This is a genomic window from Pseudomonas sp. 3MA1 (genome assembly GCF_029237275.1).
Taxonomy (GTDB): Bacteria; Pseudomonadota; Gammaproteobacteria; order Pseudomonadales; family Pseudomonadaceae; genus Aquipseudomonas; species Aquipseudomonas fluorescens_AP.
Genome location: NZ_JAACFX010000001.1, coordinates 674,413 through 730,805 on the forward strand (window position 1 = coordinate 674,413; position 56,393 = coordinate 730,805).

Below are 56,393 nucleotides of genomic sequence, written 5' to 3' on the forward strand. Positions count from 1 at the left end.
GCCCCTGGTGCAGCAATGGTTGCAGCGTCTGGGACAGACATTCGGCGAATTGGAGCGCCAGCGCGCCGAGGTCCACCGCCTGCATGGGCTGACCCAGGTCAGCCAGGCCGAACGGCTTTACGGCTACTGCGCACCCTTGTTGCTGGTGATCGCCCTGGCCTTGCGCGCCGCCAAGGTCACGGGCGAGGTGCTGCTCAAGGCGCCCCAGCGGCGCCGGCTGTGGCTGATCGTCAACCGGCGCGTGGTGCTCGACGGCCTGGGCTTTGTCCGCGGCGCCCGGGCGCGACTGGACGAAGCCCTGAGGAACTGGCGCGTGGCTCGTTGGGGCGTGGTGCACCTGTCCTGTGACTTCATCGCTGCGGCCAGTCCCCAGGACACACCGGTGGCGGTGGTCCCGGGTTTCTATGAAAACGAATTCCGCCTGGCGACCCTGGCCGCTTTCGATGGCAGCGAGTTCGTGCAGTGGGCCGCCACCCAGACCATCGACATCCTGTACCTGGTCGGCGAAACCGATCAGGGCCTGATCGAGCGCCTGCGGCGCTGGGGCGAGGCGCTGAACATCGAGGTGCTGGTCCGCGAGCGCATCTGAAGCCCGTTTCAGAGGCGCTCCAGCAGCAGCTCCACGTACTCGACGAAGGCCCGGGCCTTGGCACTCACCAGGCGCCCGCCGGGAAATACCGCCCACAGTTGCTGCCGAGGCAACTGCCAGTCGGTCAGCAGCGCCTTGACCGCGCCGCTGGCCAACTCCGGGGCGAACATCCATTGCGAGGCGATCGCCAGGCCCTGATGGGCCAGGACCGCGGCACGCAAGCCTTCCGCGGCATTGACCCGAATCCTGCCGCTGACACTCACCTGCTGTTCTTGGTCACCCTGGGAAAAGTGCCAGAAATGGCCGGGCCCCCGGTTGTAGATCAGGGCCTGGTGTTGGCTCAGATCCGCCGGATGCCGGGGCTCGCCGTGCGTGGCCAGGTACGCCGGGGTGGCCAGCAGCAGGCGGGGGCATTCGGCGATTTTGCGCGCGGTGAGGGACGAGTCGGCCAGGTTGCCCATGCGCAGCGCCACATCCACCCCGGCTTCCACCAGATTGATGTGCTGATCGTCCAGCACCACGTCGACCTGCAGGCCGGGGTGACGATCAAGAAAGGCCCCCAGGTGGGGCACGATGTGCATGCGGGCGAAGGTCACAGCGGCGCCGATGCGCAGGGTGCCGTGCAATGCCGCAGCCGACCCGCGGGCGGCGTTCTCCGCCTCGCAGGCCTCCTCCAGGGTGCGCCGGGCCCGTTCGAAATAGGCCAGGCCGGCCTCGGTGGGGGTCAAGCCGCGGGTGGAACGCAACAACAGCCGCACCTGCAGATGGGCCTCCAACTGGGCAATGCTTTTCGATACGGCAGGCTGGCCCAGGTTCAGGCGTCGGGCGGCAGCGGAGAAGGAGCCGCTTTCCACCACATGCACAAAGGTCTCCATCGCGGCTAGGCGGTCCATCGGTTGTCCTTGCAGGAGAGGGGAGGAGGGCACCCGGGAGCGGGCGCCGAGACTATCGCCGGGTTCAGCCCGAGTTGCCTAGGCACGCGCTGCTCGGCGGTTGTCCGCCACCAGCAGGAAACGCAGCAGCGCCAGCAGTGGGAAGGCGCTGCCCACCAGCGCCACGCCCAGCCAGCCGCTGTGTTCGTACACCGCACTGGCAATCGATGAGCCGAAGGCGCCACCGATGAAGATGCTGGTCATGTACAGCGCGTTGAGGCGGCTGCGGCTGTGGGCGTCCAGGGCATACACCGCCCGTTGCCCGAGCACCATGTTCATTTGTACGCAGAAGTCCAGGACCACCCCGGTCACCGCCAGGCCAATCACGCTGTAGGCGGGATGGATCAGCGTCGGGACAAAGCTCAGGGCCGCCAGGAGCATGGCCAGCAGCGAGGCGATACGGGTGTGGCCGGCATCCGCCAGGCGCCCGCTGATGGGGGCGGCGACGGCACCGATGGCGCCGACCAGGGCGAAGATCGCGATCTGGCTCTGCGACAGGCCGTGATGCCGGGCCAGCTCCAGGGGCGCCGCGGTCCAGAACAGGCTGAAGCTGGCGAACATGCAGCCCTGGTAGAAGGCCCGCTGGCGCAAGACCGGTTGCCGGCGCAGCAGGCTTCCCAGTGAGCGCAGCAGCTGGCCGTAAGTGGCGCTATGGGCCGGTTGGCGCTGGGGCATGGTCAGCATCAGGACCAGGCTGATGCCCGCCATCAGCACGGCGGCCGCAACGAACATCGCGCGCCAGCCAAACAGATCGGCCACCACGCTGGACACCGGACGGGCCAGGAGAATCCCCAGCAGCAGGCCGCCCATGATCCCGCCTACCACACGGCCGCGGGACTCTTCCGGGGCCAGGTGCGCGGCCAGGGGAATGAGGATCTGCACCGACACCGAGCTGAAGCCGATCAGCAGCGACACCAGGAGAAAGACGTTGGGCTGCTGGGTCCAGGCCGCTCCCAGCAGGCTGGCGATGGCCACCAGGGTGGTGATCACCATCAACCGGCGGTTTTCCAGCAAGTCTCCCAGGGGCACCAGGAAGAACAGGCCCAGGGCGTAGCCGATCTGGGTCAGGGACACGATCAGGCTGGCCAGGGAGCTGGACAGGCCGAGGTCCGGGGCGATCAGCTCGATGATGGGTTGGGCGTAGTAGATGTTGGCGACGATGGCCCCGCAGCAGAAGGCGAACAGCAGCACCATGCCTCGGGTCATTGTCACGCTGCGCAGGGGCAGCGCCTGGGTCGTTGAACTCATCGGAATTCTCTTGGCGGCGAAAAGAGGGGCAAGGTTAAGAGGCGGCGCGCTAACGCAGTAGAGAGCGCCGGGCAATAGCATTTATTCCTGCGGGGAATAAATGACCGATTCAAGGCGTTGCGCTGCCGGCCGGGACGGATGCCGCTGACGAGGGCTGATGATACATTTACTTACATCTTGTTCGATAGCATGCTCATGTTCGCCATCCGCCCCGGAAGTGGCCTGGGGCCCCCTTTTCAATCGAGGAAATCCATCCCATGAATCGGTCTATGCGTGGTTTGTTGTGCGCCGCTCAGGGCGTTGTCCTGGCGCTCACCCTGGTGGGCGCCGCGGCCCGGGCCCAGGATGCTCCGGGCATGCGCATGGGTGTGCGCGGCGAGATCACCGGGGTCAGCGGCGACTGGGTGCGGGTGCATGTCAACAGCGGTGAAAACGTCAGCGTCGAGCTGACGCCACAGACCCAGGTGCGCGGGGTGACCCTGGCCAACATCGAGGACATCAAGCCCGGCAGCTACATCGGCTCGGCGGCAATGCCCATGGCCGACGGCACGCTCAAGGCCCTGGAAGTGCATGTCTTTCCCGCGCAGATGGCCGGCACCGGGGACGGTCATCGGCCCTTCGACCTGGCCAAGGGCAGCAGCATGACCAACGGCAGCGTCGGTGATCTGGTGGTCAGCAATGGCCGTACCCTGACCGTCAATTACAAGGGCGGGCAGCAGAAGATCCTGGTGCCGGACGACGTTCCCATCGTCAATCTCACCCCCGGGGATCGCAGCCTGCTCAAGGCCGGGGTCAAGGTGGTGATGTTCGTCACCCAGAGCGCCGACGGCAAACTCATCGCCCAGTCGATTTCCGCGGGCAAGGATGGGGTGGCACCGCCCATGTAAGGCGGTTGTCGGCGGCGTGCAATCGCCCGTTCCGGCCCTGCCGTGCCCAGGCTTGCATTGCCAAATGTTGCCGTGCCGCGGTTGCGGTGGCACTCGCTGAAACCTTGGTTTAGGGTTTGCGGTTGTTCAGTGCGGCGGGAGTGCCTTCTTATGGAAAAGTCGACGTTTAACCCAGCCAGTGTGTTCAATTCCCTGCAATACGGTTTCAGTCAGGCCGTGGAAGTGCGAGGCGGCCGGCGCCTGCTGCTGTCCGGCCAAGTGGGGGTGGATGAACAGGAGCGGACGGTCGGCCCCGGCCTGCGCGAGCAGACCGAGCGGGCCTTCGACAACATCGAAAGGGTCCTGGCCGCGGCAGGCGGCCAGATGGCGGATGTGGTGATGCTGCGCATCTACATCGCCGAGGCGGCCCGGGATCAGCAGGAACACATCAGCACGGTGCTGCTGGAGCGCTTTGCCAGCCAGCCACCGGCGTCCTCATGGATCATCGTCAGTGGCCTGTCCCTGCCCGAGTGGCTGATCGAGGTCGAGGTCGAGGCGGTGCTGGAGGAGCGCCATCAGGTGGCCGAGGCGGCTTTGTTCAATCCGGCGCGAGCCCTTTGAACTGGGCGATCAGGGCCTAAAAAAAAGCGACCGCCAGGGTCGCTTTTTTCATTCAGCCGCGAGGGCTCATTTGGCGTTGGTGTAGATCTGGTCGAAGATCCCGCCGTCGTTGAAGTGGGTCTTCTGCACGCTGCGCCAGTCGCCGAAGGTCTTCTCCACCGAGAGGAAGTCGACTTTCGGGAAGCGGTCGGTGTACTTGGCCAGCACCTTCGGGTCCCGTGGGCGCAGGTAGTTGTTGGCGGCGATTTCCTGGCCTTCCGGCGACCACAGGTACTTCAGGTATTCCTCGGCCGCGGCGCGGGTGCCTTTCTTCTCCACCACCTTGTCCACCACCGATACCGGCGGCTCGGCTTCGGCGGACACGCTCGGGTAGATCACCTCGAACTGATCGCGGCCGAATTCGCGGGCGATCATTTCCGCTTCGTTCTCAAAGGTCACCAACACGTCGCCGATCTGGTTGGTCATGAAGGTGGTGGTGGCGGCGCGGCCACCGGTGTCCAGCACCGGCGCCTGCTTGAACAGCTTGCCGACGAAGTCCTTGGCCTTGTTCTCGTCGCCGCCGTTCTTCAGCACGTAACCCCAGGCCGAGAGGTAGGTGTAGCGGCCGTTACCCGAAGTCTTGGGGTTGGGCACAATCACTTGCACGCCATCCTTGAGCAGGTCCGGCCAGTCTTTCAGGGCCTTGGGGTTGCCCTTGCGCACGATGAACACGGTGGCCGAGGTGAAGGGCGCGCTGTTGTTCGGCAGGCGCGTGACCCAGTTGTCCGGCACCAGTTTGCCGTTGTCCGCCAGGGCGTTGATGTCGGTGGCCATGTTCATGGTGATGACATCCGCCGGCAGGCCGTCGATCACCGAGCGTGCCTGTTTGCTGGAGCCGCCGAAGGACATCTGCAGGGTGATGTTCTCGTTGTGCTCGGCTTTCCAGTGTTTCTGGAAGGCGGCGTTGTAGTCCTTGTAGAAGTCGCGCATCACGTCGTAGGACACGTTGAGCAGGGTCGGGGCGGCCTGGGCGACGCTGCCCAGGGCCAGGCCGGCCGCCAGAAGCGAAGCGCTGAAGAGTTTTTTCACTGCACATTCCTTTTGTTCGAGAGTGAAGGCAATTTGCCGCCGACTATAGCCGGGGCGCTATATCTCTTTAAAGATTAAAAAGAACTTTGCTTATTCCAGTTTCTTGAACAGCGCATTGCCGCAGCGCGAGCAGAAGGCCGCGGACGGTTCGTGGCTGTTCTTGCGGCACACCGGGCAGTCATGCTTGAGCTGTTCGCCACGCATGGCGCTGGCCAGTTCCGCGGTGAAGATCCCGGTAGGCACGGCGATGATCGAGTAACCGGTGATCATCACCATCGACGAGATCATCTGGCCGATCACGGTCTTGGGCACGATATCGCCATAGCCCACGGTGGTCAGGGTGACGATGGCCCAGTAGATGCCCTTGGGGATGCTGGTGAAGCCATGCTCCGGGCCTTCCACCACGTACATCAGGGTGCCGAACACCGTGACCAGGGTGCAGACGCTGAGCAGGAACACCAGGATCTTCTGCTTGCTGCCGCGCAAGGCGTCCAGCAGGTAATGGGCCTGTTTCAGGTAGGGCGCCAGCTTGAGCACGCGGAAGATCCGCAGCATGCGGATGATACGGATGATCAGCAGGTACTGGGCGTCGCTGTAGTACAGGGCAAGGATGCCGGGGACGATCGCCAGCAGATCCACCAGGCCATAGAAACTGAAGGCGTAGCGCAGCGGCTTGGGCGAGCAGTACAGGCGCAGCCCGTACTCGATGGCGAAGATCAGGGTGAAGCCCCATTCGATGAAGGCCAGGACATTGGCGTAGTTGCTGTGCACCTCGTCGATGCTGTCGAGAATCACGATCACCAGGCTGGCGAGGATGATCAGCAGCAAGGCGGTGTCGAAGCGTCTTCCGGCCACCGTATCGGTCTGGAAGATCATTACGTAGAGGCGCTGGCGCCAGTTGTCGCTGTTACCCATGGGAATCGCCTGAATCAAAGATCAGCGCAGCCTAGGGGGAGAGGATGGGGGAGCGCAAGGTGTGTTGTCCCGGGGCGTGCGGTCCAGAACCCGGGCGGCGGCATGCACCAGCCAGCAGGCGATGACGAAGGGCGCGGTGAGGGGCGCAAGACCCAGGCTGACGATCCCGGGGGTGATCAGCAGGGCCAGGATCATCCCCGCCAGGGGCCGCCACGGAGCACGGGCCTGCTGACCCAGGGCCAGGGCCACCAGCGCGCAGTTGTAGCCGCCCAGGCCCGACAGGGCCTGAGCCTGTTGCTGTTGCATCAGAGCCAGGGCCAGGCCGCAGGCCGAACCGATCAGGGCCCAGGCCGCCGCCCGGCGGTTGGCCAGCAGCAGTCCGAGGAGAATCAGCAGCCCGGCCAGCGGCTGGCCGAGGAACATGATCTGGCCCAGGCCCTGGAGCAGGCCGCCCAGCAGGCTTCCCGGGGACAGTTCGGGCGCCGCCAGGGGCAGCGCTGCCTGGGGGGGCATCAGGCTCAGCAACAGCCAGCCAAGGCCGACGAAGGGCGCGGTGTAGGCCGGCAGGCTGTGCGGCTGGCGAGCGCGCTTGAGCCACTGCTGGGTGAGGATCGCGCTGAGGCCGGCGGCGGCGATGATCAGCGGCGGCAGCAGCACCGACCAGGGCAGGTACAGGCTCAGCAGCAGGCCCAGGAGCACACCGTTGTAGCTGAAGAGCCCGGCTTGCCGGTCGGCCTTGGCGTAGCCCCGGCGTTGTGCCGTGAGCAGTCCGGCCAGGGCGCCGAGCAGGGCTCCGCCGAGTTGGGCCGGGGCGCCGACCAGGATCGCCAGCAGGCACAACAGGCCGCACAGCGGATGGCGCTGGAGGAAAATCTGACTGAAACCGTTGAGCAAGGCAGTGGCCCAATCGGGGCAGAAGGCGTTGAAAGACTGTGCAGGCATGGTGGAAGTCGATGGGTGCGGCGCCTACCGCGTGCAGCGTTCGCTGCCGGTGGCCGCCTCTTCGGGCGGCTTCCGGCAGGTCGAGTGCGCTGCGGCGGCAGTGGCTACGGGTCAGAGAAGGGTTTCGACACGCAGGGAGTTGGTGGTCCCCGGCTGGCCGAATGGCACGCCGGTGGTGATCACCACGGTATCGCCGCGCTTGGCCAGGCCCTGGGCCTGGGCGATCTCCAGCGCCGTGGCGCACACCTCGTCCACCTGGCGCAGGCGGTCATTGACCACCGAGTGCACGCCCCAGGTCAGGGTCAGGCGGCGCGCGGTGGCCAGGTTCGGCGTCAGGTTGAGGATGGGCACCGATGGCCGTTCCCGGGCGGCACGCAGGGTCGAGCTGCCCGATTCGCTGTAGTTCACCAGCACCGCCACCGGCAGGATGCTGCACACCCGGCGGATCGCGCAGCTGATGGCGTCGGACACCGTCGCCTCGGCCTGGGGCCGGCTGACATCCAGTTGGGTCTGGTAATCGAGACCGCTCTCCACCTGGCGGATGATCTTGCTCATCATCTGCACCGCTTCCAGCGGGTATTCGCCAGAGGCGGTTTCCGCCGACAGCATCACCGCATCGGCGCCTTCGGCCACGGCGTTGGCCACGTCGGTGACCTCGGCCCGGGTCGGGGCGGGAGAAAAGCGCATGGATTCGAGCATCTGGGTGGCCACCACCACCGGTTTACCCAACTGGCGGCAGGTGCTGATGATGGTTTTCTGGATCTGCGGCACGCTTTCCGCCGGCACCTCCACCCCCAGGTCGCCCCTGGCCACCATGATCGCGTCGCTCAGTTCGGCGATTTCCCGTAGCTGGGTCACCGCTGAAGGCTTCTCGATCTTGGCCATCAGGTAGGCCTTGTCGCCGATCAGCGTGCGGGCTTCACGGATGTCTTCCGGGCGCTGCACGAAGGACAGCGCCACCCAGTCCACCCCCAGTTCCAGGCCGAAGCTCAGGTCGCAGCGGTCCTTGGCGGTCAGTGGGCTGAGGTCGAGCACGGCCTGGGGCACGTTGACCCCCTTGCGGTCCGACAGTTCGCCGCCATTGAGCACGGTGGTCTCGATGGCGTCGGCGTGCTTGGCGATGACCCGCAGGCGCAGCTTGCCGTCGTCCAGCAGCAGGTCCATGCCCGGCTCCAGGGCGGCGATGATTTCCGGGTGCGGCAGGCTGACCCGCTGGGCGTTGCCCGGGGTCGGGTCGAGGTCCAGGCGCAGGGCTTGCCCGCGCACCAGTTGCACCTTGCCTTCGGCGAAGGTGCCGACTCGCAGTTTCGGCCCCTGCAGGTCCATGAGGATGCCCAGGGGGTAGTTCAGTTCACGCTCGACCTGGCGGATCCATTCAAAGCGCTGGGCATGGTCGGCATGGGCGCCGTGGCTGAAGTTGAGCCGGAAGATATTCACCCCGGCTTGTACCAGCTCGCGGATGTCCTCGATGCCATCGATGGCCGGGCCCAGGGTGGCGAGGATTTTGACCTTCTTGTCAGGCGTCATGTTTGGGGGTCTCGAGAATCAGGATGGCGCGGAAGTCGTTGACGTTGGTGCGGGTCGGCTCGGTGACGATCAGGTCGCCCAGCGCCGCGAAGTAGCCGTAGCCGTTGTTGTTGTCCAGCTCGTCGCTGGCGCTCAGGCCCAGGGCCGCGGCGCGGGCGTAGCTGTCCGGGGTCATGATGGCCCCGGCGTTGTCTTCGGAACCGTCGATGCCGTCGGTATCGCCAGCCAGGGCGTAGATGCCCGGGTGGCCCTTGAGGCTGTCGGTGAGGCTCAGGAGGAACTCGGCATTGCGTCCGCCACGGCCATTGCCGCGCACGGTGACCGTGGTTTCACCGCCGGAGAGGATCACGCAGGGCGCCGCCAGGGGTTGACCGTGCAAGGCCACCTGACGGGCGATGCCGGCGTGAACCTTGGCCACCTCGCGGGATTCGCCTTCCAGGTCGCCGAGGATCAGTGGGCTGTAGCCGGCCTGGCGGGCTTTCACCGCGGCGGCTTCCAGGGATTGCTGGGGCCGGGCGATCAACTGGAAATGGCTGCGCTCCAGGCATGGGTCACCGGGCTTGATGGTTTCCGACTCGGGGCTGTGCAACCAGCTGCGCACAGCGGCCGGAACCTGAATCTCGTAGCGCTTGAGAATCGCCAGGGCTTCGGCCGAGGTGCTCGGGTCGGCCACGGTGGGGCCGGAGGCGATGACCGTCGCCAGATCGCCGGGGACATCGGATATCGCGTAGGTGTAGACCGTGGCCGGCCAGCAGGCCTTGGCCAGGCGGCCGCCCTTGATCGCCGAGAGGTGCTTGCGCACGCAGTTCATCTCGCCGATGGTGGCGCCGGATTTGAGCAGGGCCTTGTTGATGGCCTGCTTGTCGGCCAGGGTGATGCCGGCGGCGGGCAGGGCGAGCAAGGCCGAGCCGCCGCCGGACAGCAGGAAGATCACCCGGTCCTGTTCCGACAGGTTGCTGACCAGTTCCAGCACGCGCTTGGCCACGGCCAGGCCGGCGGCGTCGGGCACCGGGTGGGCGGCTTCGACCACTTCGATCTTGCTGCAGGGGGCGCCGTGACCGTAGCGCGTGACCACCAGTCCGCTGACCTCGCCCTGCCAGCTGTGCTCCACCACCTGGGCCATGGCCGCCGCGGCCTTGCCGGCACCGATGACGATCACTCGACCGCTGCGGTCGCTGGGGAGATGGGCTTGCAGAACCTGTTGCGGATGGGCGGCGTCGATGGCTGTGGCGAACAGCTCACGGAGGAATTGTTGCGGATCGACCGACATGGCGGGCTCCCGGATTTCTTGTTATGGGGGGCTTGAAGCGGGAGTAGCCGCCACCTCAGGCGGCGACAAGGTTGGCAGGGCCTGTCCCTGGCCCGCCGTGAGGCGTTTCCTGCGAACCTTGGTACAGCCTGAGGCAGCGGCTACATAGGGTGGTTATTTTTTCTCGCGGATCGAGAAGTTGGCCATGTGCTCCAGGCCCTTGATCAGCGCCGAGTGGTCCCAGTTGGCGCCACCGATGGCGCTGCAGGTGCTGAACACTTGCTGGGTGCCGGCGGTGTTGGGCAGGTTGATGCCCAGCTCGCGGGCGCCGCTGAGGGCCAGGTTCAGGTCCTTCTGGTGCAGGTTGATGCGGAAGCCCGGATCGAAGGTGCCCTTGATCATCCGCTCGCCGTGCACTTCGAGGATCTTCGAGGAGGCGAAGCCGCCCATCAGTGCTTCGCGCACCTTGGCCGGGTCGGCGCCGTTCTTCGCGGCGAACAGCAGGGCTTCGGCCACGGCCTGGATATTCAGGGCGACGATGATCTGGTTGGCCACCTTGGCGGTCTGGCCGTCACCGTTGCCGCCGACCAGGGTGATGTTCTTGCCCATGCTCTGGAACAGCGGCAGGGCGCGTTCGAAGGCCTGGCTGTCGCCGCCGACCATGATGCTCAGGGTCGCGGCCTTGGCCCCGACTTCACCGCCGGATACCGGGGCGTCCAGGTACTGCGCGCCTTTCTCGTTGATTTTGGCGGCGAAGGCCTTGGTCGCGGTGGGGGAGATGGAGCTCATGTCGATGACGATCTTGCCCTTGCCGATCCCGGCGGCAACGCCGTCGGCACGCAGCAGCACGTCTTCGACCTGAGGGGTATCGGGCACCATGATGATGACGAATTCGGCTTCCTGGGCCACTTCCTTGGGCGAGGCCAGGGCCACCGCGCCAGCGGCGATCAGATCAGCCGGGGCCTTGCCGTGGTGTTCCGAGAGCAGCAGCGAGTGACCGGCTTTCTGCAGGTTGGCGGCCATGGGGTGGCCCATGATGCCGGTGCCGATAAATCCGATTTTAGCCATGATAAAAATCCTCTATTCAACGGGACCCTGTAGGCGCTGGCTGGCCAGCGAAGGCGCAGCACTGCTTGCGGGCCTGTTCGCCGGCGAGCCGGCTCCTACAGGGGGACGGGTTCAGATTGCGTTGTGGGTTTTCAGCCAGCCGAGGCCGGCCTCGGTGGTGGTCAGCGGCTTGTACTCGCAGCCGACCCAGCCCTGGTAGCCGATGCGGTCCAGGTGCTCGAAGAGGAAGCGGTAGTTGATCTCGCCGGTGCCCGGCTCGTTGCGCCCGGGGTTGTCCGCCAGCTGGATGTGGTTGATCTGGCCCAGGTGGTTGGCCATGGTCCGGGCCAGGTCACCCTCCATGATTTGCATGTGGTAGATGTCGTACTGCAGGTACAGGTTGGCGCTGCCCACCTGTTCGCGAATCGCCAGCGCCTGGGCGGTGTTGTTGAGGTAGAAGCCTGGAATGTCGCGGGTGTTGATCGCTTCCATCACCAGCTTGATGCCCACCGCCTGCAGCTTGTCGGCGGCGTACTTGAGGTTGGCGACGAAGGTCTTTTCCAGCAGCGCCTCATCGGCGCCTTGTGGACGGATGCCGGCCAGGCAGTTGATCTGGGTATTGCCCAGGACCTGGGCGTAGGCGATGGCCAGGTCGACCCCGGCCCGGAATTCCTCGACCCGGTCGGGCAGGCAGGCGATACCGCGCTCACCCTTGGCCCAGTCACCGGCCGGCAGGTTGAACAGCACCTGGGTCAGGCCGTTGGCATCGAGTTGCGCCTTGATCTCGGCGGAGCTGAATTCGTAGGGAAACAGGTATTCGACGCCGCTGAAACCGGCATCGGCGGCAGCCTTGAAGCGGGCGAGGAAGTCCTGTTCGGTGAACAGCATGGACAGGTTGGCGGCAAAACGCGGCATGGTGGTCTCCTGTGAAACGGTGATGCCTGTGGTGGGCGCTCAGACGGCAGTCGGGCTGCCCCGGCGACCTCTCTGGACAAGAGGGCGAGCGGGGCAATCCCGGCAAGGTTCGGGTGAACCCGATGACAGCCTGAGGCCGCGGCTACAGGGGTTAGTCGAGCAGGGAAATCGCGGTAGGGGCGTCGTTGCCCACCAGCGCCAGGTCTTCGAACTCGTTGACTGCGTTGATCTCGGTGCCCATGGAAATGTTGGTCACGCGCTCCAGGATGATCTCCACCACCACCGGCACCTTGTAGGTCTGGAGCATTTCCTGGGCCTGGCGCAGGGCCGGCTGGATGTCCTTGGGTTCGAACACCCGCAGGGCCTTGCAACCCAGGCCTTCGGCGACCGCTACGTGGTCGACGCCGTAGCCGTTGAGTTCCGGGGCGTTGAGGTTGTCGAAGGACAGCTGCACGCAGTAGTCCATGTCGAAACCGCGCTGGGCCTGGCGGATCAGCCCCAGGTAGGAGTTGTTCACCACCACGTGGATGTAGGGCAGGTTGAACTGCGCGCCCACCGCCAGCTCTTCGATCATGAACTGGAAGTCGTAGTCGCCGGACAGGGCCACCACCTGGCGATTCGGGTCGGCCTTGACCACGCCCAGCGCCGCGGGAATGGTCCAGCCCAGCGGGCCGGCCTGGCCGCAGTTGATCCAGTGACGCGGCTTGTAGACGTGGAGGAACTGCGCGCCGGCAATCTGCGACAGGCCGATGGTGCTGACGTAGCAGGTGTCCTTGCCGAACACCTGGTTCATCTCTTCGTACACGCGCTGCGGCTTGACCGGCACGTTGTCGAAGTGGGTCTTGCGATGCAGGCTGGCCTTGCGCTGCTGGCAGTCATGCAGCCAGGCGCTGCGGTCTTTCAACTTGCCGGCGGTCTGCCATTCACGAGCCACTTCCAGCAGCACGGTCAGGGCGCTGCCCGCGTCGGAGACGATGCCCAGGTCCGGAGTGAAGACACGGCCGATCTGGGTCGGTTCGATGTCCACGTGGATGAACTTGCGGCCTTCGGTATAGACGTCCACCGAGCCGGTGTGGCGGTTGGCCCAGCGGTTGCCGATGCCCAGCACGGTGTCGGACTTGAGCAGGGTGGCGTTGCCGTAGCGATGGGAGGTCTGCAGGCCGACCATGCCCACCATCTGGGGGTGATCGTCAGGGATGGTGCCCCAGCCCATCAGGGTCGGGATTACCGGGATACCGGTCAGTTCGGCGAACTCCACCAGCAGGTCGCTGGCGTCGGCGTTGATCACGCCACCACCGGCCACCAGCAATGGACGCTCGGCCTGGTCCAGCAGGGCCAGGACCTTTTCCGCCTGCAAGCGGGTTGCCGCGGGCTTGGCCAGGGGCAGGGGCTGGTAGGCGTCGATGTCGAATTCGATTTCCGCCATCTGCACGTCGAATGGCAGGTCGATCAGCACCGGGCCGGGACGGCCGGAGCGCATTTCGTAGAAGGCTTTCTGGAAGGCGTAGGGCACCTGGCCCGGCTCCAGCACGGTGGTGGCCCACTTGGTCACCGGCTTGACGATGCTGGTGATGTCCACGGCCTGGAAGTCTTCCTTGTGCAGCCGGGCCCGGGGTGCCTGGCCGGTGATGCAGAGAATCGGGATCGAGTCGGCCGAGGCGCTGTACAGGCCGGTGACCATGTCGGTGCCGGCCGGGCCGGAAGTGCCGATGCACACACCGATGTTGCCGGCCTTGGTGCGGGTGTAGCCCTCGGCCATGTGCGAGGCGCCTTCAACGTGGCGGGCGAGGACGTGATCGATGCCACCGACCTTCTGCAGCGCGGAATACAGCGGGTTGATGGCGGCACCCGGGATGCCAAAAGCGGTATCGACCCCTTCGCGGCGCATCACCAGAACGGCGGCTTCGATTGCTCTCATTTTGCTCATGGTTTTGTGCCTCTTACGTTTTGTAATTGTATACAAGTGGCTTTTCACAAAGTGTATTCACGGCGAGCGACGCAGGTCAATGGATTTTCTTGAGCTACAGTGGCTTTTGCCGAAGCCCCGATAAACCGGCGTCCATTTGTCGCATGTGGTGATTTTCGCGATTTATTGTATACAAAAAATAAATTCATTGTGTTCTATTTGCTGTATCGGACTTCTACTACCAGAAGCATTCCTCAGGCTTTCTCAATAACAAGATAAGGACGGCACCCATGAGCGCTTTAACCTTGAAAGTCGCAGTCAACCTGGCCAATCAGGCCATCAGTGCGGGGCGCCAGATCAGTGCGGCGCCCTTGACCATCGCCGTGCTGGACGCCGGCGGGCATCTGGTGACCCTGCAAAGGGAAGATGGCGCCAGCCTGCTGCGTCCGCAGATCGCCATCGGCAAGGCCTGGGGCGCGATTGCCCTGGGCAAGGGGTCGCGCCTGCTGGCCCTGGACGCGCAGCAGCGCCCGGCCTTTATCGGCGCGTTGAATGGTCTGGGGCAGGGCAGCGTGGTGCCGGCGCCGGGCGGGGTCCTGATCCGGGATCAGGCGGGGGCGGTGATTGGGGCGATCGGCATCAGTGGCGACACCTCGGACATCGACGAGCAATGCGCCATCAGCGCCATCGAAGCTCAGGGCCTGGCGGCGGACGCCGGCGTCAGCGCGTAATCCTCAACCTTGCGGGCCCGGCCCCGGCCCGTAGCCGCTGTCGAGCCCGCGAAAAGGTCCGCAGGACCTTGCTGGTGTCTTGATATTTCTGCGCGCAGTTTGCCGCAACAAAAGAAGTGCACGGGAAGGGGCGCAAACGCGATCAGCGATCCGGTTCGCAGCCCTTGAGCACCAGGCGGATGATGGTCTGCGCCGCGGCCTCGTAGTCTTCTTCGGTGAGCTTGGCCTTGCCGGTGACCACCGAGATCTGCCAGTCGAAGTCGGCGTAGGTCTGGGTCGCGGCCCAGATGCTGAACATCAGGTGGTTGGGGTCGAGCGGGGCGATCAGGCCGCGATCGATCCAGGTCTGGATGCATTCGATGTTGTGCTTGGCCTGGGCGTTGAGCTGTTGCACCTGCTCCGGGCTCAGGTGCGGCGCGCCATGCATGATTTCGCTGGCGAACACTTTGGAGGCGAACGGCAGGTCGCGGGAGATGCGGATCTTCGAGCGGATATAGCCGCTGAGCACTTCGCTGGGCACGCCGTCGGCATTGAACGGCGTGGAGGCCTGGAGAATCGGTTCGATGATGCTTTCCAGCACCTCGCGATAGAGGTTTTCCTTGGACTTGAAGTAGTAGTAGACGTTGGGTTTGGGCAATCCGGCCTTGGCGGCGATGTCGCTGGTCTTGGTCGCGGCAAAGCCCTTGTCGGCAAACTCTTCGCTGGCGGCCCGCAGGATCAGTTCTTTATTGCGCTCGCGGATGGTGCTCATAAACCGGGGGATTCCTTGCCTGTTCGGGCGGTTGCGCATGGTAGCACCGGCTTTGCGAGAGGCTCAAGAATGCCGGGTAGGGCCCGTTTTTCCTGCTTGTGGGCGCTCGCTGCGCGCTCGGTGGCGCGGTATGCTGCGCGCCTTATTTTCAAGCAGGGAAGCCTGGCCCATGGCAGGAAGCAGTTTGCTGGTATTGATCGACGACATCGCCGCGGTCCTCGATGACGTGGCCTTGATGACCAAGGTGGCGGCGAAGAAGACCGCCGGGGTATTGGGCGACGATCTGGCACTTAACGCTCAGCAGGTTTCCGGGGTGCGCGCCGAGCGGGAACTGCCCGTGGTCTGGGCGGTGGCCAAGGGCTCGTTTCGCAACAAGCTGATCCTGGTGCCGGCGGCCCTGGCCATCAGTGCCCTGGCGCCCTGGCTGGTGACGCCGTTGCTGATGGTCGGTGGTGCCTATCTGTGTTTCGAAGGCTTCGAGAAGCTGGCGCACAAATACCTGCCGCATGCCGATGACGCGGCCGAACATGAGCAGAGCCTGCAGGCCCTGGCCGATCCCCAGGTGGATCTGGTGGCCTTTGAAAAGGACAAGATCAAGGGCGCGATCCGTACCGACTTCATCCTCTCCGCCGAAATCATCGCCATCACCCTGGGCACGGTGGCGGGTGCTTCCCTGAGCCAGCAGGTGGTGGTGCTGTCGGGGATTGCGATCATCATGACCGTCGGCGTCTATGGCCTGGTGGGCGGCATCGTCAAGCTGGACGACTTGGGGCTGTGGCTGGCGCAGAAGCCCGGAGCCCTGGCCAGGCGCATCGGCGGCGCCATTCTGCGGGCGGCGCCGTGGATGATGAAGAGCCTGTCGGTGATCGGCACCGCGGCGATGTTCATGGTCGGCGGCGGCATCCTCACCCACGGCGTGCCTGCCGTGCATCATCTGATTCAAGGCCTGGCCGAGCGCAGCGCCGGGGTCATCGGCGCGGCCTCGGTGATCATGCCGACCCTGCTCAATGCTGTGGCCGGGATTATTGCTGGCGCAGCGGTGCTGCTGGCCGTGAGCCTGATTGGCAAGGGCTGGCGTGCGCTGCGCGGCTGAGGCCTGACTCACCCCGTGGCGGTTATGACAGCCGGCGGCCTGGCGTAGAGCGATCGATGGCATCCGCGATGCCCGGTGAACTGCACTTGCGTGGATTGTGCTGCGCGGATGTGCCGCCCCGCCGGATGGCGGGGCGAGGCGGGATTACTCGGCGATCTGCAGTTTGCGTGACTCGGTGTACACGTAGCGCACCTTTTCGTATTCGAACGGCGAGTTCAGCTGGCCATAGCGGAAGCTGGTCTGGTAGCGCTTGTCGACCCCGCGCAAGACCCAGATTTCCGGGTGATTGCTGCTGACTTCCGAGACGTTGAGGAAGTTGATCGCCGATTCGGTGGTGTAGTCCACGGCCAGCCCTGCGGTGTCCCGCAGGTTCGACGGGCCGAGGATCGGCAGCACCAGGTAGGCCCCCGCGGGCACGCCATAGAAGCCCAGGGTCTGGCCAAAATCTTCGGTTTGGCGCGGCAGGCCCATCTTGGTTGCCGGATCCCATAGCCCGGCGACACCGATGGTGGTGTTGAGCAGCAGGCGCGCGGTGGTTTCCATCGAGCGCTGGCCCTTGAACTGCAACAGGCTGTTGACCAGGTTCGGCACGTCGCCGAGGTTGTTGAAGAAGTTGCTCACCCCGCTGCGCAGGAACCCCGGGGTCACATAGCGGTAGCCGTCCACCACCGGCAGGAACACCCACTGGTCGAAGCGGTAGTTGAAGTGGTAGACCCGACGGTTCCAGGACTCCAGCGGGTCATAGACATTCAGCGCATTGAGGGTCGAGCGCTCAAATTCGCGCTGGTCCAGGCCCGGGTTGAACTTGAGTTTCTTCAACGGTTCGGTGAAGCCGTCGGGATCGGGCGTGACCGGGGTATTGGCCTTGCTGTTGTCGGCTTGGGCATAGCCTGCGCAGAGCAACGCAGCGATAAGCAGGAGATGTTTAGCCACGGAAGAACTCCAGCATGGCGTCGCTGTTGACGCGGTAGTTGAGGTTGCCGCAGTGCCCGCCATGGGGGTAGACGGTCAGGCGGTCGCCAAAGGTTTTACGCAGGAAGCCCAGGTCGCCGGGGCCGAGGATCACATCGTCGGCGTTGTGCATCACGGCAATCTTCGGGCTGGCCTTGAGGTAGTCCTGCAGGGCGTAGAGGCTCACCTGGTCGATCAGTTGCAGCAGGCTGCCGCCGTCGGTCCGGGCGCGCCACATGGGGATCACTTGTTCGGTCAGGTAGCAGTCGAAGTCGCACTGCAGGGCGCGCTTGAGAAACGGCGTGAGGCTGGTGCCTTCGCGGATCGGGTACTTGGGCGGGGTGATCAGGCCGCGGCGGTTGATCAGGTCCGAGGTGAAGGCGATGTCCGCCGCCGAGAAGCGGAAGGAGGTGCCGATCAGCATCGCCATCTGTTCGTTGCTCAGGTGTTGCTTGGACTGCTGGAAGTCATAGAGCAGCGCATCGTTGAGGTCGATGTAGCCTTTCTGCTGGAAGTAACGGGTCAGCTTGCCCAGCACCAGTTCATAGAAGGTGGTGCTGTTGTTGATGCCCTTGACCTCGGTCTGCACCAGCTTGTCGAGGTTGGTGATCGAGGTGTAGAGGTTGACCGGCGGGTTGAGCAGCAGGACTTTCTTGAAGTTGAAGCTGCGCCGGGTTTCATCCAGTTTGCTGACGAAGGCCGCGTCCAGGGCGCCGAGGCTGTAGCCGGTGAGGTAGAACTCGCTGATCGGCAGCTTGGGGTGCTGGGCACGCACGGCCTGCATGACCCGGTACATGTCTTCGGCGTCTTCCTGGGTCACCCCGGGGGTGGCGAAGCGCGAGGCGGCGCTGATGAAGTCGAAGCTGGTGGGTGAAGACAGCTGCACCACGTGGTAGCCGGCCTTGTAGTAGAGCTTCTTCAGGTATTCGTTGAGGCTGCTGTCATAGCGCGCCCCGGTGCCGGCGATCAGAAAGATCAGCGGCGCGGCGTGATCCTGGGTGGCGATGCGGTAGGTGAGCTTCTTCACCGCCCAGAAGTTGTCCGGAAGGATGAACTCGCGCTCGGGGCGCAGGGTCAGGCTGTAGTCGGACTGGCGGATGTCTTCGCTGGCGGGCAGCTCCGGGCGCAGCTCTGGCGGTGTGGTGGCGATGGTGGCTTCGAACGGGTTGGTCAACGGGTAGCCATAGCTGGCCGGGTCGACATCGACCGCCAGTGCGGACGCACTCAGGATAAGGCCGCCAAACAGGGCAGCGAAGCGCAAGGAACGAAGCATGACTGTATCCCTAGAAGGAAGGTGCCGAATGAGGTTTGCAGGCTATGACCACCGCGCTGCTGCCGAAGTGCCATGGGGTAGCACAAATATCCCTGCCGCAGGCGTGGCGCAGGTTGCTGGTAGGCGGACGATACACGTTGCCGGCATTTGCTGAATAGTTATCTGTGCATCGCCCTTGCCAAGCGTTTGTGGAGGATTATGCTGGGCGCCGTTTTGATTGTTCGGAGTGTTCCATGTCTCGCCGCTTGCCCGTGATTGTGCTGCTCATCGTCCTGCCGTTGTGGCTGGCCGCCAGTTATGGCTTGCGCTACGGCTTTATGGAGGACGCGCGCTGGGTGGGCGCCTGTGTCGACGAGGCCGCGCGCTGGGAATGCTCGCTGCGCTCCAGCCTGGGCTGGATGATCCACTTCAAGGTGCTGGGCTGGAGTGCCCTGGGCGCCGCGCTACTGGCCTTTGTGCTGCCGGGGCGCAGCGGCTGGTGGCTGGCGGTGCTGGCGATGCTGGCCGGTATTCCGGCGCTGGCGCTGTACAACACGACGCTAGCGGTGTTCGCGGTGGTGATTGCCGCATTGCGCCTGGTACGGGCTGCGCGACCCTGACCTGTCGGCCGCGGACGCCATCCAGGTGCGCCCGCGGCCACAGTTGAAGAGTCAGGCGATACGGGCCCGGAGGCTGCGCCACAGTGCGGCCACCATCAGCAGGCTGACCAGGGCCCAGCCCCAGGCTTGCTGGTTGGCCAGGCCTTCCTGGTACAGCTGGGGAGCGATGCCGGCCCCCAGGATAAAGGTCAGCAGGGCAATCTCGCGGCGCGCTACGCGGACCGGGCGGCACAGGTAGACCAGCGCCGGCAGGATCAGGGCCGCGCTGGGGAAGCTGCGGTAGCGTGGGTCGAACACCAGTTCCAGCATCATCACCGCCGCGGCGAAGCCCGCTGCCGCCAGGAGCCAGCCGGCGCGCTGTTCCAGGGCGTTGAAGGCCCGTTGGCGCCAGCCTTGGCGTGGGCTTAGGGTCAGTGCGGCATGGGCCAGCACCAGCAGGTTCAAGCCCAGCAGCAAGACGGCCCACACCCATTCCCCGGTGAAGCGGCTGGTGACCCGCGCCAGTTCGGCCCAGGTGCCGATGGCGCAGGCCGCCAGCGTCCCCAGCAGTGGCAGCAACAGCGCTGCGCGCCGGGTCCGGACCGGCCCACCCAGCACCAGGGTGCCGAGGAAGATCACGCCGCCCACGCCCAGCCACAGCGGCCAGTGAGGCAGGTTGGAAACCGGGCCGGCGAGGATGCCCTTGTCCTGGCGATCGGCGTCGAACAGTCCCCAGTAGCCGCCGACCGCACCTTCGCTGGCGCGTTTCCAGGGTTGGTCGAAGGCTTCGATCAGGTTGTAGTGCCAGCCATTGTGTTCTGCCAGGGCGACGAAGCCGCGAATGAACTTGGCTTCGTTGACCCGGCTCGGCAGCGCGGTTTCGCGCTGGCGGCCTTCGCTGGGCCAGCCGGTTTCACCGATCAGCACGTCCTTGGGGGCGAAACGGTTGCCGAACACCTGGCGCACTTCGGCCACATGGTTGAGGGCGGCGTCGATGTTCGACGGATCGTCTTCCCAGTAGGGCAGCAGGTGGATGGTGAGAAAGTCCACCGCCGGGGCGATTTCCGGGTGCTTGAGCCAGAATTCCCAGACGTCGGCGTAGGTCACCGGCTGCTTGACCCCGGCCTTGACCTTGAGAATCAGCCGCGCCAGTTGCGCGCCGGTCACTTCCTTGCGCAGCAGGGCTTCGTTGCCGACGATCACTGCGCTGACCACGTCCGGGTTGGCGTTGGCCGATGCGATCAGCAGATCGACTTCCTTCTCGGTGTCCACCGGGTTGCTGTTGACCCAGGCGCCGATCATCAGTTTCAGGCCGTGCTTGCGCGCCAGCTCCGGCAGTGCTTCTAGGCCGGTCATGGAGTAGGTGCGGATGCATTCGAAGCGGGTGGCCAGCAGCGCCAGGTCGGCATCCATGCGCTCGGGGCGCAGTTTGAATGGCTGGTCGAAGGGCGACTGATCCTTGTCGAACGGCGTATAGGACGCGCATTGCAGTTTGTGGTTGGCGCTGGCGACGTCGGCCAGGTGCACTGGCTGGCCAAGGCCGTACCAGTAGCCACAAAGGGCCAGCAGGCCGATCAGGCAGGCAAACAGATAAGCGAGAACAGGGAAGCGGGCAGAAGCGGGCATGGTCGGGCCGTAGCAGAGCAAAGCCCGGCATCTTACCCGTATTTGTCCGGGGCTTGGTGGTCGGCATGCGCTTGCCATGCAAAGTTCGGGCGGGCTTGCGGCGGGGGATCTGGGGTGGGCTGGTTAATGGCTATCTGATGTCGTTGCTGGTTGTCTTGAGGTCGCAGACAGAGCAGGTCGCGGACGAAGGCGGGTTGATGATCGAAGCATCAGTACTCCGCTGATGATCGAACGCGTTCGCGGTGAGGCGTGATGGGGGCGCTGTGCACCATAACCATACGTTGACGTGCCTGGCAGCCGCCCGGCACTGCACTTTTCGGGGAAGTAACGATGAAGATGCGACGACTCTTAGGCGCAGGTGCCGCACTGGTACTTGCCGTCAGTTCCACTCTGGCCAGTGCCGACAGCAAGACCCTGAGCATCGGCTACGTCGACGGCTGGTCCGACAGCGTGGCGACGACCTATGTGGCTGCGGAGGTGATCAAGCAGAAGCTCGGTTATGACGTCAAGCTGCAAGCGGTGGCGACCGGGATCATGTGGCAGGGCGTGGCCACCGGCAAACTCGACGCCATGCTCTCGGCCTGGTTGCCGGTGACTCACGGCGAGTACTGGGCCAAGAACAAGGACAAGGTGGTGGACTATGGCCCCAACTTCAAGGACGCCAAGATCGGCCTGATCGTGCCCGAGTACGTCAAGGCCAAGAGCATCGATGATCTCAAGACCGACACCAGCTTCAAGAACAAGATCGTGGGCATCGACGCCGGGTCCGGGGTGATGCTCAAGACGGATCAGGCGATCAAGGACTACGGTCTGGACTACAAGCTGCAGGCCAGTTCCGGCGCGGCGATGATCGCCGAATTGACCCGGGCCGAGGAGAAGCAGGAATCCATCGCCGTGACCGGCTGGGTGCCGCACTGGATGTTCGCCAAGTGGAAGCTGCGTTTCCTCGAAGACCCGAAAGGCGTCTACGGCGCTGCTGAAACCGTCAACAGCATCGGCAGCAAGGGGCTGGAGAAGAAGGCGCCGGAAGTGGCGGCGTTCCTGAAGAAGTTCCAGTGGGCGTCCAAGGACGAAATCGGTCAGGTCATGCTGGCCATTCAAGACGGTGCAAAACCGGACGTAGCGGCCAAGGACTGGGTTGCCAAACACCCGGAACGGGTTGCCGAGTGGACGGCTAAATAGTCGCCAGGCGTCTAGATCGAGGCTCCCAGGGCCGCCCGCTGCTATCAGCGGGCGGCCCTGGTTTTTTTCGGGGGGAAAGTTGGCGAGGTGGTTAATGTCGTTCTAATACTAAGGTCGTCTGGAACCTGCTCCATAGCCGCATAGAGTGGATTGCGTTCCATCTAAAATCTGTGCTGCGAGGATAAAAACAATGAACGACAGCATTTACCTCTCGATTCAAAACAGCCCGCGTTTCAAGGAGCTGGTCAGCAAGCGAGAGCGGTTCGCCTGGATTCTTTCGGCGATCATGCTTGGGCTTTACTCGGGTTTCATCCTGTTGATCGCCTACGGGCCCCAGATCCTGGGCGCCAAACTCAGTCCAACGTCATCCATCACCTGGGGCATTCCCATTGGTGTCGGCTTGATTGTCTCGGCCTTCGTCCTGACGGCCATCTATGTGCGACGCGCCAACGGTGAGTTCGACGAGCTGAACAACGCGATCCTGAAGGAGGCTCAGCAATGATCCGACGTCTATTCGCAGCACTCGGTCTTGCCGCTTTCGCTCCTGCCCTCTGGGCTGCAGACGCTTTGACCGGCGAAGTCCACAAGCAACCCCTCAACGTTTCGGCGATTGCCATGTTCGTGGTGTTTGTCGGGGCAACGCTGTGCATCACCTACTGGGCCTCCAAGCGCAACAAGTCGGCTGCCGACTATTACGCGGCGGGTGGCAAGATCACCGGCTTCCAGAACGGGTTGGCGATTGCCGGTGACTACATGTCCGCGGCGTCCTTCCTGGGGATTTCCGCCCTGGTGTTCACTTCCGGCTATGACGGCCTGATCTACTCCATTGGCTTCCTGGTGGGCTGGCCGATCATTCTGTTCCTGATCGCCGAGCGCCTGCGCAACCTGGGCAAGTACACCTTTGCCGACGTGGCGTCCTACCGCCTCGGGCAGACCCAGATCCGCACCCTGTCGGCCTGTGGCTCGCTGGTGGTGGTGGCGTTCTACCTGATCGCGCAGATGGTCGGTGCCGGCAAGCTGATCCAGCTGCTGTTCGGCCTCGATTACCACGTGGCAGTGATCCTGGTGGGGATCCTGATGTGCCTGTACGTGCTGTTCGGCGGCATGCTGGCCACCACTTGGGTGCAGATCATCAAGGCGGTGCTGCTGTTGTCCGGTGCGTCCTTCATGGCGCTGATGGTGATGAAGCACGTCAACTTCGACTTCAACACCCTGTTCTCCGAGGCGGTCAAGGTTCACCCCAAAGGTGAGGCGATCATGAGCCCAGGCGGACTGGTGAAGGATCCGATCTCGGCGTTCTCCCTGGGTCTGGCGCTGATGTTCGGTACAGCCGGCCTGCCACACATCCTCATGCGCTTCTTCACCGTGAGCGATGCCAAGGAAGCCCGCAAGAGCGTGCTCTACGCCACTGGCTTCATCGGCTACTTCTACATCCTGACCTTCATCATCGGTTTTGGCGCGATCCTGCTGGTGAGCACCAATCCGGACTTCAAGGATGCCGCTGGCGCCTTGCTGGGTGGTAACAACATGGCGGCGGTGCACCTGGCCAATGCGGTGGGTGGCAGCGTGTTCCTCGGCTTCATCTCGGCGGTGGCCTTCGCCACCATCCTGGCGGTTGTGGCAGGGCTGACCCTGGCGGGTGCTTCGGCGGTGTCCCACGACCTGTATGCCAGCGTGATCAAGAAGGGCAAGGCCAACGAGAAGGACGAGATTCGCGTCTCCAAGATCACGACCGTGGCCTTGGGCGTGCTGGCCATCGGCCTGGGCATCCTCTTCGAAAGCCAGAACATTGCGTTCATGGTGGGCCTGGCGTTCTCCATCGCTGCCAGCTGCAACTTCCCGGTGCTGCTGCTCTCGATGTACTGGAAGAAACTCACCACCCGTGGCGCCATGATTGGCGGCTGGCTGGGTCTGGTCAGTGCGGTGGCGCTGATGGTGCTTGGTCCGACCATCTGGGTGCAGATCCTGCATCACGAGAAGGCGATCTTCCCGTATGAGTACCCGGCGTTGTTCTCGATGATCATTGCCTTCATCGGTATCTGGTTCTTCTCCATCACTGACAAGTCGGCTTCGGCGGTCAACGAGCGGGCCCTGTTCTTCCCGCAGTTCGTGCGTTCGCAGACCGGCCTGGGGGCCAGTGGGGCGGTGTCGCACTAAGCCCATCCGGTGTATCGGCTTCTATACAGACGCTGAGTAATAGCCAAATGCCTCGATCGAAAGATCGGGGCATTTTTTATGCCTGCCAGCTCTGTCCAAACACCCCGACAGCAGGCGCACGGCCGTAGGAGCTGGCTTGCCAGCGAAAGCCTAATTGAAGGGTGGGGAGCGGGGTTTGCGGGGCTCCTGGCCGGTAAGCCGGCGCCCGCGGGATGTAGGTCAGGGGAGGGCAGAAACAAATACGACCTCTATCAGAGGCCGTATTCGGTGCAGCTAAGACGTGTGCGCAAGGCAGGTCTTATTTGCGGTCTTCCAGCTTGGTGATGTCGCGCGACTCGTAGCCGGTGTACAGCTGACGTGGGCGGCCGATCTTGTAAGGGCTGGAGAGCATTTCCTTCCAGTGCGAGATCCAGCCGACGGTCCGTGCCAGGGCGAAGATCACGGTGAACATGCTGGTTGGAATACCGATCGCCTTGAGGATGATCCCCGAGTAGAAGTCGACGTTCGGGTACAGCGAGCGCTCGATGAAGTACGGGTCGGTCAGAGCGATCTCTTCCAGGCGCATGGCCAGTTCGAGTTGCGGATCGTTGTTGATGCCCAGTTCTTTCAGGACTTCGTCGCAGGTCTGCTTCATCACGGTGGCGCGTGGGTCGCGGTTCTTGTACACGCGGTGACCGAAGCCCATGAGCTTGAACGGATCGTTCTTGTCCTTGGCCTTGGCGATGAACTTGTCGATGTTCGAGACATCGCCAATTTCGTCGAGCATGGTCAGCACGGCTTCGTTGGCGCCGCCGTGGGCCGGGCCCCAGAGTGCCGCGATACCGGCAGCGATACAGGCGAACGGGTTGGCACCCGAAGAGCCGGCCAGGCGCACGGTGGAGGTCGAGGCGTTCTGTTCGTGGTCGGCGTGGAGGATGAAGATCCGGTCCATTGCCTTGGCCAGTACCGGGCTGATCGGTTTGATCTCGCACGGGGTGTTGAACATCATGTGCAGGAAGTTTTCCGCGTACGACAGGTCGTTGCGCGGGTACATCATCGGCTGGCCCATGGAGTACTTGTAAACCATCGCTGCCAGGGTCGGCATCTTGGCCACCAGGCGTACCGCGGAGATTTCGCGGTGCTGCGGGTTATTGATGTCCAGAGAGTCGTGGTAGAACGCCGACAGGGCGCCGACTACGCCACACATCACCGCCATTGGGTGAGCGTCGCGACGGAAGCCGTTGAAGAAGCTCTTCAGCTGTTCGTGAACCATGGTGTGGTTCTTTACGGTGCTGACGAACTGAGCCTTTTGTTCGGCGGTGGGCAGTTCACCGTTGAGCAGCAGGTAGCAGGTTTCCAGATAGTCCGACTTTTCAGCCAGTTGTTCGATCGGGTAGCCGCGATGCAGCAGAATGCCGTTGTCGCCGTCGATGTAGGTGATTTTCGACTCGCAGGAGGCGGTCGACATGAAACCCGGGTCAAAAGTGAAGCGGCCCGTGGCCGTCAGGCCCCGAACATCGATTACATCGGGACCAACGGTGCCGGTTAAAATGGGCAGCTCGACGGGGGCTGCGCCCTCGATGATCAACTGCGCTTTTTTGTCAGCCATGTGGCCTCCTATTTATGCTTGAAATCATCAGACAGACCCCCCACGCAGGGCCCGCACCACTATAGTGAGATAAATCTGAATGTCAATTTGCCTAAAGTCTTGTCCCAGAAGGCTTTGGGAGGGTTTTTTTAGCGAAATTCAGCGCCATTTACGCCTTTTATATGGCTAACGCAATCAGCTATTAGGGGAAGGCGTTTGCGTTGTCATTAGTAGCCTAACTGTCTATACTCGGCCACCGACCTCCGTAGGCTTCTGGGCCCGCTTTATTGGGGGTCGCACTCCCTGGGTAGTGGTGACCTGACCAGTGCACTCCCCAACAACTTTGCCCTGATTGTTAGGGGCTCTTCAGTGTGAAAAAAAGCCGTGAATAGCCAACGACCTGTAAACCTAGACCTAAGGACCATCAAACTCCCCATCACCGGCGTTACGTCGTTTCTTCACCGTGTTTCCGGCATCATCCTCTTCCTGGGCATCGGCATCATGCTTTATGCATTGAGCAAATCCCTGGGGTCCGAGGAAGGCTATGCCGAGGTGAAGGCGTGCTTGACCAGTCCGCTGGCCAAATTCGTTGCATGGGGCCTCTTGTCCGCCTTGCTGTATCACTTGGTGGCCGGTGTACGCCATCTGATCATGGACATGGGCATCGGTGAGACGCTGGAAGGCGGCAAGCTGGGCTCGAAAATCGTTATCGCCGTATCCGTGGTGGTAATCGTTCTGGCGGGAGTTTGGATATGGTAACCAGCGTTACGAACCTGTCGCGTTCGGGCCTTTATGACTGGATGGCACAACGTGTGTCTGCGGTCGTTCTCGCGGCTTATTTCATTTTCCTGATCGGATACCTCGTAGCGAATCCGGGCATTGACTACACCCAGTGGCATGGCCTGTTCGCAAACAACTGGATGCGTATCTTCAGTCTGCTGGCCATGGTGGCCCTGGGCGCTCACGCCTGGGTCGGCATGTGGACCATCTCGACTGACTACCTGACGCCGATGGCGCTGGGCAAGTCGGCGACAGCAGTGCGTTTCCTTTTCCAGGCAGTATGCGGCGTCGCGATGTTCGCTTACTTCGTCTGGGGTGTGCAGATTCTCTGGGGTATCTGATTCATGGCTAACATTCCAACCATTTCTTTCGACGCCATCATCATTGGCGGCGGCGGCGCCGGCATGCGTGCCGCACTGCAGCTGGCCCAGGGTGGCCACAAGACTGCCGTGATCACCAAGGTGTTCCCGACCCGTTCGCACACAGTGTCTGCCCAGGGCGGCATCACTTGCGCGATCGCCTCGGCGGACCCGAACGATGACTGGCGCTGGCACATGTACGATACCGTCAAGGGTTCCGACTACATCGGTGACCAGGACGCTATCGAATACATGTGTCAGGAAGGCCCGGCTGCGGTCTTCGAACTGGACCACATGGGCCTGCCGTTCTCCCGTACCGAAACCGGTCGTATCTACCAGCGTCCTTTCGGTGGTCAGTCCAAGGACTACGGCAAGGGCGGCCAGGCAGCTCGTACCTGCGCAGCTTCCGACCGTACCGGCCACGCGCTGCTGCATACCCTTTATCAGGGCAACCTGAAAGCCGGTACCACCTTCCTCAACGAGTGGTACGCAGTCGATCTGGTGAAGAACCAGGATGGCGCCTTTGTCGGCGTAATCGCTATCTGCATCGAAACCGGCGAAACCACCTACATCCGCTCCAAGGCCACCGTTCTGGCTACCGGCGGTGCAGGTCGTATCTACGCTTCCACCACCAACGCCCTGATCAACACCGGTGACGGTGTAGGCATGGCGCTGCGTGCCGGCGTTCCGGTGCAAGACATCGAAATGTGGCAGTTCCACCCGACCGGCATCGCTGGCGCCGGTGTACTGGTGACCGAAGGTTGCCGTGGTGAAGGTGGTTACCTGATCAACAAGCACGGCGAGCGTTTCATGGAGCGTTATGCTCCGAACGCCAAGGACCTGGCGGGTCGCGACGTTGTGGCGCGTTCCATGGTCAAGGAAATCATCGCCGGCAACGGCTGTGGTCCGAATGGCGACCACGTGATGCTCAAGCTCGATCACCTGGGCGAAGAAGTGCTGCACAGCCGTCTGCCTGGTATCTGCGAACTGTCCAAGACCTTTGCGCACGTTGACCCGGTGGTTGCTCCGGTGCCAGTGGTTCCAACCTGCCACTACATGATGGGCGGCGTTGCCACCAACATTCATGGTCAGGCGATCACTCAGAACGCGGCTGGCGAAGACACCATCATCCCTGGCCTGTTCGCAGTGGGTGAAGTGGCTTGCGTATCGGTGCACGGTGCCAACCGTCTGGGCGGCAACTCGCTGCTGGACCTGGTGGTTTTCGGTCGTGCGGCCGGCCTGCACCTGGAAAAAGCGCTGACCGACGGTATCGAATACCGCGACGCCAGCGACACCGACGTCGACGTGGCCCTGAACCGTCTGGCCAAGCTCAACGAGCGCACCACCGGTGAAGACGTGGCGACCCTGCGTCGCGAACTGCAGAGCTGCATGCAGAACTACTTCGGTGTATTCCGTACTGGCGAATACATGCAGAAGGGTATCGCCCAGCTGGCCGATCTGCGCGAGCGTATCGCCAACGTCAAGATCAACGACAAGTCTCAAGCTTTCAACACTGCACGTATCGAGGCACTTGAGCTGCAGAACCTGCTGGAAGTGGCTGAAGCCACCGCCATCGCTGCTGAAGTGCGTAAAGAGTCCCGCGGCGCTCACGCCCGTGAAGACTTTGAAGACCGTGACGACGAAAACTGGCTGTGCCACACCCTGTACTTCCCGGGTGAGAAGCGCGTTGCCAAGCGTGCGGTCAACTTCTCGCCGAAGACTGTTCCGACTTTTGAACCAAAAGTCCGGACTTACTAAAGGGTGATCGATATGTTGCAAGTTGAAGTTTATCGTTACAACCCAGATACCGACTCGGCTCCGAAAACCCAGGTTTTCCAGGTCGATACCGGTGGCAAGGACCTGATGGTGCTGGACGTGCTGGCGCTGATCAAAGAGCAGGACGAGGGTTTCTCCTACCGTCGTTCCTGCCGCGAAGGCGTTTGCGGTTCCGATGGCATGAACATCAACGGCAAGAACGGCTTGGCGTGCATCACGCCACTGTCTGCCGTGGTCAAGAAGAACAAGCTGGTTATTCGTCCTCTGCCAGGTCTGCCGGTTATCCGTGACCTGGTCGTCGATATGAGCATCTTCTACAAGCAATACGAGAAGGTGAAACCATTCCTGCAGAACGATACGCCGGCTCCGGCCATCGAGCGTCTGCAGTCCCCGGAAGAGCGCGAGAAGCTCGACGGTCTGTACGAGTGCATCCTGTGCGCTTGCTGCTCGACCTCCTGCCCGTCCTTCTGGTGGAACCCGGACAAGTTCCTGGGTCCGGCTGCTCTGCTGCAAGCCTATCGCTTCCTGGCAGATAGCCGTGACACCAAGACAGCCGAGCGTCTGGCTTCCCTGGATGACCCGTTCAGCGTATTCCGCTGCCGGGGAATCATGAACTGCGTCAACGTTTGTCCGAAGGGCCTGAACCCGACTAAGGCCATCGGTCACATTCGTAACATGCTGCTGCAGAGCGGCGTGTGATTCAGCTGTTGTACCCGTAGGACCGCTGTACCCGTAAAAGCCAAGGCGCGGGCTTCAACCCGCGTCATGGCTCTAACCTGAGCAGCAGCTCACAAAGTGGCTGCTCTTATTTTTGAAGAAATGAGACAAGCAGGGGCATCCGGGCTGGTACCCGGACTATCAGCGTGATCCTAAGTGGCTTGTTTTGGTCGCTGCATTCGGACTTCTGCAAGCTTGCTCGGTGTCTTCGCCGATGGTGTTCCCCTAACCGAGGGTGACCAAGCATGCAAGAAAGCGTGATGCAGCGCATGTGGAACAGCGCCTACCTATCCGGTAGTAACGCTGCCTATGTGGAAGAGCTCTACGAGCTCTACCTGCACGACCCTAACGCTGTGCCAGAAGAGTGGCGCACTTACTTTCAGAAGTTGCCTACCGACGGCAGCACTGCCATCGATGTTTCGCACTCGACAATCCGCGATCATTTCGTCTTGCTGGCAAAGAACCAGCGCCGCGCCCAACCGGTATCCGCCGGCAGCGTGAGCAGTGAGCACGAGAAGAAGCAAGTTGAAGTGCTGCGATTGATCCAGGCCTATCGGATGCGTGGCCACCAGGCAGCCCAGCTGGACCCGCTGGGGCTGTGGCAGCGTCCTGCACCTGCAGACCTGTCGATCAATCATTACGGCTTGACCAATGCCGATCTTGATACGACCTTCCGTGCCGGCGACCTGTTCATCGGCAAAGAGGAAGCGAGCCTACGCGAAATTCACGAAGCGTTGCAGCAGACATATTGCCGCACCATCGGCGCTGAATTCACGCACATCACCGATTCCGAGCAGCGCCAGTGGTTCCAGCAGCGTCTGGAAAGCGTGCGCGGCCGTCCGACCTATTCCGCCGACATCAAGAGCCACCTGCTCGAGCGCGTCACCGCCGGCGAAGGCCTGGAAAAATACCTGGGTACCAAATACCCGGGTACCAAGCGTTTCGGTCTGGAAGGCGGCGAGAGCCTGATTCCGATGCTCGACGAGTTGATCCAGCGTTCCGGTTCCTACGGCACCAAGGAAGTCGTGATCGGCATGGCCCACCGTGGCCGCCTCAACGTGCTGGTCAACACCTTCGGCAAGAACCCGCGCGAGCTGTTCGACGAGTTCGAAGGCAAGAAGAAGGTCGAGCTGGGTTCCGGTGACGTTAAATACCACCAGGGCTTCTCGTCCAACGTGATGACCACCGGCGGCGAAGTCCACCTGGCGATGGCGTTCAACCCGTCCCACCTGGAAATCGTTTCGCCAGTGGTCGAAGGTTCGGTGCGCGCCCGTCAGGATCGTCGCAACGACCAGACCGGCGACAAGGTTCTGCCGATCTCGATCCACGGTGACGCGGCATTCGCCGGTCAGGGCGTGGTGATGGAAACCTTCCAGATGTCCCAGACCCGCGGTTTCCGTACCGGCGGCACTGTGCACATCGTGATCAACAACCAGGTTGGTTTCACCATCAGCAACCCGCTGGACTCGCGTTCCACCGAGTACGCCACCGACGTTGCGAAGATGATCCAGGCGCCGATCCTCCATGTGAATGGTGACGATCCGGAAGCCGTGTTGTTCGTGACCCAGCTGGCCATCGACTACCGCATGCAGTACAAGCGCGACGTGGTGATCGATCTGGTCTGCTACCGTCGTCGCGGCCACAACGAGGCCGACGAGCCAAGCGGCACCCAGCCACTGATGTATCAGCAGATCACCAAGCAGCGCACCACCCGTGAGCTGTATGCCGATCGCCTGATCCAGAGCGGTGTACTTGACGCAGAGCGTGTTCAGGCGAAAGTCGATGAGTACCGCAACGCGCTGGACAACGGTCTGCACGTGGTGAAGAGCCTGGTCAAGGAACCGAACAAAGAGCTGTTTGTGGACTGGCGCCCTTACCTGGGCCACACCTGGACCGCGCGTCACGACACCACCTTCGATCTCAAGACCCTGCAGGAACTGTCCGCCAAGCTGCTGGAGCTGCCAGAAGGCTTCGTGGTTCAGCGTCAGGTCGCGAAGATCTACGAAGACCGTCAGAAGATGCAAGCCGGCGGCCTGCCGATCAACTGGGGTTACGCTGAAACCATGGCGTACGCGACCCTGGCGTTCGAAGGTCACCCGATCCGCATGACCGGCCAGGACATCGGCCGCGGCACCTTCTCGCACCGCCACGCCGTTCTGCACAACCAGAAAGATGCCAGCACCTACGTGCCGCTCAAGCATCTGTTCGAAGGCCAGCCGCGCTTTGACCTGTACGACTCCTTCCTGTCGGAAGAGGCGGTACTGGCATTCGAATACGGCTACTCGACCACCACGCCGAACGCGCTGGTGATCTGGGAGGCCCAGTTCGGCGACTTCGCCAACGGTGCGCAAGTGGTGATCGACCAGTTCATCACCAGCGGCGAGCACAAGTGGGGCCGTCTCTGCGGTCTGACCATGCTGCTGCCTCACGGTTATGAAGGTCAGGGCCCCGAGCACTCCTCGGCGCGTCTGGAGCGTTACCTGCAGCTGTGCGCCGAGCACAACATTCAGGTGTGCATGCCGACCACGCCGGCACAGATCTACCACTTGCTGCGTCGTCAGGTGATCCGTCCTCTGCGCAAGCCGCTGGTGGTACTGACTCCGAAGTCGCTGCTGCGTCACAAGCTGGCCATCTCGACGCTGGAAGATCTGGCCGAAGGTTCGTTCCAGACCGTTATTCCGGAAATCGACGCACTGGACCCGAAAAAGGTCGAGCGCCTGATTCTGTGTAGCGGCAAGGTCTACTACGACCTGTTGGAAAAACGCCGTGCCGAAGGTCGTGAAGACATCGCCATCGTGCGTATTGAGCAGTTGTACCCGTTCCCTGAGGACGACCTGAACGAAGTCCTGGCTCCGTACACCAACCTCAAGCACGTGGTCTGGTGTCAGGAAGAGCCGATGAACCAGGGCGCCTGGTACTGCAGCCAGCACCACATGCGTCGCATCGTAGGCAATCACGACAAGTCGCTCGTACTCGAGTACGCCGGCCGTGACGCCTCTGCTGCGCCTGCTTGTGGCTACGCGTCGATGCACGCCGAGCAGCAGGAAAAACTGCTGCAAGATGCCTTCACTGTTTAACGCCTTCGCGCACCTGAAACCGAATTTAAGGAACCACAGATAATGGCTATCGAGATCAAAGCCCCCACTTTCCCGGAATCGGTTGCCGATGGCACCGTTGCCACCTGGCACAAGCAACCGGGCGAAGCCGTCAAGCGCGACGAGCTGATCGTCGACATCGAGACCGACAAGGTTGTGCTGGAAGTTCTGGCCACCGCTGACGGCGTGTTGGGCGCTATCGTCAAGAACGAAGGCGACACCGTTCTGTCCGACGAAGTTCTGGGCTCCATCGTTGAAGGCGGCGCCGCTGCCGCGGCTCCTGCTGCCGCCGCCGCTCCGGCCGCTGCCGCTGCTGCCCCGGCTGCCGCTGACGGCGAAGACGATCCAATCGCCGCTCCTGCCGCGCGCAAGCTGGCTGAAGAAAACGGCATCAACATCGCCTCCGTTGCCGGTACTGGCAAAGGCGGTCGTGTGACCAAGGAAGACGTAGTGGCTGCCGTTGCCGCCAAGAAAGCCGCTCCGGCCGCCGCGCCTGCCAAGGCTCCGGCCCCGGCTGCCGCTGCTCCGGTGTTCGCTGCCGGCGATCGCGTCGAGAAGCGCGTGCCAATGACCCGTCTGCGGGCCAAGGTTGCCGAGCGTCTGGTTGAAGCCCAGTCGAACATGGCGATGCTGACCACCTTCAACGAAGTCGACATGACCGAAGTCATGGCTCTGCGTTCGAAGTACAAGGACCTGTTCGAGAAGTCCCACAACGGCGTGCGCCTGGGCTTCATGTCGTTCTTCGTCAAGGCCGCTACCGAAGCGCTGAAGCGCTTCCCTGCGGTCAACGCCTCGATCGACGGTTCCGACATCGTCTACCACGGCTACGCCGACATCGGTGTTGCGGTGTCCAGCGACCGTGGCCTGGTGGTTCCGGTTCTGCGTAACGCCGAGCTGATGAGCCTGGCCGAAATCGAAGGCGGCATTGCCACCTTCGGCAAGAAGGCTCGCGACGGCAAGCTGTCGATGGAAGAAATGACCGGTGGTACTTTCACCATCACCAACGGTGGTACTTTCGGCTCGATGATGTCGACCCCGATCGTCAACCCACCGCAAGCCGCTATCCTGGGCATGCACAACATCCTGCAACGTCCTATGGCGATCAACGGTCAGGTGGTAATCCGTCCGATGATGTACCTGGCGCTGTCCTACGATCACCGTCTGATCGACGGTAAAGAAGCTGTGACATTCTTGGTAACCATCAAGAACCTGCTGGAAGACCCGGCGCGTCTGCTTCTGGACATCTAAAAAGCAGTTGCAAGCTGCAAGCGACAAGCTCCAAGCCCCTAGGGCGAGGGGCTTCAAGCTTGCGGCTTGCGGCTTCTAGCTTGCCGTTAAAAGGAACCTTTTTATGACTCAGAAATTCGACGTAGTAGTGATTGGCGCGGGCCCAGGCGGTTATGTAGCTGCAATCAAGGCAGCACAGCTTGGTCTGACGACTGCTTGCATCGAGAAGTACACCGATAAAGAGGGCAAGCTGGCCCTCGGCGGTACTTGCCTGAACGTCGGTTGCATTCCTTCCAAGGCGCTGCTGGACAGCTCCTGGAAATTCCACGAAGCCCAGGACGGTTTTGCCATCCACGGTATCCAGCACGCTGGCGTGACCATGGACGTGCCGGCCATGATCGGTCGCAAGGCCAATATCGTCAAAGGCCTGACCAGCGGTGTTGCCACCCTGTTCAAGGCCAACGGCGTCACTTCGATCCAGGGCCACGGCAAGCTGCTGGCCGGCAAGAAGGTCGAAGTCACCAAGCCGGACGGTTCGGTTGAAGTGATCGAAGCCGAAAACGTGATCCTGGCTCCAGGTTCGCGTCCGATCGACATTCCACCGGCTCCGGTCGATCAGAACGTCATCGTCGACTCGACTGGCGCGCTGGAATTCCAAGCTGTTCCAAAACGTCTGGGCGTGATCGGCGCTGGCGTCATCGGTCTGGAACTGGGTTCGGTCTGGTCGCGTCTGGGCGCGCAAGTGACTGTCCTCGAAGCGCTGGACACTTTCCTGATGGCAGCTGACACCGCTGTTTCCAAGGAAGCGCTGAAAACCCTGACCAAGCAAGGTCTGGACATCAAGCTGGGCGCTCGCGTGACCGGCTCCAAGGTCAACGGCGAGGAAGTCGTGGTGACTTACACCGACGCCAATGGCGAGCAGACCATCACTTTCGACAAGCTGATCGTTGCCGTTGGTCGCCGTCCGGTGACCACCGATCTGTTGGCTGCCGACTGCGGCGTGACTCTCGACGAGCGCGGTTTCGTGCACGTTGACGATCATTGCGCCACTACCGTACCGGGCGTTTACGCCATTGGTGACGTGGTGCGCGGCATGATGCTGGCTCACAAGGCCTCGGAAGAGGGCGTCATGGTTGCCGAGCGCATCAAGGGTCACAAGGCCCAGATGAACTATGACCTGATCCCTTCGGTTATCTATACTCACCCGGAAATTGCATGGGTCGGTAAAACCGAGCAGGCCTTGAAAGCTGAAGGCGTTGAAGTTAACGTCGGCACCTTCCCGTTTGCCGCCAGCGGCCGTGCCATGGCAGCCAACGACACCGGCGGTTTCGTCAAAGTCATCGCCGATGCCAAGACTGACCGCGTATTGGGCGTCCACGTGATTGGCCCAAGCGCTGCGGAACTGGTTCAACAAGGTGCGATCGGCATGGAATTCGGCACCAGCGCCGAAGACCTGGGCATGATGGTTTTCTCCCATCCGACCCTGTCCGAAGCCCTGCACGAAGCAGCTCTGGCTGTGAATGGCGGCGCCATCCACATTGCCAACCGCAAGAAACGCTAAGCAATAATAAGAAACCACGGCGGTTGGCCCGTCGTGAGCCTTGTGCGCAAGACTCACCGCGGAATATCCGCTGGACTCGACCTCTTGAGGTAGCGCCACACACTGGATCGGGGCCCAGGCTCCGGGTTGAGGGTGTGGCGCTGGTTTGAGAGTAGCGGTCACAGGTGGTGCGGCACTCAATATTGAGCGCAGCGCCGAATGCGCAGTACCTAACGAAGACGGTAAAAAGCATGAATCTTCACGAGTATCAGGGTAAGCAGCTGTTCGCTGAATACGGCCTGCCAGTATCCAAAGGCTACGCGGTAGACACCCCGGAAGAAGCAGCAGAAGCTTGCGACAAAATCGGCGGCTCCGAGTGGGTTGTCAAAGCCCAGGTTCACGCCGGTGGTCGCGGTAAAGCGGGCGGCGTTAAGCTGGTTCGCAGCAAAGAAGACGCTAAGGCATTCGCTCAGCAGTGGTTGGGCAAGCGTCTGGTGACCTATCAGACTGATGCCAATGGCCAGCCTGTCACCAAGATCCTGGTTGAATCGTGCACTGATATCGCTAAAGAGCTGTACCTGGGCGCTGTCGTTGACCGTTCGAGCCGTCGCATCGTGTTCATGGCTTCCACCGAAGGTGGCGTGGACATCGAGAAAATCGCTCACGACACTCCAGAAAAAATTCTCAAAGCCACTATCGATCCACTGGTTGGCGCTCAGCCATTCCAGGGTCGCGAGCTGGCTTTCCAACTGGGTCTGGAAGGCAAGCAAGTTGCCCAGTTCGCCAAGATCTTCGTGGGTCTGGCCAAACTGTTCCAGGATCACGATCTGGCCCTGCTGGAAGTGAACCCGCTGGTGATCAAGGCTGACGGCGATCTGCACTGCCTGGACGCCAAGATCAACATCGACGCCAACGCCATGTACCGTCAGCCTAAGCTGAAGACTTTCCACGATCCGTCGCAAGACGATCCGCGCGAAGCGCACGCTGCCAAGTTCGAACTGAACTACGTAGCCCTGGAAGGTAACATCGGCTGCATGGTCAACGGTGCCGGCCTGGCCATGGGTACCATGGACATCGTCAACCTGCACGGCGGTAAGCCAGCCAACTTCCTCGACGTAGGCGGTGGTGCTACCAAAGAGCGCGTGACCGAAGCCTTCAAGATCATTCTGTCCGACACCAACGTCGCTGCAGTGCTGGTCAACATCTTCGGCGGCATCGTTCGTTGCGACATGATTGCCGAAGGCATCATCGGCGCCGTGAAAGAAGTCGGCGTGAAAATCCCGGTTGTTGTTCGCCTTGAAGGCAACAACGCGGAACTGGGCGCTAAAGTACTGGCAGAAAGCGGCTTGAACATCATCGCTGCTACCAGCCTGACCGACGCTGCTCAACAAGTTGTCAAAGCTGCGGAGGGCAAATAATGAGCGTCCTGATCAATAAAGACACCAAAGTTATCTGCCAGGGCATTACCGGTTCGCAAGGTAGTTTCCACACTCAGCAGGCCATCGAATACGGCACCAAGATGGTTGGCGGCGTAACTCCTGGCAAAGGCGGCACCGAGCACCTGGGTCTGCCAGTGTTCAACACCGTGAAAGACGCTGTAGCTGCCACTGGCGCCACCGCCAGCGTGATCTACGTTCCAGCTCCTTTCTGCAAGGACTCGATCCTGGAAGCAGCGTTCGGCGGCATCAAGCTGATCGTCTGCATCACCGAAGGCATTCCTACCCTGGACATGCTGGACGCCAAGGTTAAGTGCGACGAGCTGGGTGTGACCCTGATCGGCCCTAACTGCCCAGGCGTGATCACCCCAGGCGAATGCAAGATCGGCATCATGCCAGGTCACATTCACTTGCCAGGCAAGGTCGGTATCGTTTCCCGTTCCGGCACCCTGACTTACGAAGCCGTCAAGCAGACCACTGACGCCGGTTTCGGTCAGTCCACCTGCGTCGGCATCGGTGGTGACCCGATCCCGGGCTCCAACTTCATCGACATCCTGAAGCTGTTCCAGGAAGACCCGAAGACCGAGGCGATCGTGATGATCGGCGAGATCGGCGGTTCGGCTGAAGAAGAAGCGGCTGCCTACATCAAGGCTCACGTGACCAAGCCGGTTGTTTCCTACATCGCTGGTGTGACTGCTCCTCCGGGCAAGCGCATGGGCCATGCTGGCGCAATCATCTCCGGCGGCAAAGGCACTGCAGACGAGAAATTCGCTGCACTGCAAGACGCAGGCGTGAAAACCGTGCGTTCGCTGGCAGACATCGGCAAGGCCCTGGCCGAGCTGACTGGTTGGGCGGTCAAGTAAGCCTCGCGCTTAGCTTGTAGCTCTTCCAGCAAAGGCCACCTTCGGGTGGCCTTTGTGCTTTCTGGCGTAGGGGCCGGCTTGCCGGCGAAGGGGCCTGGGCCGCGTGTTGTTCTTGCCGCGGCTTTCGCTGGCGAGCCAGCTCCTACACGAGTTGGCGCCTAGGCGAACGAGGCTTCGCGCAGGGGATTCATTCCGGTGGAAAAATAGTTTCAGAAAGGCGACATCCCGATGTCGCATATCAGAAAATTCTCATTGCGCCGGTGCGTTCGTCTTACAGATTCGGTAGGCTAGCCGCCTCTTTATGCGTCTGCTGCCCACAAGGTATCGGCGCGCTAAACGGGTCAGTCTTATACGGACTGACAGCATTTCCCTCACCCATAAGGGAAATCCCTCTCTAAATTCCGATTCAGTAGTGTGGTATTTCCTTAATGAAAGTGTTGAAAGGCCAGGACATTCTGGCGCTCGGCTTCATGACTTTTGCCCTGTTCGTCGGGGCTGGCAACATCATTTTCCCACCCATCGTCGGCTTGCAGTCCGGACCCCATGTCTGGATGGCGGCGCTGGGCTTTCTGATCACTGCAGTGGGCTTGCCGGTCATCACCGTGGTCGCCTTGGCCAAGGTCGGTGGCGCCATGGATGCGTTGAGCAGCCCCATCGGTAAAGTCGCTGGCGGTCTGTTGGCGGCGGTCTGTTACCTGGCGGTGGGTCCGCTGTTCGCCACGCCGCGCACGGCCACTGTGTCCTTTGAAGTGGGCCTGGCGCCACTGACCGGTGAAAGCCCGCTGGCACTGTTGTTCTACAGTTCGGCGTATTTCCTGCTGGTGTTCTTCATCTCGCTGTATCCAGGTCGTCTGCTGGACACCGTTGGCCGTTTCCTGGCGCCGCTGAAGATCATTGCCCTGGCGGTGCTGGGGATCGCAGCGTGCGCCCTGCCGGCCGGCAGCGTTGGCGAGGCCACGCCCGAGTATGTTGCCGCGCCATTCTCCCAGGGATTCATCAATGGCTACCTGACCATGGATACCTTGGGCGCCCTGGTGTTCGGCATCGTCATCGTCAATGCCATTCGCTCGCGCGGGGTCGAGTCGCCGCGACTGATCACCCGCTATGCGGTGATCGCCGGCCTGATTGCCGGGGTTGGCCTGGCGCTGGTGTACATCAGTTTGTTCCGCCTCGGTTCGGGCAGCCATGAAGTGGCAGCCGGTGCCACCAACGGCGCAGCGGTGCTGCATGCCTATGTGCAACACACCTTCGGCTCCCTGGGCAGCGGTTTCCTCGCGGTGCTGATCTCCCTGGCGTGCCTGGTGACCGCCGTGGGCCTGACTTGCGCCTGCGCCGAGTATTTCAGCCGCGTAACCCCTTTGTCTTACAAGACGCTGGTGGTCATCCTCGCGGTTTTCTCGCTGCTGGTATCCAACCTTGGCCTGACCAAGCTCATCGCCTTCTCGATCCCGGTGCTGACCGCCATCTATCCGCCCTGCATCGCCCTGGTGGCCCTGAGCTTCTGCAAGGAGTTCTGGCAGGATCAGCGCCGCATCGTCGGTCCGGTGATGCTGGTGTCCTTTGTCTTCGGCCTGATCGACGCACTCAAAGGCGCCGGCCTGGCCGATGGCCTGCCTAGCCAGTTGGCTCATCTGCCGTTGAGCGAGCAAGGCCTGGCCTGGCTGGTGCCTTCGGTGATCATCCTGGCGGTTGCCGTGATCTTCGACCGTATCCTGGGCAAACCGGCCGAAGCGCTGGCTTGATCCGTCGGCAAGGGTCCAGGGTCGCCACAAGCGGCTCATGAGCATCCAGAACAATGCCCCGTATCGATCGATACGGGGCATTTTTTATGGGGCTCGGGCAGTGCCTTTTTCCTCGGCGTGGCGTCGAAGCTGTGTCCTCTGCCACGCCTTACAGGAATTTGCATGTCGTTCGTCCAAGCCAACCTGATCCATTTACTGGCCGCTTTGTGGTTCGTCATCTGCTGGGGCGGCTACACCCGCTATGCCACCTGGAAGGGGCGGGACACCGCCTGCCTGGCCAGTGTCCTGCACCTGTATCGCGAGGACTGGATGCGCCGCATGCTGTTGCGTGACAACCGTATCGCCGACGCCAGTGTGATCGGCAATCTGGAACGCAACGCATCGTTCTTCGCCTCCAGCACCCTGATCATCCTGGCGGGCATTCTTACCGTGCTCGGAGCCTCGGAACGCGCGGTGTCGCTGCTGGCGGACATTCCCATGGTCCAGCAGGCTTCGCAGGGCATGTCGGAGATCAAGCTGCTGTGTCTGGCGCTGGTATTCGTCTACGCCTTCTTCACCTTCAGTTGGTGCATGCGCCAGTACAACTTCGCCGCGGTTCTGGTGGGCTCGGCGCCGATGATCGGTGAGCGCCAGGTGTCCGAGCAGGAGCGCAAGGCTTTCGCTTCCAGGGCGGCGCGGGTCATTTCCATGGCGGCCAACCAGTTCAACTTCGGTTTGCGCTCCTATTACTTCGGCATGAGTATGCTGGCCTGGTTTGTCAGTCCCTGGCTGTTCATGGTGATGAGCGCGGGGGTGGTGCTGGTGCTCTATCGTCGCGAGTTTCATTCCGACGTGCTGGATGTGATGGTCTATACCCCTACGGAGGCGCCATTGCCCGAGACAAACAAGGAGATAGGCTGATGAGTATTGCGTTCTGGTGCGTGTTTGTCAGTGCGCTGCTGATTTTCATCGCTCGCATCCCGGTGGCCAAGGCCATGAAAGAGTAGGGCGGTTACAACAACCATCTGCCGCGTCAGCAACAGGCCCAACTGACCGGGCTTGGCGCGCGGGCGCTGGCGGCGCATCAGAACAGTTTCGAGGCCTTCATGCTGTTTGCGGTCGGGGTGCTGATGGCGCATGTCACCCAGACCCAAGGTTGGTTGATCGATACCCTGGCCATCACCTTTGTGATTGCCCGGATCTTCTACCTGGCGTGCTATCTGGCGGATCTGACCTGGCAGCGAAGTCTGTTCTGGGCAGTGGGGATCTTGTGTTCCTTGTTATTGATGCTTAGTCCAACTTTTCGCTGGCTGCTGATGTAGTCATTATTAGTGGACACAATAAAGCCCGCACTTGGCGGGCTTTATTTTTATCTGGCGCTAAAACCGAGTTAGTTGGTTTTAGGGGCGGCTTCCTTGGCGCTTTCTTCGGCTGCGGCTTTGTTGGATTCAGCCTGATCTTTGGCAGCTTCGGCGTTTTCCTTGGCAGCTTCGTTCACTTTATCCTGAGCTTCGTTCATTTTTTGTTGAGCTTGCTCAGCATGTTGGTTGGCATCTTGAGCTTTGTCCTCGGATTTTTTGTCACAGGCAGCCAGACCGAGGGAAGCGGTCAGCATCAGGGCAATAGCTAAAGTCTTACGCATGGGGTGTTTCTCCTTAGTGAAGATATCTACTGGCCTTTCGATCATGGCCTTGTGATTTAAGTTCCTTGGGCGGCCTAGATATATTAAGTATTTGTTGTACGGAACTTTTATCGACCTGGCTAACCGCTGATTCCTGACACTAACAAGAGAGATAATCCATGGCGCAGAATCCTGTTTTCGAGCGTGCGATGCGCTTTCTTTCCGCCTTGCGACACTGCCAGGTGCTGGGGATCAGCGTGCACAGTGCCTCACCGGAGGGCATGACCCTGACCTTGCCCTACAGCCCGCAGATCGTTGGCGATCCCCACACTGGAATCATCCACGGTGGCGCCCTGACCACCCTCATGGACACGGCCTGTGGCATGGCCACGCTGTGTGTATTGCCGGAGTTCGAGGTCTGCCCGACCCTGGACCTGCGCATCGACTACATGCACCCGGCGGTGCCTCATCACGACGTGCATGGTTTTGCCGAGTGTTATCGGGTCACCACCGATGTGATCTTTGCCCGCGGTTTTGCCTATCAGGACGACCCGCAGCGCCCGGTTGCCCATGTGGTCGGCACGTTCATGCGCATGGGCAAGGGCCTCAAGGGCACCCCGGGGTTCGCCTCAGCCCTCAAGGGGGCGCGTCCATGAGCGAAGATCTCAAGCTATTGCTGGAACAAGCTCACCAACAGGGCGACTACGCTCCCTTGCTGCAGAAGATTCCCTACGCCGCCCTGATCGGCATCGAGTGCTCGCGCCTGGGAGACGAGTTGCTGTTTCGCTTGCCGGCCAACAAGGACAACATCGGCAATCCCTTGCTGCCGGCACTGCATGGCGGTGTGATCGCCGGTTTCATGGAGTTGGCGGCGGCTGTGCACCTGTTGATCTTTACCGGCTCTCCCAGGGTGCCGAAGATCATCGATTTTTCCCTGGATTACCTGCGTGCCGGGCAGTTTCGCGACACCTTCGCCCGCTGCCAGGTCTGGCGTCAGGGGCGACGCGTGGCCAACGTCGCGATCACCGCCTGGCAGAGCACCGCCGACGAGCCGATTGCCACCGCCCGTGCACATTTCAAGATCGAAGAGACACCCGCCCCTTGAAATCCGGCGAGCTACCCCCACTTCCATGTCATCCCGCCGCTCTCCGCTTCCGGAGCGCGACCACAGCCATCTGATTGGAGTTTGATGACCATGAGTGTGGAAACTCAAAAGGAAACCCTGGGCTTCCAGACCGAGGTGAAGCAACTGCTGCACCTCATGATCCATTCGTTGTATTCCAATAAGGAAATCTTCCTTCGCGAATTGATCTCGAACGCCTCTGACGCCGTCGACAAATTGCGTTTCGAAGCCCTGTCCAAGCCCGAGTTGCTGGAAGGTGGCGCGGAACTGAAAATCCGTGTGAGCTTCGACAAGGACGCCAAGACCGTCACCCTCGAAGACAACGGTATCGGCATGAGCCGTGAAGATGTCATCACTCACCTGGGGACCATCGCCAAGTCCGGCACCGCCGACTTCATGAAAAACCTCACCGGCGATCAGAAGAAGGACTCGCACCTGATCGGTCAGTTCGGCGTGGGTTTCTACTCCGCGTTCATCGTTGCCGACCAGGTCGAAGTGTTCAGCCGCCGTGCCGGTCTGCCGGCCAGCGAAGGCGTGCACTGGTCGTCCAAGGGCGAAGGCGAGTTCGAGGTGGCGACCATCGACAAGGCCGAGCGCGGCACCCGCATCGTTCTGCACCTGAAATCCGGTGAAGACGAGTTCGCCGATGGCTGGCGCCTGCGCAACATCATCAAGAAGTACTCCGACCACATCGCCCTGCCGATCGAGCTGCCGAAACAGGCCGCTGCTGCCGAAGGCGAAGAGAAACCGGCACTGGAATGGGAAACCGTCAACCGCGCCAGTGCCCTGTGGACCCGTCCGCGTACCGAGATCAAGGACGAGGAATACCAGGAGTTCTACAAGCACATCGCCCATGACTTCGAGAACCCGCTGAGCTGGAGCCACAACAAGGTTGAAGGCAAGCTGGAATACAGCTCGCTGCTCTACGTACCGGCTCGCGCGCCGTTCGACCTGTACCAGCGTGAAGCGCCGAAGGGCCTCAAGCTCTACGTGCAGCGCGTGTTCGTCATGGATCAGGCCGAGTCGTTCCTGCCGCTGTACCTGCGCTTCATCAAGGGCGTGGTGGATTCCAACGACCTGTCGCTGAACGTCTCGCGGGAAATCCTGCAGAAAGACCCGATCATCGATTCGATGAAGTCGGCGCTGACCAAGCGCGTGCTGGACATGCTGGAAAAACTGGCGAAGAACGAGCCCGAGCAATACAAGGGCTTCTGGAAGAACTTCGGCCAGGTGATGAAGGAAGGCCCGGCCGAAGACTTCGCCAACAAGGAAAAGATCGCCGGCCTGCTGCGCTTCGCTTCCACTCAGGGCGACGACGGCGAGCAGACCGTGTCCCTGGCCGACTACCTGGCTCGCGCCAAGGAAGGTCAGGACAAGATCTACTTCCTCACCGGCGAATCCTACGCCCAGGTGAAGAACAGCCCGCACCTGGAAGTCTTCCGCAAGAAAGGCATCGAAGTGCTGCTGCTCACCGACCGCATCGACGAGTGGCTGATGAGCTACCTCAACGAATTCGACGGCAAGAGCTTTGTCGACGTGGCGCGTGGCGACCTGGACCTGGGCAACCTGGACTCCGAAGAGGACAAGAAGGCCGCCGAGGAAGTCGCCAAGACCAAGGAAGGCCTGGTTGAGCGGATCAAGACCGCCCTGGGCGAGAGCGTCAGCGAAGTGCGGGTTTCTCACCGCCTGACTGACTCGCCGGCGATCCTCGCTATTGGCGAGCAGGACCTGGGGCTGCAAATGCGTCAGATCCTTGAAGCCAGCGGGCAGAAGGTTCCGGATTCCAAGCCGATCTTCGAATTCAACCCGACTCACCCGCTGATCGAGAAACTCGACGGCGAGCAGAACGAAGAGCGCTTTGGCGACCTGTCGCACATCCTCTTCGATCAAGCGGCCCTGGCGGCCGGTGACAGCTTGAAAGACCCGGCGGCCTATGTGCGCCGACTGAACAAGCTGCTGGTTGAACTGTCGGTTTAATCAGGTTGCAGGAAAAACCCGCTTCGGCGGGTTTTTTCATTCTGGTGTCCCCCTACTGGAGAAGATGAGTCATGAGTCAAATCACCGTGCGTTCCGTGGTCTATCAGATCGATGGCCAGCCCTATGAAGGTCGCCTGGCCTTCGATGCCGCCCATAAAGGCGCGCTCCCGGGGTTGCTGATGGCGCCGAACTGGATGGGTGTCAGCGCCGGCGCGGAGAAGCTCGCCGAGTCGGTGGCGGCCAAGGGCTATGTGGTGCTGATCGCCGACTTGTATGGCCAGTCGCTGCGTCCCAGCGATGCCAGCCAGGCCGGTGCCGCGATGATGCCGCTCAAGGATGACCGGGCGCTGCTGCGTAAACGCATGCAGGCGGCCTTTAGCGCGCTGCAGAGCCAGACCGAGGCCGCGGTGGACGTCTCCAGGCTGGCCACCTTCGGCTTCTGCTTTGGCGGCTGCTGCGCCCTGGAGCTGGCCCGCAGCGGGGCGCCGGTGAAGGCCGCGGTGTCGTTCCACGGCACCTTGGATACGCCCACCCCGGCTGACGCGCAGAACATCAAGGGCTCGGTGCTGGTGTTGCACGGTGCGGCCGATCCGTTCGTGGCCAGGGAGCAATTGCCGGCCTTCGAAGCGGAAATGGATGCGGCGGGGGTGGACTGGCAACTGGTCAGCTACGGTGGCGCGGTGCATTCCTTCACCGACACCCACGCCAACCTGCCGGGCAAGATGATGTACGACGCCAAGACCTCCGCCCGAGCCTTCGCCGCCATGCATTACCTGTTGGATGAAGTGTTCCAGGGCTGAGCGCAACCCCACTGATCCGTAGGCGCAGGCTTCTGCGGGTCAGTGGCGGGAGGCGGGCAGTTCGATGCGCTCGTTTTCTCCCGGCACCTGCGGCCAGTCTCCGGCCGCCCAGCGCTTGCGTGCGGCATCGATCAACAGTGGGTCGCTGGCGACAAAGTTCCAGTTGATCCGTCGCGGCCCGTCCAGAGGCGCACCGCCGAGCAGTACTGCATGGCAGTCGCTCTCGGCGAACAGCGTGGCGTTTTCTCCTTCCGGCAACAGCACCAGCGAGTGCGGGGGCAATGGCTCGCCGTCCAGTTGTGCCTCGCCGTCCAGTACATACAGCGCGCGTTGCTGATGCTCGGTGGGAATCAACAGGCTGGTGGCGGTCTGCAGGCGCAGTTCGGCATACAGGGTCGGGGAGAGCACCGGCACCGGCGATTCCAGGCAGAAGCCGCTGCCGGCGATCATGCGGATCATGACCCCGAGGTTGTCGCTCACCGGCAGTGTGGCTGCGGGGTGATGGCTGTAGTGCCCAGGCCCTTGTTCATGTTCCTTGGGCGAGGCCAGCCAGACCTGCAAGCCATGCATTGCAAAATCCTCGCCCAGCAAAGCCTCGGGTGTGCGTTCGACGTGAGCGATGGCGCTGCCGGCGGTCATCCAGCTGACATCCCCGGGCAGGACGATCTGGTCCGAGCCGAGGCTGTCCTTGTGCTGGATCTGTCCTGCGAACAGGTAGGTCAGGGTGGACAGGCCGATATGCGGGTGCTGGCGGATGTTCATGCCTTTGCCGGCCGGGTAGGAGGTGCTCAGCATGTGGTCGAAGAACACGAAAGGCCCGACGCTGCGGCATTGCGCCGAAGGCAGGGGGCGCAGGATAGGCTGGCCTTCGACGTCCTCGACGCGGGGGCGGATCACTAGGGGCGAATTCATGGCGGACTCCAGGCTGATCGGGGTTATGCCCGCCAGCATAACCCCCGGCTGCCAGCCTTGCCGCTACTGGCTGAAGGCGCCTTCGGACAGGTGAGTCTCGATGCTGACTTCACTGGTGGTCATCAGCTTGTGGATCGGGCAGCGGTCGGCTACCCGGTGCAACTCTTCACGCTGGGCGTCGGTGAGCACGCCCTTGAGGGTCAGCTTCACGTGCAGGGCGTACTTGCCTTGCTGTTCCTGGCTGTTGTCGTGCTTGAGCTCCACGGTGACGCCGGTGAGCGGGATGTTCTTCTTCTGTGCGTAGAGCTTGAGGGTCAGGGCCTTGCAGGCCCCCAGGGCGGCATCGAAATAATCGTGGGGTTCGGGGGCAGTGCCTTCGCCACCGGCGTACTGCGGCAGGTCGGTGAACAACTGATGGTCGTCGACCTGGATGCTGTGGCGGAAACCTTCGCTGGACTCGGTATTGACGGTAATGGTCATGGCAAACCTCAGGCAGTGATGAATGTCGGATCGGGTGGTAAAGGTGCTGAAGTTATAGAGCATTCGCCGGCGCAGGCGTTCAGGTTTTTACTTCCGGTAGTCAGTGGCCAGTGTCGCGCCGATGAAGGTGCAAGCAGCGCTGAATCAGCCGGTTTCGCGGTGCCAGCTGCACCGTTTGATCGGAAAAGTGCCGACTTTCGTCGAGCTGAATCGTTTTACTCTCAGGTATCGAAGCCATAGGGCGTTTTGATATCACGTTTTTGTCTTACGCAAATTTCCGCCAGCCCGATACCGTCTAAGAGCACCCTGCTGCAAGCTCTTGCAGCGCTCTAGGAAGGAGCCAAAGGAATGAGTCTCAGAAGTCTCAACATTGCCCCCCGCGCCAGCCTGGGTTTTGGCTTGCTGGCGCTGATGGTGTTTGTCCTCGGCGCATTTGCCCTGATGCAGATGGCCAACATGCGCCAGCAGTCCGATGAAGTGGAAAGCAACTGGTTGCCCAGCGTCATGTCGGTGGGCGACATGAGCCAGGACTTGCTGCGGCTTCGCGCCTTGACCCTGCGCCTGCTAATCAATCGCGACCCTCAGGCCCTGGCCCAGAACGAAGCCAAGATCAATGACATCAAGAGTGGCCTGGGCGCTGCCCAGGGGCGCTATGAGTCGCTGATTGTGCTGCCCCAGGAGCGGGTCCTGTTCGATCGCTTCAAGGACGTGGAGAAGCAGTACCTGCAGCGTCAGGCCCAGGTCATGGCCTTCTCCAGCCAGAACCAGCTGGAGGAGGCGGTCAAGGTGGTCAACGGTGAAATGAACCAGTTGGCCGATGAAATGGCCGCGACACTGCATGACCTGATCGAGTTGAACAAGCAAAGTGCGACCCAGGCCACGGATCTGGCCCAGGCTGTCTTCAGCAAGTCGCGAGTCTGGGTGGTGGGGATGATCGTGGTGGCGGCACTGGTGACCATCGGCCTGGCCTTGTTGTTGACCCGCAGCATCGTCCTGCCGCTGGCGCAGTCCTTGCGCGTCGCCGAGGTGGTGGCCGGCGGCGACCTGACCGGGGAGATCACCGTGATCGGCAAGGACGAGCCGGCGCGCCTGTTGCTGGCGCTCAAGGCCATGCAGCACAGCTTGCGCGAAACCATCCGGCGCATTTCCGACTCCTCCAGCCAGCTTGCCTCGGCTTCCGAGGAGCTCAGTTGCGTCACCGAGGACGCCACTCGCGGCTTGCACCAGCAGAGCCAGGAGATCGAACAGGCGGCCACGGCGGTAAATCAGATGACTGCCGCGGTGGAGGAGGTGGCGAGCAACGCGGTGGCCACTTCCGAAGCGTCCCGGGAGTCGGATCGGATCGCCCAGCACGGGCGCGAACAAGTGCATCAGACCGTGCTGTCCATCGAGTCGCTGGCCGAGGATGTGACCGCCAATGCCAGTCAGGTGGAGCAGCTGGCGCAGAAGGTCTACGGCATCAGCAAGGTGCTGGAGGTGATTCGCTCCATCGCCGAGCAGACCAACCTGCTGGCCCTGAACGCGGCCATCGAGGCGGCGCGGGCAGGAGATGCCGGGCGCGGCTTCGCTGTGGTGGCCGATGAAGTGCGAGCCCTGGCCCACCGGACCCAGCAATCGACCCAGGAAATCGAGCAGATGATCGGCGGTATCCAGCAGGGCACCGATCAGGCGGTCAGCTCCATGCAGCAAAGCAATAGTCGCGCTCATTCGACCCTGGAAGTGGCCAAGGCGGCGGGGCAGGCACTGGAGGAAATCGCTTCGGCCTTCACCCTGATCAACGAGCGCAACATCGTGATCGCCAGTGCCTCGGAGCAACAGGCCGCGGTGGCGCGGGAAGTGGACCGCAACCTGATGAACATCCGCAACCTGGCGTTGCAGACCTCGGCGGGGGCCAATCAGACCAGCGCCGCCAGCCAGGAGTTGTCGCGGCTGGCGGTGGACCTGAACAGCATGGTGGCGCGCTTCTCGGTGTGAGGCTGTTTCGCCGGCAATCCGTTTCATGCAGGAGGCGCAGGAGTCGGCTTGCCGGCGAACGCCAGGCGAAAAAAAAGCCCCGAACCGGTCGGGGCTTTTTCATTCAGCGAAGCGGCGAGGCTTACTTGCCCTGCCAGCGCTTCAGTACCAGGGTGGCGTTGGTGCCACCGAAGCCGAAGCTGTTGCTCATCACGGTGTTGATGGTGGCGTCTTCGCGAGTCTTGGTCAGGATTGGCATGTCGGCCACTTCCGGGTCCAGCTCGTCGATGTTGGCCGAACCGGCCATGAAGTTGCCTTCCATCATCAGCATGCAATAGATCGCTTCGTGGACGCCGGCGGCGCCCAGGGAGTGACCCGACAGGCTCTTGGTGGAGCTGATGGCCGGAGCCTTGTCGCCGAACACTTCACGCACGCCTTTCATTTCCGCGACGTCGCCGACCGGGGTCGAGGTGCCGTGGGTGTTCAGGTAGTCGATCGGGGTGTCGACGGTGGACATGGCCATCTGCATGCAGCGGATCGCGCCTTCGCCGCTTGGGGCCACCATGTCGTAGCCGTCGGAAGTGGCGCCGTAGCCGACGATTTCCGCGTAGATCTTGGCACCACGGGCCAGAGCGTGTTCCAGCTCCTCGACCACCACCATGCCGCCACCGCCGGCGATGACGAAACCGTCACGCTTGGCGTCGTAGGCGCGAGAGGCTTTTTCCGGGGTTTCGTTGTACTGGGTGGACAGGGCGCCCATGGCGTCGAACAGGAACGACTGGGTCCAATGCTCTTCTTCACCGCCGCCGGCGAAGACGATGTCCTGCTTGCCCATCTGGATCTGTTCCATGGCGGTGCCGATGCAGTGAGCACTGGTGGCGCAGGCAGAAGCGATGGAGTAGTTCAGGCCCTTGATCTTGAACGGCGTGGCCAGGCAAGCGGAAACGGTGCTGCTCATGGTCCGCGTGACGCGGTATGGGCCAACGCGCTTGACGCCTTTCTCGCGCAGGATGTCCAGCGCTTCCATCTGGTTCAAGGTCGAAGCGCCACCGGAGCCGGCGATCAGGCCGGTACGCGGGTTGGACACTTGTTCTTCGCTCAGGCCGGAGTCGGCGATGGCGTCTTTCATGGCCAGGTAGGCATAAGCCGCCGCGTGGCCGACGAAGCGATAGATCTTGCGATCGATCAGTTCTTCGAGGTTCAGGTCAATGGAGCCGGAAACCTGGCTACGCAGACCCATTTCGGCATATTCCGGGTTGAAGCGGATGCCAGGGCGACTTGCACGCAGGTTAGCGGAGACGGTCTCTTTGTCATTGCCCAGGCACGAAACAATGCCAAGACCAGTGATAACGACGCGGCGCATGCGGATAACCCTTAGAAGTTGTCAGTGGAGGTAAACACGCCGACCCGGAGGCCTTCGGCGGTATAGATTTCGCGGCCGTCAACGCTGACCGAGCCATCGGCGATGGCCATGTTCAGCTTGCCCTTGAGCACGCGCTTGATATGAATGTTGTAGGTGACCTTTTTTGCCGTCGGCAGAACCTGGCCGAAGAACTTCACTTCTCCCGAACCCAGGGCGCGACCGCGGCCCGGCAGGCCTTGCCAGCCAAGGAAGAAACCGACCAGCTGCCACATGGCATCCAGGCCCAGGCAGCCCGGCATCACCGGATCGCCTTCGAAGTGGCAAGCGAAGAACCACAGGTCTGGAGTGATATCCAGCTCAGCGACCAATTCACCTTTACCGTACTTGCCACCCTCTTCGCTGATATGGGTGATGCGATCCACCATCAGCATGTTGGGGGCGGGCAGTTGCGCGTTACCTGGGCCGAACAGCTCACCGCGACTGCAGCGCAGCAGGTCTTCCCGAGTAAAGGCGTTTTGTTTGGTCATGCGAGCTCCTCAATAGTCCCGTGCGGCAGGGTTGGGCAATCTTCCCGGCCGATCGAAGCGTTCATGCCTCGAGCCGGCAGCCTACTCATAGACTATTGCGTTGTAGTGAAAGTCACAGCGCCAAGGGTATGAAAGTACACTTGTTCACTGAAATTTTTTTTGAGGGCCTTTTCAGGGCCCCGTCGGGTGCCTAAGACTGCCGCACTTTCGCCCGTCACGCCAGTCGCACCTGTTGGAAAATAGCCTCTTACTGCACCCAACGTTGGAGAATTTGCTGCAGATCCGCACGCTTGAACGGCTTGGCCAGGTAGTCGTTCATGCCCGCTGCCAGGCAGGCTTCGCGGTCGCCCTGCAAGGCGTTGGCGGTCAGGGCGATGATCGGCAGATCGGCGCAGCCGGGCAATTGGCGGATCTGCCGGGTGGCTTCATAACCATCGACCAGCGGCAGTCGGCAATCCATCAGAATCGCTTCGAAAATCAGGCTCTCGGCGCTGCGCACCGCCTGGGCGCCGTCGGTGACGACGCTCACGGTGAAGCCCAGGCTGCGCAGCATGGCCTGGATCACGGTCTGGTTCACCGGGTTGTCTTCCACCAGCAGCACATTGCGCCCTTCGCCCGGGTGAGCGGCGGTGCTGACTCGCGGCGCCAGCACCGGCAGGCTTTGCTGGAACAGCGCCAGGGGGATCTCCAGGGTGAACACCGAGCCGCGGCCTTCCTCGCTCTGGGCCCGCAGGGTGCCGCCCATGCGCTCGGCCAGGGTGCGGGCAATGGGCAGGCCCAGGCCGGTGCCGCCGTACCGCCGGGAGATGCTGCTGTCGGCCTGCTGGAAGGCATCGAACATCAGCTCCAGGCTGGCGGGGCTGATACCGATTCCGCTGTCGCGTACCGCACAGGTGAACCACAGCAGCTCGTGATCCAGGGCCTGCCACTGCGCTTCGATGACGACGCTGCCTTGTTCGGTGAACTTCAGGGCGTTGCCGATCAGGTTCACCAGAATCTGCCGGATGCGCGTCGGGTCGCCCTTGACCTGCAGCGACTCCATGCCCGGCGGCAGGCGCAGTTGCAGGTCCAGGCCGCGCTGCAGGGCGCTGTGCTGGAAGGCCTGGGCCGAGCTGCTGATCAGTTCGGCGAGGTTGAATGGAATGTGTTCCAGCTCCAGGGCCGAGCGTTCGATGCGGGAGAAATCGAGGATGTCGTTGATCACCTTCAGCAGGTGTTCGGTGGATTCCGAAGCCAGGGCCGCGTACTCGCTCTGCTCCTGGGTCATCTCGGTGGTTTCCAGCAGCTGCAGCATGCCCAGCACGCCGTTCATCGGGGTGCGCAGTTCGTGGCTCATCATCGCCAGGAAATCCGATTTCGCCTTGTTCGCCCGTTCCGCTTCTTCCCGGGTCTGGATCAGTTGTGACATGGCCTGTTGCTGCTCGCGGCTGGCCAGTTCCAGGCCGGCGGCGAGGTTGTTGATGTGGCGTGCCAGATTGCCCAGCTCGCCGTCGTCGACAATCGGCAGCGGCGCCTTGAAGTCGCCTTCCTGGATCGCCTTGACCGCGTGACCCATGGCGCTGATGGGTTGCGCCAGGCCGGCAGCCAGGCGCCGGGCCAGGAGGAAGGTGAAGAGCAGGGCGAACAGGGCGAGGATCGCGGCCTTGAGGAGAATTTCCTGCTGGCGCTGGCTGAAGGCGTCGTTGGACATGCCGACAATGACCCGGCCCAGATACCCGTCGCCCTGGGGGCCCAGGTTGGTCGGGTCATTTTCCAGGAAATCGTTGTGCACCTGGATCCGCTGCAAGCGCACCGGCGCCTGGAACACCTTGATCTGTTGCGCCTGTTTATGGCTGGCCGACGCTTGCTCGACATACACCAGGATGTTGTTGGCGCTGTCCTGCACCTCCAGGAACTGCACGTGGGGCGTGGCCAGGGTGGCCTGCAACAGGCTTTCCAGGCCTTCGTTGTTGCCGGAGATCACGCCGTACTCGGTGGCCGGCGCCAGTTGGTTGGCAATCAGCTGGCCGGTGTGGTTCAGCTCCTGGCGCAGGTCCTGAATGCGCACGAAGGTGAAGAAGCTGATCAGCAACAGGGTCAGGAGCAAGGCCGGGCCGAGGCTGATGAGCTGCGTGCGGGTGTGGATGTCCCATCGGCGACGCAATTTCATGGGCGTTGCTCTCCTTCACTCAGTTGGCGCGCGACGGCTTGCGGGTCGATTTCCTCGATGCCCAGTGAGCGTGCCACCTGTGGATTGCTCAGTACTTTGAAGTCCGCCGGGTACAGCGCCCGGGGCCAGCGGTTCGGCGCCTGTTCCAGCAGGTTGTCCAGGGTCTTGAGCCAGTCCTGCTGGTCGCTGTAGGTGCTGGCCAGGCTCCCGGCCCTGACGAAGCCGGCATTGGGGCCGATCAGCGCGCGTTGCTGGGCGTAGCTGCTGAGCAGCAGGTTCTTCACGGTTTTCGGGTTGTACAGCTTGGGGTCATCCAGGCCCAGCAGCACGTCGCTGTTGCGCAACAGGTTTTGCAATGGGCGGCTGTCATGGGTGCTGTCCCAGGGTTCGGCGACGATCTCCAGGCCCAGGGATTGCGCGGCGCCACGCAGCTCGTTGAGCAGGAACTGGCTGTCCTCGCTGTAGAGCACGCCAACCCGGCGCGCCTGGGGCAAGATCTTGCGGATCAGGTGCAACTGACGACTTGGCGGTGGATCGCTCCAGAGCAGGCTGAGCCCGGGGGGATGGGTGCCCTGCAGGCGCTGTTGGGCTTGCAGGCGGCTGATGCGCAGGACCAGGGTAGCCGGGCCTCGGGGATCTTGCAGGCGCCAGTCGAGGCTTTGCGGGTCCAGCAGAATCAGGCGCGTGGCGCTGGGCAGTTGGCCCGGCGCCGGCAGTTGCTCCAGCGCAACGAAGCGCACCTGGTCCTGGGGGCGCTGGGCGGCCAGTTCGGCGGTGAAGGTGCGTACCGCCGGGTTGTCCTCGCTGGCGGTCAGCAAGACGTCGGCGGCGCGCAGCGGCGTGCACAGCAGCAGGCTCAGCAGGAACAGGCCCCAGCCGAGTCGGCGACGCATGCCCAAGGCCCCCGAGGGCCGCTGCCGGGCCACGCTAGAACTCCAGCTCGGCGCTGAAATAGACCACGTGCCGCGAGTCGTAGCGGTTGTCGGCGAAGGTGCTGGGCTGGTGGTCGAGTCGTTGCTGCAGCGTGCCCGCCAGTTCCAGGTTGGCCTTGCCCAGGGCCAGGCGCTTGGCGAGGCGGGTGTCGATCCGTTCGAAGCGGTAGCCGTTGAGGGCGCTGTCGCCATAGTAGAAGAGCGCGCTGGACCAGCCCTGGCCCCATTGGCGCAGCCAGCCGGCGGAGCCGCTGTTGCTGGCGGTCAGGCGCTGGTCCAGGCGGTTGCTGGCTTGGGCGTGGACATAGGCGTAGGTCAGGCGCAGGCGGTCGGCGCGGCTCAATTGCCAGTCCAGCTGGCTTTCGCTGCCGGAGAAGCGTGATGAATTGCTGTTGCTGGCGATGTATTGGTTGTTGCGCAGCGGCTCGCTGATCATGCCGCTGATCTCGTCGTAGAACAGCTTGATGTCGAGGTTCAGGGCCTGGTCGACGAAGTAGCCGTTGTAGCCCAGTTCGCGGGAGCGCATGTGTTCCTGATCGAGGTTGCCCGGACCGCGGGTCCTGACGAAGTACTGGGCGCTGCTCTGGCCGTAGACCGGGCTGCTCAGGCCGGTGACCCGGTAGCTCCAGTTGACGTTGTTCTCGAACATGTCCGGGGAGCGGATGGCTTCCGAATACACCGCCCGCAGCCCGTGGCGCGGGTTGATCAGGTAGTTGACGGCGATCCGTGGCGTCAGCGAGTTACCGGTCAGCTGGGTGTCTTCGTACATAGCCCCGCCCTGGATCAGCCAGTGTTCGCTGGCTCGCCATTCCAGCTGGCCGAACAGGCGCCAGGTGGTGTCGTCGAGGGTGCCGTTGAAATAGGTTTCGGAGTCGGCCCGGTCGTAACGATAGTTCATGCCGCTGACCAGCCGCAGGTTATCGCTGAGGCTCAGGGTGTCCTGCAATTCAAGGTCGTAGCGGGTTTCGCGGGTGCTCTGGTCGATGTTGCCGCAGACGGTATCCTTGCCTCCGCCGGTTTGCCATTGGTTGATGACTTGGTTGGCCAACGCTTGTTCCGTCGTGGTTCCACTGGGCGCTCCACTCAAGTAATCGGGCATGTGGCGCGCCAGGCGCTCGGCGTAATTCGGGTTGATTTGCCACAGGCGGGTCAGTTCGGGGCTGAAGGAAATCGCCGCGTCGCAGGCACGCCAGGTCTGCTGGCGATCCCAGTGTTGGGCCGAGCCCTGGATATAAAGGCTGTGCTGCGCATTGAGCTCCAGGTTCCAGCGCAGTGAACCGGCGTAGTCCTTGGCGATCACATCGGAGTCTTTGCCTTGTTGGGTCACGCCGTAGAACACCGGCTTATAGGTATAAGGCCGCTGGTTGGTGCCTTCCTTGGCATTCAACTGCCAATCGATGCTCTGCTGTTCGTCGAGCATCTGGCTCACCGACAGGCTGAAGCGGTTCAAGCGCTTGCTGTCGCGGTAGTCGGCGCCCAGGCGATTGTGGTCGAAGCCGTCATCTTCCTGTCCGGACAGCGACAGGCGCAGGTCGCCGGTTTCCCAGCCCGTGCCCTGGCTGGCGTACCAGTCGCTGATGCCGCGCTGGCCCCGGGTCACCTTGAACCGGGTGCCGTGGCTGTTGGCCGGTGCGCGGGTGATGATGTTGACCACCGCCATCAGCGCGTTGGCGCCGTAGCTGACGGTGTTGGGGCCGCGAAACACCTCGATGCGTTCGATGTCCTCCATGGCCACCGGAATGTCGCTCCAGTCCACCGTGGCCAGGCCCGCGCGATACACCGAGCGTCCGTCGATCAGCACCTGCATGCGCCGGGCTTCGCTGGCGTTGGTGCCGTGGTAGTTGACCGTGGCCTGGTTGCCGCTGATGGCGCCGACCATCATCCCCGGCACCAGGCGCAGCAGCTCGCTGATGTCCCGGGCGCCGCTGGCCCTGATCAGTTCGTTGTCGAGCACGGTCATGCTGCCCGGCACGGCGGCGGGGGATTGTTTCAGGCGCGTGGCGGTCAACACCTCGGGCAGTGCGCTGCCGTCGAGAAACAGATCGTCGGCCAGCGCCGGGTGGCCGAACAGCATGCCCAGCAGCAATGACAGACGCAGAGGTGAGGGACCAACGGACACGGCACAGCCTTGAATCTTGAAAGGTGGCGCGCATGTTAACCGAGATAGTCGAGTTTTCCAGTCGATAAGCCCGACATTCCCCGAATGACTGCGCGTGTTCCCGACAGGTTGCCTGAATGGCCGGTGGGGCTGGTGGTGACAAAAGCGCCCCGTATAATGCCGCCATCGCCACTGCTATGGATAAACGGATTGCATATGACACAACAGCGCCCTATTGCGGTCCTGGGAGGCGGAAGTTTTGGTACCGCCGTGGCCAATCTGCTGGCCGAAAACGGTCACCCGGTGCGGCAATGGATGCGCGATCCCGAGCAGGCCGAGGCCATTCGGGTCAATCGCGAGAATCCGCGCTATCTCAAGGGCATCAAGATTCATCCGGCGGTGGAGCCGGTCACCGACCTGCTGGCCACCCTGAATGACTGTGACCTGTGCTTCGTCGCCTTGCCTTCCAGCGCCCTGCGCTCGGTGCTGGCGCCCCACGCGCAGCTGCTGAGCGGCAAGCTGCTGGTCAGCCTGACCAAGGGCATCGAGGCCCAGACCTTCAAGCTGATGAGCGAGATCCTCGAGGACATTGCCCCGGCGGCGCGCATTGGCGTGCTTTCGGGCCCCAACCTGGCCCGGGAAGTGGCCGAGCATGCGCTGACCGCCACCGTGGTCGCCAGTGAAGACGAAGAGCTGTGCCAGCGGGTCCAGGCGGCGTTGCACGGGCGCACGTTCCGCGTCTATGCCAGTGCCGACCGCTTTGGCGTCGAGCTGGGCGGGGCGCTGAAGAACGTCTACGCGATCATCGCCGGCATGGCGGTGGCCCTGGGCATGGGGGAAAACACCAAGAGCATGCTGATTACCCGTGCCTTGGCGGAGATGACCCGTTTTGCCGTCAGCCAGGGCGCCAATCCCATGACCTTCCTCGGCCTGGCCGGGGTCGGCGACCTGATCGTAACCTGTTCCTCGCCCAAGAGCCGCAACTACCAGGTGGGCTTTGCCCTGGGCCAGGGCCTGAGTCTGGAGGACGCGGTGACCCGTCTGGGCGAGGTAGCGGAGGGCGTCAACACCCTCAAGGTGCTCAAGGCCAAGGCCCAGGAACTGGGGGTCTATATGCCGCTGGTAGCCGGCCTGCATGCGATTCTGTTCGAAGGGCGGACGCTGAATCAGGTGATCGAGCTCTTGATGCGTGGCGAGCCGAAAACCGACG

The 56,393-nt window shown here is 62.3% G+C and carries 49 protein-coding genes and 1 pseudogene (2 of these 50 only partly in view); 27 read left to right on the forward strand and 23 right to left on the reverse strand.

What is annotated here, in order from left to right; translation table 11 throughout:
* Positions 1-589, forward strand: the 3' portion of a protein-coding gene (locus tag GWQ44_RS03205) for a hypothetical protein (RefSeq protein ID WP_199011547.1). Its footprint begins 554 nt before the window's first position; 589 of the gene's 1,143 nt are visible here — the last part of the coding sequence; its start codon lies off the left edge, out of view; the stop codon is at positions 587-589.
* Between the two features lie 8 nt (positions 590-597).
* Here GWQ44_RS03205 and GWQ44_RS03210 read toward each other — a convergent pair whose 3' ends face one another.
* Both GWQ44_RS03210 and GWQ44_RS03215 read right to left on the reverse strand, forming a co-directional pair.
* A complete protein-coding gene (locus GWQ44_RS03210; protein ID WP_275926627.1) occupies positions 598-1,482 on the reverse strand; it encodes a LysR family transcriptional regulator in 885 nt (294 codons plus the stop codon).
* A gap of 78 nt (positions 1,483-1,560) precedes the next feature.
* On the reverse strand, positions 1,561-2,769 hold the full coding sequence (locus GWQ44_RS03215) for an MFS transporter (protein ID WP_047302722.1): 1,209 nt from the start codon (positions 2,767-2,769) through the stop codon (positions 1,561-1,563).
* A gap of 257 nt (positions 2,770-3,026) precedes the next feature.
* Between GWQ44_RS03215 and GWQ44_RS03220 the strand changes: the two genes are divergently transcribed.
* Both GWQ44_RS03220 and GWQ44_RS03225 read left to right on the forward strand, forming a co-directional pair.
* Positions 3,027-3,656 (forward strand): DUF5666 domain-containing protein, encoded by a 630-nt coding sequence (locus tag GWQ44_RS03220; protein WP_042941101.1) that lies wholly within the window; start codon positions 3,027-3,029, stop codon positions 3,654-3,656.
* 150 nt (positions 3,657-3,806) lie between these two features.
* The gene (locus GWQ44_RS03225) at positions 3,807-4,256 is read left to right on the forward strand and encodes a Rid family hydrolase (protein ID WP_275926628.1); all 450 of its coding nucleotides are present in this window, start codon (positions 3,807-3,809) and stop codon (positions 4,254-4,256) included.
* A 66-nt stretch (positions 4,257-4,322) separates the two neighbouring features.
* On the opposite strand, the gene GWQ44_RS03230 is transcribed toward GWQ44_RS03225, so the two are convergent.
* The 8 genes from GWQ44_RS03230 to gcl form a co-directional block, all read right to left on the reverse strand.
* Positions 4,323-5,324 carry a sulfate ABC transporter substrate-binding protein gene (locus GWQ44_RS03230; protein ID WP_011060028.1) on the reverse strand — a complete coding sequence of 334 codons (1,002 nt, stop codon included), beginning with the start codon at positions 5,322-5,324 and terminating at the stop codon, positions 4,323-4,325.
* Positions 5,325-5,414: 90 nt separating this feature from the next.
* Complete coding sequence (locus GWQ44_RS03235) at positions 5,415-6,239, reverse strand: ion transporter (protein ID WP_016965169.1); 825 nt, start codon at positions 6,237-6,239, stop codon at positions 5,415-5,417.
* 21 nt (positions 6,240-6,260) lie between these two features.
* Positions 6,261-7,181, reverse strand: a complete 921-nt coding sequence (locus tag GWQ44_RS03240) for an urea transporter (protein WP_275926629.1) — start codon at positions 7,179-7,181, stop codon at positions 6,261-6,263.
* Between the two features lie 111 nt (positions 7,182-7,292).
* On the reverse strand, positions 7,293-8,708 hold the full coding sequence (gene pyk / locus GWQ44_RS03245; protein WP_275926630.1) for a pyruvate kinase: 1,416 nt from the start codon (positions 8,706-8,708) through the stop codon (positions 7,293-7,295).
* Positions 8,698-9,978 (reverse strand): glycerate kinase, encoded by a 1,281-nt coding sequence (locus GWQ44_RS03250; protein WP_047302731.1) that lies wholly within the window; start codon positions 9,976-9,978, stop codon positions 8,698-8,700. Before GWQ44_RS03250 ends, pyk begins: the two co-directional genes overlap by 11 nt.
* Positions 9,979-10,131: 153 nt before the next feature.
* Positions 10,132-11,025, reverse strand: a complete 894-nt coding sequence (locus GWQ44_RS03255) for a 2-hydroxy-3-oxopropionate reductase (protein ID WP_047302733.1) — start codon at positions 11,023-11,025, stop codon at positions 10,132-10,134.
* A gap of 111 nt (positions 11,026-11,136) precedes the next feature.
* A complete protein-coding gene (hyi, locus tag GWQ44_RS03260) occupies positions 11,137-11,919 on the reverse strand; it encodes a hydroxypyruvate isomerase (RefSeq protein WP_016965185.1) in 783 nt (260 codons plus the stop codon).
* 151 nt (positions 11,920-12,070) lie between these two features.
* Positions 12,071-13,846 (reverse strand): glyoxylate carboligase, encoded by a 1,776-nt coding sequence (gene gcl, locus GWQ44_RS03265; RefSeq protein WP_275926631.1) that lies wholly within the window; start codon positions 13,844-13,846, stop codon positions 12,071-12,073.
* A gap of 269 nt (positions 13,847-14,115) precedes the next feature.
* Here gcl and GWQ44_RS03270 point away from each other — a divergent pair, with 269 nt between their 5' ends.
* Positions 14,116-14,556, forward strand: a complete 441-nt coding sequence (locus tag GWQ44_RS03270; RefSeq protein ID WP_016968076.1) for a heme-binding protein — start codon at positions 14,116-14,118, stop codon at positions 14,554-14,556.
* Positions 14,557-14,698: 142 nt separating this feature from the next.
* Here the strand turns inward: GWQ44_RS03270 and GWQ44_RS03275 are convergent, their stop codons facing one another.
* Complete coding sequence (locus GWQ44_RS03275; protein ID WP_016968077.1) at positions 14,699-15,307, reverse strand: TetR/AcrR family transcriptional regulator; 609 nt, start codon at positions 15,305-15,307, stop codon at positions 14,699-14,701.
* Between the two features lie 169 nt (positions 15,308-15,476).
* On the opposite strand from GWQ44_RS03275, the gene GWQ44_RS03280 reads away from it, so the two are divergent.
* Entirely contained in the window at positions 15,477-16,400 is a 924-nt protein-coding gene (locus GWQ44_RS03280) for a DUF808 domain-containing protein (RefSeq protein ID WP_179597500.1), read from the forward strand.
* A 144-nt stretch (positions 16,401-16,544) separates the two neighbouring features.
* Here the strand turns inward: GWQ44_RS03280 and GWQ44_RS03285 are convergent, their stop codons facing one another.
* Positions 16,545-17,333 carry a VacJ family lipoprotein gene (locus GWQ44_RS03285; protein ID WP_016968079.1) on the reverse strand — a complete coding sequence of 263 codons (789 nt, stop codon included), beginning with the start codon at positions 17,331-17,333 and terminating at the stop codon, positions 16,545-16,547.
* Positions 17,326-18,624, reverse strand: coding sequence for a serine protein kinase PrkA (locus GWQ44_RS03290; RefSeq protein WP_016968080.1), 1,299 nt, complete (start codon positions 18,622-18,624; stop codon positions 17,326-17,328). Before GWQ44_RS03290 ends, GWQ44_RS03285 begins: the two co-directional genes overlap by 8 nt.
* A gap of 233 nt (positions 18,625-18,857) precedes the next feature.
* Here GWQ44_RS03290 and GWQ44_RS03295 point away from each other — a divergent pair, with 233 nt between their 5' ends.
* Positions 18,858-19,223, forward strand: a complete 366-nt coding sequence (locus tag GWQ44_RS03295) for a hypothetical protein (protein WP_016968081.1) — start codon at positions 18,858-18,860, stop codon at positions 19,221-19,223.
* A 51-nt stretch (positions 19,224-19,274) separates the two neighbouring features.
* On the opposite strand, the gene GWQ44_RS03300 is transcribed toward GWQ44_RS03295, so the two are convergent.
* Positions 19,275-20,828 (reverse strand): beta (1-6) glucans synthase, encoded by a 1,554-nt coding sequence (locus GWQ44_RS03300; protein ID WP_275926632.1) that lies wholly within the window; start codon positions 20,826-20,828, stop codon positions 19,275-19,277.
* A 330-nt stretch (positions 20,829-21,158) separates the two neighbouring features.
* On the opposite strand from GWQ44_RS03300, the gene GWQ44_RS03305 reads away from it, so the two are divergent.
* The 3 genes from GWQ44_RS03305 (at position 21,159) to GWQ44_RS03315 (ending at position 24,167) form a co-directional block, all read left to right on the forward strand.
* Entirely contained in the window at positions 21,159-22,010 is an 852-nt protein-coding gene (locus GWQ44_RS03305; protein WP_016968083.1) for a glycine betaine ABC transporter substrate-binding protein, read from the forward strand.
* A gap of 190 nt (positions 22,011-22,200) precedes the next feature.
* Positions 22,201-22,512 carry a DUF485 domain-containing protein gene (locus tag GWQ44_RS03310; RefSeq protein ID WP_016968084.1) on the forward strand — a complete coding sequence of 104 codons (312 nt, stop codon included), beginning with the start codon at positions 22,201-22,203 and terminating at the stop codon, positions 22,510-22,512.
* Positions 22,509-24,167, forward strand: coding sequence for a cation acetate symporter (locus GWQ44_RS03315; protein ID WP_016968085.1), 1,659 nt, complete (start codon positions 22,509-22,511; stop codon positions 24,165-24,167). Before GWQ44_RS03310 ends, GWQ44_RS03315 begins: the two co-directional genes overlap by 4 nt.
* Before the next feature lie 298 nt (positions 24,168-24,465).
* Here GWQ44_RS03315 and gltA read toward each other — a convergent pair whose 3' ends face one another.
* Complete coding sequence (gene gltA / locus GWQ44_RS03320; protein ID WP_011060047.1) at positions 24,466-25,755, reverse strand: citrate synthase; 1,290 nt, start codon at positions 25,753-25,755, stop codon at positions 24,466-24,468.
* Positions 25,756-26,118: 363 nt separating this feature from the next.
* Here gltA and sdhC point away from each other — a divergent pair, with 363 nt between their 5' ends.
* From sdhC to GWQ44_RS03380, 12 genes and pseudogenes are all read left to right on the forward strand, one after another.
* The gene (gene sdhC / locus GWQ44_RS03325; RefSeq protein WP_011060048.1) at positions 26,119-26,493 is read left to right on the forward strand and encodes a succinate dehydrogenase, cytochrome b556 subunit; all 375 of its coding nucleotides are present in this window, start codon (positions 26,119-26,121) and stop codon (positions 26,491-26,493) included.
* Positions 26,487-26,855, forward strand: coding sequence for a succinate dehydrogenase, hydrophobic membrane anchor protein (sdhD, locus tag GWQ44_RS03330; RefSeq protein ID WP_011060049.1), 369 nt, complete (start codon positions 26,487-26,489; stop codon positions 26,853-26,855). The genes sdhC and sdhD overlap by 7 nt, the downstream gene beginning before the upstream one ends.
* A gap of 3 nt (positions 26,856-26,858) precedes the next feature.
* Positions 26,859-28,631, forward strand: coding sequence for a succinate dehydrogenase flavoprotein subunit (sdhA, locus tag GWQ44_RS03335; protein ID WP_016968086.1), 1,773 nt, complete (start codon positions 26,859-26,861; stop codon positions 28,629-28,631).
* A 12-nt stretch (positions 28,632-28,643) separates the two neighbouring features.
* On the forward strand, positions 28,644-29,348 hold the full coding sequence (locus GWQ44_RS03340) for a succinate dehydrogenase iron-sulfur subunit (RefSeq protein ID WP_016968087.1): 705 nt from the start codon (positions 28,644-28,646) through the stop codon (positions 29,346-29,348).
* Positions 29,349-29,611: 263 nt separating this feature from the next.
* Positions 29,612-32,443 (forward strand): 2-oxoglutarate dehydrogenase E1 component, encoded by a 2,832-nt coding sequence (locus tag GWQ44_RS03345; RefSeq protein WP_016968088.1) that lies wholly within the window; start codon positions 29,612-29,614, stop codon positions 32,441-32,443.
* A gap of 42 nt (positions 32,444-32,485) precedes the next feature.
* Positions 32,486-33,709: a 2-oxoglutarate dehydrogenase complex dihydrolipoyllysine-residue succinyltransferase gene (gene odhB, locus GWQ44_RS03350; protein ID WP_016968089.1), complete on the forward strand. Its 1,224-nt coding sequence runs from the start codon at positions 32,486-32,488 to the stop codon at positions 33,707-33,709.
* Positions 33,710-33,812: 103 nt separating this feature from the next.
* On the forward strand, positions 33,813-35,249 hold the full coding sequence (gene lpdA / locus GWQ44_RS03355; protein WP_016968090.1) for a dihydrolipoyl dehydrogenase: 1,437 nt from the start codon (positions 33,813-33,815) through the stop codon (positions 35,247-35,249).
* A gap of 230 nt (positions 35,250-35,479) precedes the next feature.
* A complete protein-coding gene (gene sucC / locus GWQ44_RS03360; protein ID WP_009047768.1) occupies positions 35,480-36,646 on the forward strand; it encodes an ADP-forming succinate--CoA ligase subunit beta in 1,167 nt (388 codons plus the stop codon).
* Positions 36,646-37,527 carry a succinate--CoA ligase subunit alpha gene (gene sucD, locus GWQ44_RS03365; RefSeq protein ID WP_003223019.1) on the forward strand — a complete coding sequence of 294 codons (882 nt, stop codon included), beginning with the start codon at positions 36,646-36,648 and terminating at the stop codon, positions 37,525-37,527. Before sucC ends, sucD begins: the two co-directional genes overlap by 1 nt.
* 428 nt (positions 37,528-37,955) lie before the next feature.
* Positions 37,956-39,269 (forward strand): branched-chain amino acid transport system II carrier protein, encoded by a 1,314-nt coding sequence (brnQ, locus tag GWQ44_RS03370; RefSeq protein ID WP_275926633.1) that lies wholly within the window; start codon positions 37,956-37,958, stop codon positions 39,267-39,269.
* 162 nt (positions 39,270-39,431) lie between these two features.
* A complete protein-coding gene (locus GWQ44_RS03375; protein ID WP_016968092.1) occupies positions 39,432-40,169 on the forward strand; it encodes a DUF599 family protein in 738 nt (245 codons plus the stop codon).
* Positions 40,169-40,570, forward strand: a pseudogene (locus GWQ44_RS03380) (MAPEG family protein). Before GWQ44_RS03375 ends, GWQ44_RS03380 begins: the two are co-directional and overlap by 1 nt.
* A gap of 68 nt (positions 40,571-40,638) precedes the next feature.
* On the opposite strand, the gene GWQ44_RS03385 reads toward GWQ44_RS03380, so the two are convergent.
* A complete protein-coding gene (locus GWQ44_RS03385) occupies positions 40,639-40,890 on the reverse strand; it encodes a hypothetical protein (protein ID WP_016968094.1) in 252 nt (83 codons plus the stop codon).
* Between the two features lie 158 nt (positions 40,891-41,048).
* Here GWQ44_RS03385 and GWQ44_RS03390 point away from each other — a divergent pair, with 158 nt between their 5' ends.
* The 4 genes from GWQ44_RS03390 to GWQ44_RS03405 all read left to right on the forward strand — a co-directional run bounded on the left by GWQ44_RS03390 (position 41,049) and on the right by GWQ44_RS03405 (position 44,769).
* Positions 41,049-41,525 (forward strand): PaaI family thioesterase, encoded by a 477-nt coding sequence (locus GWQ44_RS03390; protein ID WP_179597491.1) that lies wholly within the window; start codon positions 41,049-41,051, stop codon positions 41,523-41,525.
* On the forward strand, positions 41,522-41,974 hold the full coding sequence (locus GWQ44_RS03395) for a PaaI family thioesterase (protein ID WP_275926634.1): 453 nt from the start codon (positions 41,522-41,524) through the stop codon (positions 41,972-41,974). Before GWQ44_RS03390 ends, GWQ44_RS03395 begins: the two co-directional genes overlap by 4 nt.
* 90 nt (positions 41,975-42,064) lie before the next feature.
* Entirely contained in the window at positions 42,065-43,969 is a 1,905-nt protein-coding gene (htpG, locus tag GWQ44_RS03400; RefSeq protein WP_042942141.1) for a molecular chaperone HtpG, read from the forward strand.
* Between the two features lie 71 nt (positions 43,970-44,040).
* Positions 44,041-44,769, forward strand: coding sequence for a dienelactone hydrolase family protein (locus GWQ44_RS03405; RefSeq protein ID WP_275926635.1), 729 nt, complete (start codon positions 44,041-44,043; stop codon positions 44,767-44,769).
* A 39-nt stretch (positions 44,770-44,808) separates the two neighbouring features.
* On the opposite strand, the gene GWQ44_RS03410 is transcribed toward GWQ44_RS03405, so the two are convergent.
* Both GWQ44_RS03410 and GWQ44_RS03415 read right to left on the reverse strand, forming a co-directional pair.
* Positions 44,809-45,681, reverse strand: coding sequence for a pirin family protein (locus tag GWQ44_RS03410; protein ID WP_042942142.1), 873 nt, complete (start codon positions 45,679-45,681; stop codon positions 44,809-44,811).
* A 63-nt stretch (positions 45,682-45,744) separates the two neighbouring features.
* Positions 45,745-46,161, reverse strand: a complete 417-nt coding sequence (locus GWQ44_RS03415; RefSeq protein ID WP_042942143.1) for an OsmC family protein — start codon at positions 46,159-46,161, stop codon at positions 45,745-45,747.
* Positions 46,162-46,509: 348 nt separating this feature from the next.
* Between GWQ44_RS03415 and GWQ44_RS03420 the strand changes: the two genes are divergently transcribed.
* A complete protein-coding gene (locus GWQ44_RS03420) occupies positions 46,510-48,135 on the forward strand; it encodes a methyl-accepting chemotaxis protein (RefSeq protein WP_047302754.1) in 1,626 nt (541 codons plus the stop codon).
* A 121-nt stretch (positions 48,136-48,256) separates the two neighbouring features.
* Here the strand turns inward: GWQ44_RS03420 and fabB are convergent, their stop codons facing one another.
* The 5 genes from fabB to GWQ44_RS03445 form a co-directional block, all read right to left on the reverse strand.
* Positions 48,257-49,477, reverse strand: a complete 1,221-nt coding sequence (fabB, locus tag GWQ44_RS03425; protein ID WP_016963486.1) for a beta-ketoacyl-ACP synthase I — start codon at positions 49,475-49,477, stop codon at positions 48,257-48,259.
* Positions 49,478-49,488: 11 nt separating this feature from the next.
* On the reverse strand, positions 49,489-50,004 hold the full coding sequence (gene fabA / locus GWQ44_RS03430; RefSeq protein WP_011060067.1) for a 3-hydroxyacyl-[acyl-carrier-protein] dehydratase FabA: 516 nt from the start codon (positions 50,002-50,004) through the stop codon (positions 49,489-49,491).
* A 247-nt stretch (positions 50,005-50,251) separates the two neighbouring features.
* Positions 50,252-52,153, reverse strand: coding sequence for an ATP-binding protein (locus tag GWQ44_RS03435; protein WP_047302759.1), 1,902 nt, complete (start codon positions 52,151-52,153; stop codon positions 50,252-50,254).
* Entirely contained in the window at positions 52,150-53,046 is an 897-nt protein-coding gene (locus GWQ44_RS03440) for an ABC transporter substrate-binding protein (protein ID WP_275926636.1), read from the reverse strand. Before GWQ44_RS03440 ends, GWQ44_RS03435 begins: the two co-directional genes overlap by 4 nt.
* Before the next feature lie 34 nt (positions 53,047-53,080).
* Complete coding sequence (locus GWQ44_RS03445; RefSeq protein WP_275926637.1) at positions 53,081-55,204, reverse strand: TonB-dependent receptor; 2,124 nt, start codon at positions 55,202-55,204, stop codon at positions 53,081-53,083.
* Between the two features lie 195 nt (positions 55,205-55,399).
* Here GWQ44_RS03445 and GWQ44_RS03450 point away from each other — a divergent pair, with 195 nt between their 5' ends.
* Positions 55,400-56,393, forward strand: partial view of an NAD(P)H-dependent glycerol-3-phosphate dehydrogenase gene (locus tag GWQ44_RS03450; RefSeq protein WP_016965784.1) — the 5' portion only. Its footprint extends 32 nt past the window's final position; 994 of the gene's 1,026 nt are visible here — the first part of the coding sequence; the start codon lies at positions 55,400-55,402; the stop codon falls past the right edge of the window.

Bases quoted from the DNA above. Each gene is read 5' to 3' on its own strand.
- GWQ44_RS03210 (WP_275926627.1), bottom strand. From the start codon at position 1,482: ATGGACCGCCTAGCCGCGATGGAGACCTTTGTGCATGTGGTGGAAAGC.
- GWQ44_RS03215 (WP_047302722.1), bottom strand. From the start codon at position 2,769: ATGAGTTCAACGACCCAGGCGCTGCCCCTGCGCAGCGTGACAATGACC.
- GWQ44_RS03220 (WP_042941101.1), top strand. From the start codon at position 3,027: ATGAATCGGTCTATGCGTGGTTTGTTGTGCGCCGCTCAGGGCGTTGTC.
- GWQ44_RS03225 (WP_275926628.1), top strand. From the start codon at position 3,807: ATGGAAAAGTCGACGTTTAACCCAGCCAGTGTGTTCAATTCCCTGCAA.
- GWQ44_RS03235 (WP_016965169.1), bottom strand. From the start codon at position 6,239: ATGGGTAACAGCGACAACTGGCGCCAGCGCCTCTACGTAATGATCTTC.
- GWQ44_RS03240 (WP_275926629.1), bottom strand. From the start codon at position 7,181: ATGCCTGCACAGTCTTTCAACGCCTTCTGCCCCGATTGGGCCACTGCC.
- pyk (WP_275926630.1), bottom strand. From the start codon at position 8,708: ATGACGCCTGACAAGAAGGTCAAAATCCTCGCCACCCTGGGCCCGGCC.
- GWQ44_RS03250 (WP_047302731.1), bottom strand. From the start codon at position 9,978: ATGTCGGTCGATCCGCAACAATTCCTCCGTGAGCTGTTCGCCACAGCC.
- GWQ44_RS03255 (WP_047302733.1), bottom strand. From the start codon at position 11,025: ATGGCTAAAATCGGATTTATCGGCACCGGCATCATGGGCCACCCCATG.
- hyi (WP_016965185.1), bottom strand. From the start codon at position 11,919: ATGCCGCGTTTTGCCGCCAACCTGTCCATGCTGTTCACCGAACAGGAC.
- gcl (WP_275926631.1), bottom strand. From the start codon at position 13,846: ATGAGCAAAATGAGAGCAATCGAAGCCGCCGTTCTGGTGATGCGCCGC.
- GWQ44_RS03270 (WP_016968076.1), top strand. From the start codon at position 14,116: ATGAGCGCTTTAACCTTGAAAGTCGCAGTCAACCTGGCCAATCAGGCC.
- GWQ44_RS03275 (WP_016968077.1), bottom strand. From the start codon at position 15,307: ATGAGCACCATCCGCGAGCGCAATAAAGAACTGATCCTGCGGGCCGCC.
- GWQ44_RS03280 (WP_179597500.1), top strand. From the start codon at position 15,477: ATGGCAGGAAGCAGTTTGCTGGTATTGATCGACGACATCGCCGCGGTC.
- GWQ44_RS03290 (WP_016968080.1), bottom strand. From the start codon at position 18,624: ATGCTTCGTTCCTTGCGCTTCGCTGCCCTGTTTGGCGGCCTTATCCTG.
- GWQ44_RS03295 (WP_016968081.1), top strand. From the start codon at position 18,858: ATGTCTCGCCGCTTGCCCGTGATTGTGCTGCTCATCGTCCTGCCGTTG.
- GWQ44_RS03300 (WP_275926632.1), bottom strand. From the start codon at position 20,828: ATGCCCGCTTCTGCCCGCTTCCCTGTTCTCGCTTATCTGTTTGCCTGC.
- GWQ44_RS03305 (WP_016968083.1), top strand. From the start codon at position 21,159: ATGAAGATGCGACGACTCTTAGGCGCAGGTGCCGCACTGGTACTTGCC.
- GWQ44_RS03310 (WP_016968084.1), top strand. From the start codon at position 22,201: ATGAACGACAGCATTTACCTCTCGATTCAAAACAGCCCGCGTTTCAAG.
- GWQ44_RS03315 (WP_016968085.1), top strand. From the start codon at position 22,509: ATGATCCGACGTCTATTCGCAGCACTCGGTCTTGCCGCTTTCGCTCCT.
- gltA (WP_011060047.1), bottom strand. From the start codon at position 25,755: ATGGCTGACAAAAAAGCGCAGTTGATCATCGAGGGCGCAGCCCCCGTC.
- sdhD (WP_011060049.1), top strand. From the start codon at position 26,487: ATGGTAACCAGCGTTACGAACCTGTCGCGTTCGGGCCTTTATGACTGG.
- sdhA (WP_016968086.1), top strand. From the start codon at position 26,859: ATGGCTAACATTCCAACCATTTCTTTCGACGCCATCATCATTGGCGGC.
- GWQ44_RS03340 (WP_016968087.1), top strand. From the start codon at position 28,644: ATGTTGCAAGTTGAAGTTTATCGTTACAACCCAGATACCGACTCGGCT.
- GWQ44_RS03345 (WP_016968088.1), top strand. From the start codon at position 29,612: ATGCAAGAAAGCGTGATGCAGCGCATGTGGAACAGCGCCTACCTATCC.
- odhB (WP_016968089.1), top strand. From the start codon at position 32,486: ATGGCTATCGAGATCAAAGCCCCCACTTTCCCGGAATCGGTTGCCGAT.
- lpdA (WP_016968090.1), top strand. From the start codon at position 33,813: ATGACTCAGAAATTCGACGTAGTAGTGATTGGCGCGGGCCCAGGCGGT.
- sucC (WP_009047768.1), top strand. From the start codon at position 35,480: ATGAATCTTCACGAGTATCAGGGTAAGCAGCTGTTCGCTGAATACGGC.
- sucD (WP_003223019.1), top strand. From the start codon at position 36,646: ATGAGCGTCCTGATCAATAAAGACACCAAAGTTATCTGCCAGGGCATT.
- brnQ (WP_275926633.1), top strand. From the start codon at position 37,956: ATGAAAGTGTTGAAAGGCCAGGACATTCTGGCGCTCGGCTTCATGACT.
- GWQ44_RS03375 (WP_016968092.1), top strand. From the start codon at position 39,432: ATGTCGTTCGTCCAAGCCAACCTGATCCATTTACTGGCCGCTTTGTGG.
- GWQ44_RS03385 (WP_016968094.1), bottom strand. From the start codon at position 40,890: ATGCGTAAGACTTTAGCTATTGCCCTGATGCTGACCGCTTCCCTCGGT.
- GWQ44_RS03390 (WP_179597491.1), top strand. From the start codon at position 41,049: ATGGCGCAGAATCCTGTTTTCGAGCGTGCGATGCGCTTTCTTTCCGCC.
- GWQ44_RS03395 (WP_275926634.1), top strand. From the start codon at position 41,522: ATGAGCGAAGATCTCAAGCTATTGCTGGAACAAGCTCACCAACAGGGC.
- htpG (WP_042942141.1), top strand. From the start codon at position 42,065: ATGAGTGTGGAAACTCAAAAGGAAACCCTGGGCTTCCAGACCGAGGTG.
- GWQ44_RS03405 (WP_275926635.1), top strand. From the start codon at position 44,041: ATGAGTCAAATCACCGTGCGTTCCGTGGTCTATCAGATCGATGGCCAG.
- GWQ44_RS03410 (WP_042942142.1), bottom strand. From the start codon at position 45,681: ATGAATTCGCCCCTAGTGATCCGCCCCCGCGTCGAGGACGTCGAAGGC.
- GWQ44_RS03415 (WP_042942143.1), bottom strand. From the start codon at position 46,161: ATGACCATTACCGTCAATACCGAGTCCAGCGAAGGTTTCCGCCACAGC.
- GWQ44_RS03420 (WP_047302754.1), top strand. From the start codon at position 46,510: ATGAGTCTCAGAAGTCTCAACATTGCCCCCCGCGCCAGCCTGGGTTTT.
- fabB (WP_016963486.1), bottom strand. From the start codon at position 49,477: ATGCGCCGCGTCGTTATCACTGGTCTTGGCATTGTTTCGTGCCTGGGC.
- fabA (WP_011060067.1), bottom strand. From the start codon at position 50,004: ATGACCAAACAAAACGCCTTTACTCGGGAAGACCTGCTGCGCTGCAGT.
- GWQ44_RS03435 (WP_047302759.1), bottom strand. From the start codon at position 52,153: ATGAAATTGCGTCGCCGATGGGACATCCACACCCGCACGCAGCTCATC.
- GWQ44_RS03440 (WP_275926636.1), bottom strand. From the start codon at position 53,046: ATGCGTCGCCGACTCGGCTGGGGCCTGTTCCTGCTGAGCCTGCTGCTG.